This is a genomic window from Photorhabdus sp. HUG-39, from assembly GCF_963878365.1.
Lineage (GTDB): Bacteria > Pseudomonadota > Gammaproteobacteria > Enterobacterales > Enterobacteriaceae > Photorhabdus > Photorhabdus kayaii.
Window position 1 is genome coordinate 57,672 of sequence record NZ_CAWNWY010000001.1, and the last position, 57,671, is coordinate 115,342.

Annotated in this window: 53 protein-coding genes and 1 pseudogene (1 of these 54 only partly in view); 14 read left to right on the forward strand and 40 right to left on the reverse strand. The window is 41.8% G+C overall.

The features are described 5' to 3' along the window. Positions 1-18: 18 nt before the first annotated feature. Positions 19-933: a LysR family transcriptional regulator gene (locus AAC155_RS00270; protein ID WP_113040574.1), complete on the reverse strand. Its 915-nt coding sequence runs from the start codon at positions 931-933 to the stop codon at positions 19-21. Positions 934-1,137: 204 nt separating this feature from the next. On the opposite strand from AAC155_RS00270, the gene AAC155_RS00275 reads away from it, so the two are divergent. After that, entirely contained in the window at positions 1,138-2,367 is a 1,230-nt protein-coding gene (locus tag AAC155_RS00275; RefSeq protein WP_223121351.1) for an MFS transporter, read from the forward strand. A 154-nt stretch (positions 2,368-2,521) separates the two neighbouring features. Continuing rightward, the gene (locus AAC155_RS00280) at positions 2,522-3,538 is read left to right on the forward strand and encodes a hypothetical protein (RefSeq protein WP_113040575.1); all 1,017 of its coding nucleotides are present in this window, start codon (positions 2,522-2,524) and stop codon (positions 3,536-3,538) included. A gap of 109 nt (positions 3,539-3,647) precedes the next feature. On the opposite strand, the gene AAC155_RS00285 is transcribed toward AAC155_RS00280, so the two are convergent. From AAC155_RS00285 to AAC155_RS00340, 12 genes are all read right to left on the reverse strand, one after another. After that, positions 3,648-3,797: a hypothetical protein gene (locus tag AAC155_RS00285; protein ID WP_158536448.1), complete on the reverse strand. Its 150-nt coding sequence runs from the start codon at positions 3,795-3,797 to the stop codon at positions 3,648-3,650. Next, a complete protein-coding gene (locus AAC155_RS00290; RefSeq protein ID WP_113040576.1) occupies positions 3,797-4,330 on the reverse strand; it encodes a hypothetical protein in 534 nt (177 codons plus the stop codon). The genes AAC155_RS00285 and AAC155_RS00290 overlap by 1 nt, the downstream gene beginning before the upstream one ends. A gap of 427 nt (positions 4,331-4,757) precedes the next feature. After that, complete coding sequence (locus AAC155_RS00295) at positions 4,758-9,635, reverse strand: RHS repeat domain-containing protein (RefSeq protein ID WP_113040577.1); 4,878 nt, start codon at positions 9,633-9,635, stop codon at positions 4,758-4,760. Between the two features lie 170 nt (positions 9,636-9,805). Then, on the reverse strand, positions 9,806-10,816 hold the full coding sequence (locus AAC155_RS00300; RefSeq protein ID WP_113040578.1) for a hypothetical protein: 1,011 nt from the start codon (positions 10,814-10,816) through the stop codon (positions 9,806-9,808). 23 nt (positions 10,817-10,839) lie between these two features. After that, positions 10,840-11,400, reverse strand: coding sequence for a hypothetical protein (locus AAC155_RS00305; protein ID WP_113040579.1), 561 nt, complete (start codon positions 11,398-11,400; stop codon positions 10,840-10,842). 52 nt (positions 11,401-11,452) lie between these two features. Continuing rightward, positions 11,453-11,698 (reverse strand): acyl carrier protein, encoded by a 246-nt coding sequence (locus tag AAC155_RS00310; RefSeq protein ID WP_113040580.1) that lies wholly within the window; start codon positions 11,696-11,698, stop codon positions 11,453-11,455. A gap of 12 nt (positions 11,699-11,710) precedes the next feature. After that, the gene (locus AAC155_RS00315) at positions 11,711-12,487 is read right to left on the reverse strand and encodes a hypothetical protein (RefSeq protein WP_113040581.1); all 777 of its coding nucleotides are present in this window, start codon (positions 12,485-12,487) and stop codon (positions 11,711-11,713) included. A 5-nt stretch (positions 12,488-12,492) separates the two neighbouring features. Then, on the reverse strand, positions 12,493-13,746 hold the full coding sequence (locus AAC155_RS00320) for a beta-ketoacyl-[acyl-carrier-protein] synthase family protein (RefSeq protein WP_228902239.1): 1,254 nt from the start codon (positions 13,744-13,746) through the stop codon (positions 12,493-12,495). Between the two features lie 1,017 nt (positions 13,747-14,763). Further along, positions 14,764-16,143, reverse strand: a complete 1,380-nt coding sequence (locus AAC155_RS00325) for an ATP-binding cassette domain-containing protein (RefSeq protein ID WP_011146467.1) — start codon at positions 16,141-16,143, stop codon at positions 14,764-14,766. Positions 16,144-16,345: 202 nt separating this feature from the next. Continuing rightward, positions 16,346-17,011, reverse strand: a complete 666-nt coding sequence (locus AAC155_RS00330) for a class I SAM-dependent methyltransferase (RefSeq protein ID WP_113040583.1) — start codon at positions 17,009-17,011, stop codon at positions 16,346-16,348. After that, the gene (locus tag AAC155_RS00335; RefSeq protein WP_011146465.1) at positions 17,011-17,883 is read right to left on the reverse strand and encodes an aKG-HExxH-type peptide beta-hydroxylase; all 873 of its coding nucleotides are present in this window, start codon (positions 17,881-17,883) and stop codon (positions 17,011-17,013) included. The genes AAC155_RS00330 and AAC155_RS00335 overlap by 1 nt, the downstream gene beginning before the upstream one ends. Positions 17,884-17,943: 60 nt before the next feature. Further along, complete coding sequence (locus AAC155_RS00340) at positions 17,944-18,081, reverse strand: hypothetical protein (protein WP_011146464.1); 138 nt, start codon at positions 18,079-18,081, stop codon at positions 17,944-17,946. Between the two features lie 350 nt (positions 18,082-18,431). Between AAC155_RS00340 and AAC155_RS00345 the strand changes: the two are divergent. The 3 genes and pseudogenes from AAC155_RS00345 to AAC155_RS00355 all read left to right on the forward strand — a co-directional run. Then, positions 18,432-18,983, forward strand: a pseudogene (locus AAC155_RS00345) (ABC transporter substrate-binding protein); the annotation flags it as partial. Between the two features lie 762 nt (positions 18,984-19,745). Further along, on the forward strand, positions 19,746-20,201 hold the full coding sequence (locus tag AAC155_RS00350) for an antitoxin PaaA2 family protein (protein ID WP_011144683.1): 456 nt from the start codon (positions 19,746-19,748) through the stop codon (positions 20,199-20,201). Continuing rightward, on the forward strand, positions 20,198-20,515 hold the full coding sequence (locus AAC155_RS00355) for a type II toxin-antitoxin system RelE/ParE family toxin (protein WP_011146462.1): 318 nt from the start codon (positions 20,198-20,200) through the stop codon (positions 20,513-20,515). Before AAC155_RS00350 ends, AAC155_RS00355 begins: the two co-directional genes overlap by 4 nt. 326 nt (positions 20,516-20,841) lie before the next feature. On the opposite strand, the gene hcaD is transcribed toward AAC155_RS00355, so the two are convergent. The 6 genes from hcaD to hcaE are packed head-to-tail and all read right to left on the reverse strand — an operon-like array spanning position 20,842 to position 26,015. Continuing rightward, entirely contained in the window at positions 20,842-22,011 is a 1,170-nt protein-coding gene (gene hcaD / locus AAC155_RS00360; RefSeq protein ID WP_113040584.1) for a phenylpropionate dioxygenase ferredoxin reductase subunit, read from the reverse strand. A 1-nt stretch (position 22,012) separates the two neighbouring features. Continuing rightward, positions 22,013-22,966, reverse strand: a complete 954-nt coding sequence (locus tag AAC155_RS00365; RefSeq protein WP_113040585.1) for a 3-carboxyethylcatechol 2,3-dioxygenase — start codon at positions 22,964-22,966, stop codon at positions 22,013-22,015. Continuing rightward, positions 22,956-23,798 carry a 3-phenylpropionate-dihydrodiol/cinnamic acid-dihydrodiol dehydrogenase gene (gene hcaB, locus AAC155_RS00370; RefSeq protein WP_011146459.1) on the reverse strand — a complete coding sequence of 281 codons (843 nt, stop codon included), beginning with the start codon at positions 23,796-23,798 and terminating at the stop codon, positions 22,956-22,958. The genes AAC155_RS00365 and hcaB overlap by 11 nt, the downstream gene beginning before the upstream one ends. After that, on the reverse strand, positions 23,798-24,115 hold the full coding sequence (hcaC, locus tag AAC155_RS00375; RefSeq protein ID WP_011146458.1) for a 3-phenylpropionate/cinnamic acid dioxygenase ferredoxin subunit: 318 nt from the start codon (positions 24,113-24,115) through the stop codon (positions 23,798-23,800). Before hcaC ends, hcaB begins: the two co-directional genes overlap by 1 nt. Further along, positions 24,115-24,657, reverse strand: a complete 543-nt coding sequence (hcaF, locus tag AAC155_RS00380) for a 3-phenylpropionate/cinnamic acid dioxygenase subunit beta (protein WP_113040586.1) — start codon at positions 24,655-24,657, stop codon at positions 24,115-24,117. The genes hcaC and hcaF overlap by 1 nt, the downstream gene beginning before the upstream one ends. Then, positions 24,654-26,015, reverse strand: a complete 1,362-nt coding sequence (gene hcaE / locus AAC155_RS00385; RefSeq protein ID WP_113040587.1) for a 3-phenylpropionate/cinnamic acid dioxygenase subunit alpha — start codon at positions 26,013-26,015, stop codon at positions 24,654-24,656. Before hcaE ends, hcaF begins: the two co-directional genes overlap by 4 nt. 136 nt (positions 26,016-26,151) lie before the next feature. Between hcaE and hcaR the strand changes: the two genes are divergently transcribed. The 3 genes from hcaR to AAC155_RS00400 all read left to right on the forward strand — a co-directional run bounded on the left by hcaR (position 26,152) and on the right by AAC155_RS00400 (position 28,904). After that, a complete protein-coding gene (hcaR, locus tag AAC155_RS00390) occupies positions 26,152-27,036 on the forward strand; it encodes a DNA-binding transcriptional regulator HcaR (RefSeq protein ID WP_011146455.1) in 885 nt (294 codons plus the stop codon). 116 nt (positions 27,037-27,152) lie between these two features. Beyond that, a complete protein-coding gene (locus tag AAC155_RS00395) occupies positions 27,153-28,052 on the forward strand; it encodes an alpha/beta fold hydrolase (protein ID WP_113040588.1) in 900 nt (299 codons plus the stop codon). A gap of 69 nt (positions 28,053-28,121) precedes the next feature. Next, positions 28,122-28,904 (forward strand): fumarylacetoacetate hydrolase family protein, encoded by a 783-nt coding sequence (locus tag AAC155_RS00400; RefSeq protein ID WP_113040589.1) that lies wholly within the window; start codon positions 28,122-28,124, stop codon positions 28,902-28,904. Positions 28,905-29,253: 349 nt separating this feature from the next. On the opposite strand, the gene AAC155_RS00405 is transcribed toward AAC155_RS00400, so the two are convergent. From AAC155_RS00405 to ectB, 9 genes are read right to left on the reverse strand one after another with little or no spacing between them, the layout of a single operon-like run. Continuing rightward, positions 29,254-30,603 (reverse strand): amidase, encoded by a 1,350-nt coding sequence (locus tag AAC155_RS00405; protein WP_113040590.1) that lies wholly within the window; start codon positions 30,601-30,603, stop codon positions 29,254-29,256. Further along, complete coding sequence (locus AAC155_RS00410) at positions 30,600-31,994, reverse strand: MFS transporter (RefSeq protein ID WP_049789772.1); 1,395 nt, start codon at positions 31,992-31,994, stop codon at positions 30,600-30,602. The genes AAC155_RS00405 and AAC155_RS00410 overlap by 4 nt, the downstream gene beginning before the upstream one ends. Before the next feature lie 17 nt (positions 31,995-32,011). After that, positions 32,012-33,274: a phosphoribosylamine--glycine ligase gene (purD, locus tag AAC155_RS00415; RefSeq protein WP_011146450.1), complete on the reverse strand. Its 1,263-nt coding sequence runs from the start codon at positions 33,272-33,274 to the stop codon at positions 32,012-32,014. A gap of 40 nt (positions 33,275-33,314) precedes the next feature. Beyond that, on the reverse strand, positions 33,315-34,502 hold the full coding sequence (locus AAC155_RS00420) for an ATP-grasp domain-containing protein (RefSeq protein ID WP_011146449.1): 1,188 nt from the start codon (positions 34,500-34,502) through the stop codon (positions 33,315-33,317). 8 nt (positions 34,503-34,510) lie between these two features. Then, on the reverse strand, positions 34,511-35,611 hold the full coding sequence (locus AAC155_RS00425) for a CapA family protein (protein WP_113040591.1): 1,101 nt from the start codon (positions 35,609-35,611) through the stop codon (positions 34,511-34,513). 35 nt (positions 35,612-35,646) lie between these two features. Beyond that, positions 35,647-36,087, reverse strand: coding sequence for a GNAT family N-acetyltransferase (locus AAC155_RS00430; protein ID WP_011146446.1), 441 nt, complete (start codon positions 36,085-36,087; stop codon positions 35,647-35,649). Between the two features lie 48 nt (positions 36,088-36,135). Next, on the reverse strand, positions 36,136-37,143 hold the full coding sequence (locus AAC155_RS00435; protein WP_158536450.1) for a TauD/TfdA family dioxygenase: 1,008 nt from the start codon (positions 37,141-37,143) through the stop codon (positions 36,136-36,138). A 10-nt stretch (positions 37,144-37,153) separates the two neighbouring features. Continuing rightward, on the reverse strand, positions 37,154-38,272 hold the full coding sequence (locus AAC155_RS00440; protein WP_113040593.1) for a ThiF family adenylyltransferase: 1,119 nt from the start codon (positions 38,270-38,272) through the stop codon (positions 37,154-37,156). Positions 38,273-38,274: 2 nt separating this feature from the next. Beyond that, complete coding sequence (ectB, locus tag AAC155_RS00445; protein ID WP_158536451.1) at positions 38,275-41,697, reverse strand: diaminobutyrate--2-oxoglutarate transaminase; 3,423 nt, start codon at positions 41,695-41,697, stop codon at positions 38,275-38,277. A gap of 811 nt (positions 41,698-42,508) precedes the next feature. Here ectB and AAC155_RS00450 point away from each other — a divergent pair. Both AAC155_RS00450 and uspE read left to right on the forward strand, forming a co-directional pair. Then, positions 42,509-43,264: an FNR family transcription factor gene (locus tag AAC155_RS00450; RefSeq protein ID WP_011146433.1), complete on the forward strand. Its 756-nt coding sequence runs from the start codon at positions 42,509-42,511 to the stop codon at positions 43,262-43,264. Positions 43,265-43,399: 135 nt separating this feature from the next. Continuing rightward, positions 43,400-44,344 carry a universal stress protein UspE gene (gene uspE / locus AAC155_RS00455; RefSeq protein WP_113040594.1) on the forward strand — a complete coding sequence of 315 codons (945 nt, stop codon included), beginning with the start codon at positions 43,400-43,402 and terminating at the stop codon, positions 44,342-44,344. Between the two features lie 63 nt (positions 44,345-44,407). Here uspE and AAC155_RS00460 read toward each other — a convergent pair whose 3' ends face one another. The 8 genes from AAC155_RS00460 to AAC155_RS00495 form a co-directional block, all read right to left on the reverse strand. Beyond that, positions 44,408-45,385 carry an urease accessory protein UreD gene (locus AAC155_RS00460; protein ID WP_113040595.1) on the reverse strand — a complete coding sequence of 326 codons (978 nt, stop codon included), beginning with the start codon at positions 45,383-45,385 and terminating at the stop codon, positions 44,408-44,410. Further along, positions 45,382-46,017: an urease accessory protein UreG gene (gene ureG, locus AAC155_RS00465; RefSeq protein WP_113040596.1), complete on the reverse strand. Its 636-nt coding sequence runs from the start codon at positions 46,015-46,017 to the stop codon at positions 45,382-45,384. Before ureG ends, AAC155_RS00460 begins: the two co-directional genes overlap by 4 nt. 52 nt (positions 46,018-46,069) lie before the next feature. Next, positions 46,070-46,756: an urease accessory protein UreF gene (locus AAC155_RS00470; protein WP_113040597.1), complete on the reverse strand. Its 687-nt coding sequence runs from the start codon at positions 46,754-46,756 to the stop codon at positions 46,070-46,072. Continuing rightward, complete coding sequence (ureE, locus tag AAC155_RS00475; RefSeq protein ID WP_112895841.1) at positions 46,753-47,349, reverse strand: urease accessory protein UreE; 597 nt, start codon at positions 47,347-47,349, stop codon at positions 46,753-46,755. The genes AAC155_RS00470 and ureE overlap by 4 nt, the downstream gene beginning before the upstream one ends. A gap of 76 nt (positions 47,350-47,425) precedes the next feature. Beyond that, complete coding sequence (locus AAC155_RS00480; protein WP_113040598.1) at positions 47,426-49,141, reverse strand: urease subunit alpha; 1,716 nt, start codon at positions 49,139-49,141, stop codon at positions 47,426-47,428. Positions 49,142-49,195: 54 nt separating this feature from the next. After that, complete coding sequence (locus AAC155_RS00485; RefSeq protein WP_158536452.1) at positions 49,196-49,360, reverse strand: hypothetical protein; 165 nt, start codon at positions 49,358-49,360, stop codon at positions 49,196-49,198. Further along, positions 49,350-49,739, reverse strand: coding sequence for an urease subunit beta (locus tag AAC155_RS00490; protein ID WP_113040599.1), 390 nt, complete (start codon positions 49,737-49,739; stop codon positions 49,350-49,352). Before AAC155_RS00490 ends, AAC155_RS00485 begins: the two co-directional genes overlap by 11 nt. Positions 49,740-49,830: 91 nt before the next feature. Then, on the reverse strand, positions 49,831-50,133 hold the full coding sequence (locus tag AAC155_RS00495; protein WP_113040600.1) for an urease subunit gamma: 303 nt from the start codon (positions 50,131-50,133) through the stop codon (positions 49,831-49,833). Positions 50,134-50,502: 369 nt separating this feature from the next. Between AAC155_RS00495 and AAC155_RS00500 the strand changes: the two genes are divergently transcribed. The 3 genes from AAC155_RS00500 to AAC155_RS00510 all read left to right on the forward strand — a co-directional run bounded on the left by AAC155_RS00500 (position 50,503) and on the right by AAC155_RS00510 (position 52,205). Further along, complete coding sequence (locus AAC155_RS00500; protein ID WP_113040601.1) at positions 50,503-51,528, forward strand: HoxN/HupN/NixA family nickel/cobalt transporter; 1,026 nt, start codon at positions 50,503-50,505, stop codon at positions 51,526-51,528. Positions 51,529-51,627: 99 nt separating this feature from the next. Continuing rightward, a complete protein-coding gene (locus AAC155_RS00505; RefSeq protein ID WP_113040602.1) occupies positions 51,628-51,918 on the forward strand; it encodes a CopG family ribbon-helix-helix protein in 291 nt (96 codons plus the stop codon). After that, positions 51,906-52,205, forward strand: coding sequence for a type II toxin-antitoxin system RelE/ParE family toxin (locus tag AAC155_RS00510; protein ID WP_113040603.1), 300 nt, complete (start codon positions 51,906-51,908; stop codon positions 52,203-52,205). Before AAC155_RS00505 ends, AAC155_RS00510 begins: the two co-directional genes overlap by 13 nt. Before the next feature lie 126 nt (positions 52,206-52,331). On the opposite strand, the gene pntB is transcribed toward AAC155_RS00510, so the two are convergent. Both pntB and pntA read right to left on the reverse strand, forming a co-directional pair. Then, a complete protein-coding gene (gene pntB, locus AAC155_RS00515) occupies positions 52,332-53,720 on the reverse strand; it encodes a Re/Si-specific NAD(P)(+) transhydrogenase subunit beta (protein ID WP_113040604.1) in 1,389 nt (462 codons plus the stop codon). Positions 53,721-53,730: 10 nt separating this feature from the next. Then, a complete protein-coding gene (gene pntA, locus AAC155_RS00520) occupies positions 53,731-55,260 on the reverse strand; it encodes a Re/Si-specific NAD(P)(+) transhydrogenase subunit alpha (protein WP_113040605.1) in 1,530 nt (509 codons plus the stop codon). A gap of 400 nt (positions 55,261-55,660) precedes the next feature. Here pntA and ydgH point away from each other — a divergent pair, with 400 nt between their 5' ends. Next, a complete protein-coding gene (ydgH, locus tag AAC155_RS00525) occupies positions 55,661-56,614 on the forward strand; it encodes a DUF1471 family protein YdgH (protein WP_113040606.1) in 954 nt (317 codons plus the stop codon). A 78-nt stretch (positions 56,615-56,692) separates the two neighbouring features. On the opposite strand, the gene stlE is transcribed toward ydgH, so the two are convergent. Beyond that, positions 56,693-56,935, reverse strand: a complete 243-nt coding sequence (stlE, locus tag AAC155_RS00530; protein ID WP_113040607.1) for a stilbene biosynthesis acyl carrier protein StlE — start codon at positions 56,933-56,935, stop codon at positions 56,693-56,695. 85 nt (positions 56,936-57,020) lie between these two features. After that, positions 57,021-57,671, reverse strand: the 3' portion of a protein-coding gene (gene stlD / locus AAC155_RS00535; RefSeq protein ID WP_113040608.1) for a beta-ketosynthase StlD. 498 nt of this gene lie beyond the right edge of the window; the window shows 651 of its 1,149 coding nt (coding positions 499-1,149); its start codon lies off the right edge, out of view; its stop codon occupies positions 57,021-57,023.

Sequence of the window (57,671 nt, forward strand, 5' to 3'; positions counted from 1 at the left end):
ACGAAATTTAGCTTATTTCTACTTATTTTTTCCATTCAAAATATTAGATATAAGTAGGTTTATCAGCCTGTCTGCGGCGGCCGATATTGGCCGGTTCTTGTGATTTACCAACCAGACCTCAGAATAAGAGTGGTTATCAGCTAATGGAATATACTGGACACCATCCACTTTCATTCGAGTAAAAGATTCAGTCACAACACTGACACCTAATCCAGCAGAAACCAGCCCAAGAATGGTCATCGCTTCGCCTGCTTCCTGTGAAATCATCGGCGTCACGCCTGCTTGAGCAAGTAATGTGATGATTTCATCATACAAAGCAGTCCCCACTTCGCGCTCAAAAAACACCATCGGATAGCTCGACAACATTTCGAGCTTTATTCCCTGTGGAGCATATTCCAACAAAGGATGTCCATCATAAACAGCAAGCCTAAAAGGTTCCCGAAATAATAGCCGATACTCAAGGTTATCGGGTAATTGGGTATTACGCATGATACCAACGTCGATCCGTCCCGTCAGTAATGGCGCAATCTGCTGTTTAGTATTCATCTGATGCATATGAATAGCGACTTCCGGGTAACGTTCCCGAAATTGCCGTAAACTCAGAGTGACCTTATTCATAAAAGGTATCGTAGAGGTGAAACCGATAGATATTTCGCCTAATTCCCCTTTTTGCATTCTTGCTGCTTTTGTTGCAGCAGCATCAACCTGAGCCAGGATCAGATAAGCTTCTTTCAGAAACATGTTACCTGCCGGCGTCAAGCTCACATTCCGGTTATTACGTTCTAACAACCGCGCATTTATACTATTTTCAAGTGATTGAATCTGTTGGCTTAATGGCGGCTGTGAAATATTAAGCCGTTCTGCCGCACGACCAAAATGTAATTCCTCTGCCACTGCAATAAAGTAGCGTAAATGCCGTAACTCGATAGCCATAATCACCTTTGAGATCTAATACATATTATTGTTAATGATTAATATATTAGACAAAATATTTTGCAATTCATATGCTTGATCTTCATCAAAATATAAGCTAGCTAATGAGTTAAGTAAGGAAATTATGTGAGCGCCAGCCCTAGTAGTAATACCAGTCCTAGTAATACCAGCTCTAGTAATAATAGTAGTAATATCGGTGAAAATTTGACTCCCGGTAATCATCTTGTCCAAAATGTTCAAAATAAGAAAAGTCATATTCAGAAAGATGATCCTCTATATATTAGAGTGACGTTGTCACTCTTTACCGTAGGGTTAGCTGCATTTGCCCTACTCTATTTCGTTCAACCAATCTTACCCATGCTGTCGGATGATTTCGATGTTTCTCCTGCCACCAGTAGTTTATCTTTATCCCTTTCAACGGGAATGCTGGCATTGGGCTTATTAATCACCGGTCCTCTGTCTGATGCTATTGGCCGTAAAAATGTGATGGTAACAGCGCTATTTGCCGCCGCATTTTTCACTTTACTCAGTGCATTTATCACCAGTTGGCATGGAATTCTGGTTGTACGCGCTCTGGTTGGTTTGTCTCTCAGTGGCGTAGCCGCCGTTGCAATGACTTATCTTAGTGAGGAAATCCATCCTAACTTTGTTGCTTTATCAATGGGACTTTATGTTAGTGGTAATGCTATTGGTGGCATGAGCGGGCGATTAATATCAGGTGTTATCACCGATTATTTCTCATGGCGGGTTTCTGTCATCGTATTAGGTTTATTAGCATTAATTGCGGCAATGATGTTTTGGCGTATGTTACCTGAATCGCGCCATTTTAGGCCAAGTTCTCTCAAACCTAACTCTTTATTAATCAATCTGAAATTACATTTTCGTGATAAAGGATTGCCATTACTGTTTTCTGAAGCCTTTTTACTCATGGGCGGCTTTGTTACCCTATTTAATTATATAAGTTATCGTTTATTGGATTCGCCCTATTATTTCAATCAGTCAATTGTCGGTATGTTGTCTATTGTTTATCTGGCAGGAACATGCGGCGCATCCAAAGTCGGCACATTAACCCATCAATATGGACTCGGAAAAGTGCTAATTGCGATGATAACTATGATGCTAATCGGTACGCTTATTACCTTATTATCATCTGCGGTGATGATTATCATTGGGATGATAGTCCTCACTTTCGGTTTCTTTGCTGCACATGCTGTTGCCAGCAGTTGGGTCGGACGTCGTGCTCGCCGGGCCAAAGCACAAGCGTCTTCCCTTTATCTGTTTTGTTATTACTTTGGTTCAAGTGTGGCTGGTACTTTGGGCGGTATATTTTGGCTCCAATTAGGTTGGCATGGTGTTGTTTTATTTATTGCTATTCTTCTCTCTTTGGCTCTACTTTTAGGGTTTAAACTCGCCAAACTTCCAGAGGCAAAATAATAGAAGACCAGAATTTTTTATCCGCCAGGTAATGTCCTTCACTTTCTGATTTGTCAAAAATTAATGTGTTTTTTTGCCGCGATATTAAAAATCGTGGCAACATTATTCAACAAAAAAACAAACATTAATACTCATATATAAGGAAGAGTTAATTATGGGAAATTCCATATTTGAAGGTTTCACTAAAGAGGAAATAAAATTGGCATATGAATTTGATATGCTAAATCAATCTATGGTGATGGCAGAAGCGAATGCCTATGCGCTGCAAAAGCAGTTATATCGCCTTAGCCAACCACAAAAACTGCTAAATAAAATAGGTCGGAATGCACTGGTGGAGATTAAAGATACGATGATACGTTCAGTGCCTGCTTCAATATGTGCAGGATTGGCAGGTGCTGCTACGGCATCAGGTGGCCCCGCTATCTCTTTTCTCGCCAGTGCGGCAGCGGGAAGTATTGGTGGAGAATTGGCAAAACCTATTACGTCAAGAACCGGTGTTCATACTCAATTGTATCCGACCTGTACCGGCAATACGATTAAAAACATTGAGCAAGAGGTACAGGGGAAATTACAGGGAAAATTGAGTGGTTACCCTAGGCTATATGAACTATACCGTACCTATATAAACAAAGAATATACGCGGGATTTTGTGCTTGATACCGCACTGGCAAATACACCTGATGTGGTTACCAGTGCTATAACAGAAGGTGTCAATAACTGGACGGCGGGTACTTTCAGTTCCATGTTGAAATATGGTCCAATACCTATTGTGGCTTTAACTGCGGCGGCGGGATTAGATCCTCGTGGTATTTATAATAAAGGCAAAGATACATTTCATGCTATGGCTAGCATAAAACCTGGCCCACACGCAGGGGGTAATCTGAAAGCGAAAAAACTGGAAAAATTACTATGTACTTATCAGGAATATTTACCCTATCTGGAGCAAAATTTATTTCGCGCACGAGATTGCTTAACGAAATTGATTGAATCGCTGAACAGCAATCTGGATAGAAAATTAAATGTTAAAGCATTCATGAAAAAATCCCCTAATCTTGCCTTATCATATAAGAACGCTCACATGGCATCTCAAGAAATTATCAATATGCTTGAGTTATTAATTATGCTGGAAAAAGAAAGGGAGAATCAGGTAGTTAGGGAAACCTGTTTATAAGATTAATCCTCTTTTAGGTACGTTAACGCAAACCAAGTGACCTAAAAGAGGGTTCTAATCAAGGTGGTGTACTTGACGGTATATAAAACACTTACCAACCCTCTTGGTATCATTTATACCCGTTATCTTTCAAGTTGCCTCTTTGTTGGCTGCACTCACTCATCCCGGTCACATCGTTATCTATGCTCCCGGGGATTCGCTCCCTTGCCGCCGCGATGTATCTTGAAATCCATTGGGTATATACAACTAAGCCATTCACTAATTAATAATGACTTGAAAATCTGTAGAAATTAAATTGGCTAAAAAATTTGAACTCACTTTATTTTTTACAAAAAAAGATAGATTTGGAAATATAGAATCTTTACCACTATAACTCAATTCACCCTCTTTTATAATATAACAACAGGGTTCAATTAAATTTATGCTGTACTCTCCAGCTCCTGTATCATCGGAATATATACCAAAATTATCAAAACCGTTCTCAACATATTCCCCATTATTGAAAAACCAATCTTGAGTTGGCTGCTCCCTGGACATTTCTGCCGTAAAATTTCGGGGAGTGAAAAACTGTGCTTTAAACGTGAATGCAAGATAAAGATTTGAAATATTTGGATAACAAAATAAGTTGCGAAATTCTGAAATATTCTGGCCATCTAACCATATAAATCCTGGAGTACAAATGCGAAAATTCAAATTCTCCGCATTCCATTTCTCTATCTTTCTATCGGGTGCTAATGGGAATTTCATCACGATACCATTTGGAGCATATTTGTTTACATAAATATTAGTCATCATTGTGCCTCATCTTTTAATGGATTTTCCTGGCTCAATAGCCCCAACCTTGTTTATTATCTCTTTTTTACAGTATAATGCCATAAGTGGATTACCGCTAATATTCCACGATCAAAATTACTTCACATTCATCACACTGCTAGCAAAAATAAGAAAATACCGAAATTTATTTAGGGTAAGTGCAAAACATTAACCTACTGAAAAATTATTATCAGCACTGATATCAACATTAAAATAATATACAGTAAGATTATTCCCATATGGAAATAAACAGGAAATCGGACAACAAGAATACGCCAGATTAATACCTTAAAAACCTTTTGGAATTTTAGCTCGATTACGCAACGATCGACTTCTCATAAAAGGCGACACAGACGTCGCCCCCTAGTTATTTTTCCTGAGATTTAACAATCACCTCCCAGAATCTTTATATGGTCAAACGGCCTCGTAACACATTACGGGTTTCAATGGACGATTGGCTAAATAGATTTCCGGTACTATTTCGAAATGCTTGGTTCACTTCAACGGCTCGAATAGAGGGATGAACATTTATCGCTTCTGGCTCCAATTGTGCAAAACGAGACAACGTATAGGCTTCGCTTCCTTCAGAAGTGCCTGCCGATGAGCTGAGTTCCCAAGTATGATGATTCACTGCATAAGCTGTACGCGCAAGATTAATTAGCCCCGCCGTTGTTGATACAGCCCCAAAACCTACAGAGATCCATCCCAAGATATTAGCGGCATTCGCATTGTTATCTGCAACAGCAGAAGCTGCTATTCCGGTAGAGAGCGCCACAGCATTAGCACTCAATGACACCGTGGATAAAGCGATATCCCAGCGTCGGCTAGAACGGCTGGCAATTTCACCAAATTCAATAGGTACTGACCCGATAACACCCGTGCTGGCTACCTGAGAACCATTCCGTGCCGATTTTATCAGCGAAGAGGTAAAGGTTATTGCACTGATGCCAAAGCTTAAAACCCCCAACCCTGCACTAATCCAATTTAATATCCCAGATGTTTTCGGATCTTTTTCTGATAATGCCGCTGACGCAATCCCTATCGTATCGGCAGCCAATCCAATGACGGTCGCAGTAACTGCAAGTGTACTGGTAGAAGCAATCGCCCCCAGAGCTCCCCCCGCGGCAATGAGACCCGCACTAATTGCCGCGCCAGCCCCCAGAGACACAATCCCAACAATGACACCAATTGCCCCTAGCACAATGCCTAATATCCCGCCAGCACTAAGATGACCGTTCAGATCAATCCGGTTTATGGGATCGCCCTGGCAATAAGTGTAGGGATTAACCCCTCCCCGACCAAAGGGGCTCCAACTGTCGGGACTATGAAATCTCATGAGCACCGGATTGAAAACACGATATCCGTTACCTAAGAAATACCAGCCTGTTACTGGATCGACCTGCGCTCCATTCAAACCCGGTAATGAAGAAATTAAACTCCTAAAGCCATAAGGTGTGTAGGATAAAGCCATCAACTCGTTTTCGTTCTGACTGGCTATAACCGTACTATTATGGTCAGTGCCATATTGATAGTAGACTGACTGACCATTCTTGGTGCTCTGATGACCAAGCCGTTGTTTATCACTATTCAGCCAAGTAATCGCTTCATCACCCAATTGAACATTCGCCACGTTACCTGAAGCATAATGTTGACGATTAACCGTACCATTCGCTAAAACTTGTGCGGTTAATTTGTTCAATGCATCATACTGGTAGTTGCACACCAGATTACCCAGCCGGTCTTTGACCTGTATCAGGCGATTATTCTGATCGTAAATGAGCGTTTGCCCTTTTTCGTCGCGTGTTAGATTACCGTTAGCATCATAGCTTAACTCTATTTGCTGTTTATCACTGGTAATACGAATAAGTTGGGTTGGATCGGCTTGACTGAAATGATAATCCACTGTTTCTTTACCATCTTGATATGTATTATCAAGCCGTTTGATATTACCCCATTGGTCATAATGGTAAATTTGCTGATTTAACACTCGACCAGTATGATCAACCGGAGATTGTTCTCCCTCGCATTGGTACTGGCTTAAGCGCTGATTACTATCATATTGATAACGTTCATTTTTTATAACCACTCCATCGACGGAGGTGATACGTTGACTGATTTGATTATTCTTTGTATAGCTTAAGGTAATGACTTGTATTGAGAAGTCACTAATTAGCGAGCGTTTTATCTCTCGATCAAAAGCATCGTATTCAATTTTTGTGACTAATTGGGATAATGACGTTGTGTCTTTTGTCGTCGTTGTTATTAGCCGTCCAACATTGTCATATTCAAATGTAGCGTATTGCGAACTCTGTTCTGTTTTAACTAATCTTCCTTGGGCATCGTAGCTATAAACATGATCATGAGCAAAACTATCTTTATGACGTTGAATTAAACCAGACATCGTATAACGGTAATCGCCCGATGAAATCGGTTTATTATCCCGCGAAAATGATTCGTGCTGTAATACACCCGATGGAAAATAACTGTAATTGCTCTGGGATACGCCTTCTGTCGCAGATAATAATGCCCCCGTTTTCGGATGGTAATGAAAGTTTTGTTGGCTTATCTCTGTGGTAAATTTGGACATCACACTGCCGAGAGAGTAAAGATAATCGATGTTTTGTTTATTATGCGCAGGCGTGACAGACTGAATAGGTTTGTCACCTTGAGATCCATATAAATATTCCGTTTTGCGACCACCCACCGTATCGCTGATTACCCGCCCAAGACCATCATAAGCTAATAAACCCAATTGTGTTCCATTCACATTCAGTGCAGAAATTAATTCTTCATGGCTAAAGCTTGCATAAGCAGATTCTAATATTGTTCTGTCTGGCAACGTTTTTTTCACTATACGATCAAATAGATCGTACTCAATTTGGGTAGCGTAACCTTCCGCATCTGTTTCAGTCACCGTACGACCAAATCCATCATAACGATAGGTACGAGTGCTATATATCGCACCATCAGGATACACAACTTTAATTGAAGCAGGCTGCTCAAAGTTATTTTGCTGAATAGTTAACATTCCCAACCCTTTGACCCCTTGAGTAATTGTCCTCGTAATAGGGTCATGGATTTCCAGCTCTATCCGACCATCACTATACTCAGTACTGTAACGATTTCCCCAACCATCATATTGATAGGTTTTCGTTGTAACCAAAGGAGTCGTCAAGCGAGTCAAAGGATTAGCAGATAAATCCCATAACCAATCATTTGAAATCTCTTTGACCAATTGCCCCAAAACATCATATTGTCTGGCAAGAACTTTTCGATATGTGCCTTGATAAATCCTCGATGTGCCCCAAATACCATCATCATCTTGTTCTTCAATCGAACAAATACGCCCCATTCCATCGTAATGGGTTTTACGTCTGATGCCTTGAGAATCAATTTCTATCATCACCGGCCAAAAATCATTTTCGTCACCACCGGGATATTGATAAACATAATTACGTTTAATTTCTTTTGTCGTGCCGGGGTCAATAATTTGTCCTATAATTCTGCCGGAAAGATCATAAGACTGGTCCGTAATGACATGGTTTACATCAACTTTACGGAGTTGCCGATGTGTATAAATGGAGGTCACATTTTTCGATTCCATATGTGCACCATCAAAACCCGTCACCGTAGAATTTGTGATCATCTCACTATCTGAATATTCATATTTAAACGTGGTAACCGTTTGCTGGTTATTCATCACCGACGTTATTTTTGCTAATGAACCATGAGATTTGTTTGCCGGTGAATTAACATAGTTAAAGGTCCTCACTATTTTACTGTCTATCGTTTCTGAAGCTTTACTGACATATTCCTTAACATAAGCGCCGGTAAAAGTGGGCAGTTTTTGATACGTGTAGTAAGTTACTCTATTTGCGACACTTTGAGCAGCATCAGGTGATCCTTTTTGCGTCACTGATTTTAAAAACCGGGAAAAACCCAATGGATCGGCAGGACAATTATTACCTTCACCATTCACCGGATAATAAACGTATTCTTTCTGTATCCCACTGGTCTCAGTAATAAGTAGAGTATTTCCCCAATCATCACTTTTAATATTAACGCTCTCTTCTCGTGAAGTATTGGTCTGTAAGTCTGTGTAACGCGTTAACACATGAGAGGGTTGTTGTAAATTTTCTGGTTGTTCGGAAAAGCTTTTTGACGGATCTTCATTGTAAGTAATTTCTGTTGTGATCCTCTTATTATCTTGTGTTTTTGCTTCTTTGGTCATTAAATGAAATTTATCAAACACCCTTTCTGTTACTGAAATAACATTTTGACCGTTTAAAACACGTTCAATGGATGAATAGGTATATTTCCCTGTAACCAGATACAAATTATCTTGACTGGAATCAAAGCTTGTCCGGCCAGAAGAATAGCCCAAGAAATTATGTACTGAACTATATTCATAGGATTTGCTGATCGCAGGCTGCCCATTACCAGGTTGAATAGTCAGTGCAGCAGCATAAGGAATAGATTCCGTGTCCGTCACTTTATGTCCATTCTCCTTATAACTCACCAGCTCAACATAACCTGTTGGTGTACGAAAAGCGCTAATAACCGGAAATATTCCTTTTAATGTCTGATAGGTCATCTTAAATCTGACAGAATCAATAGGACCAGAAGCATCATAAGGTACAGTCACAGTAATGAGATAATCATTGCGATAATCGAATGCGATTTTCGCAGAGATATTATTATCATCAGGGTATTCGACTGATGTACAATTATTTCCAGAGTAATTGAGTTTAAGATAAGTTTTACCCGTCACACGGTATTTTATTTCGGATAATGCAAACCTTGAATTATAAATTAAATCAAATGCTTCACCATCTGGAAATTCAAATGCAACCGTTTTTGCAATGTCACTCGATCCAATTCGTTTAAGTGTTTCTATAATACCATTCTTATTATAAACATAGAAAGTGTTACTATCGAGTTTATATACGCGTAAATCTTTTAATTTTTTATCTTTAAAGCTAATGTCATTATTATTAGGTGGCAATGGCTTACATTTAAATTGCTCCCCATTTGCCCGGCTAAATGTGAGTGTTTTTACATCCAATGTTGTTAATGAAAATCTCCAGCCAATACCAAACCCATTATTTAACGTTGTTAATGGCGAGAATGATAAGTTAAGTACCTGTTCAACATTACCGACATTATTTGGTCTTAACGTGATAATATTGATATTTGCGCTATATTGACCTGTTCTGGGATCAACACCAGTGTTAATATAAGATCCAAAATTAAAAGCATTGGAATATATATCATTAATTTTCATTTTAAATTTCCTGTTTGATTAATTAAGAACACAGAAAAAAATATCCATTTAACCATTCATTTATGTACAATAACATATATCGCTATATTCCTATTTCAATAATGGAATATCTTAATTGCTGGTAAACACACATGTGATTACCAGCAATAGATAAAAACGTTATTCAATAATTAGCTTATTCTTGCGATACTTAACGAACGTCCGATATTAACCGAGGATATTCTAAATTTATGCTGGCAACCGTAGTTATCAATGATTGTAACATCATGATATCCATCATAATAACCACTCGTCCATGAACATCCTGTCACATGGAGCACTTCAGCAGCAAGCTGCGTGTCTGGAATAGTTACGGTATAAGAATGGTCCATAACACATCCTCCACTCACATTATCACGTGCACTCACATATGAAGTACCTCGTTTAAATACCCTTCCTCTTGTCAGGAATCTATCATTTGATGAGTCCTTACCAAGGGCATATATTCTATTAACAGTCTCGTTATTTCCTTCAAGAATCCTCAAATGATATGGCAATGTCCAGCGATAAAGGTTAATTGTTTGATGATGGGTATCCGATTTGGTTGGCTCTTCTGTTTTATCAAACAATGTATTAATACTCTCATGCAATTGATTTGTATTAATTGCATAAGGAGCAATGGCTTTCAATAAGATCTTGCTGTCAAAAATTTCATCACCAACCGACATATTCGTTGTTAGTGTGCGTTTCCCATCCGTATCTTCGAAGGTTATTTTTGCCATTAGATACTCTGTACTTGTTCTACTACTACTAACATAACGATAGATATATTCAGGAACACTCTTCACACTGTTCTGATAGCTTTCATTTGTACAGCAATCTCCCGCATGATCTACTGCCGGCTCATCAATAGAAGCATCAATACGATAAACACCATTTAATAACCCAAGATCATATCTATTTCTTGTCTCTGACGTTGTCCAACTTGAAGGCATTTTTAATTGATCATATATAAGGCTATCACTTAATGCTGCTACCTGAATCGATCTTTTTTCAGCATCACTCAATGCTAATTTTACCCAATCACCATTCCTATATTCTTGTTTAAGTACAGAGATTTTCACCATACATTGATGACGCCCATTAGCATAAAAACTATCATCAGTTTTTTCAATGGTAAATGTTGTTATTTTCTTTTCCATAACATTCTCCATAATATTGTGAATTAAGCTGTAATAGAAATAATATCAAGTTCAAAGCCATAATATGGCCCTTGCAATTCAGGAATAATTCTGACACGATAACGTTTTGATAAATCGTCTTCAAATTCCTTCAAGGCGTTCATGATAAATTCGCTGTATTTCCCTTGTGCAAAAAAGATAAATTGCGTGGTTGAAGGATTGATAGAAACATATTTACCAAGCGCATGGCGTAACGTCTTAATAAATAGTGAACCATCTTCATTTAATTCGAATAATTTTCTGTCTGTCGTCGTCCTATCCATAAAATTGCCTTCACCTAAAAGATAAATATTTATCTCACGATGGTCACGGCGCAGTAAAAACTGTTTATTGATATCCAAATCGAATATTCTTGGTTTAACAGTTTTATCAAGTAAATGATCTGGAATAACAAATTCAATCAAGAAACGACGCCCATTCACGATAATAGGTAAATGTTCTCGATCAATTGAGAAACAGCACAAATTTCCAACCCACGAAGAACCTTCTGTTTCTGAATATGCTGAATATAAAGCAGCAACCTTACCTTGCTCTAGAATGTTCATTATAACCTCTTCATATTAGTGGTGAAAAAACAGTATTAAATCAAAATTCAGCTTACAGTTTTGATTTTACATAACCAGTGAGATCATCTAATGTTGAAATAGAATGATCTGAAAAAAGTTCAGCTTTAAGCATAATGCCATACGTTTCCAATACAAACACTTGAATTTCCACATAGTCAAGGCTGTCAAATTTAAGTGAAGCAAAATAAGATTCTGGTGTTATCTCTTCCTCTTCTATATCCTTCATCATTAATATTCTATTTTTTATTGCAGTAAAGATATCACTTTGTGTTGGCATTTCGCTTTCCTTTTATTTCATCTTAGAGATAATTGAAATCTTTGATACAAAAATAGGGTTTTTATCATATAAACATCGATAATAAAAAATACGGATATAATCTTTAGGGCCATTCTTAATCAATAAAGGAGGATTTAATTCAACACAAACATCCGGAGAAGATAGTAATATCGTACTATTAACAATGTCCTCCCTGATCTTAATCGCTTGTCCGGTATGCAAAGTAAAAGATCGATTCAGATAATCCTGTAAATGGTTAAAATGGTAGTGTTCAAAATCAAGAAAACTTGTCGAATTAATAACAAGATGAAAAGCAAGCGCATCCAGAAACCATCCAATAGATGTGACACTGGGGAAATAATGTCTAAAGACAGCATATTTTTCACAAACTCCTTTCCTTGTTATCGTCAATTTTGGGCAGTTATCTTGAACAATCCAATTTTCAATTGACTCCGTTGTATTTTCTACACTGGTATTGCCGGATAACGCACTTTTTCCGCACGGATTTTCCAATTTAAACGTTTTGATTTTAGTATCAATTCTCAACTGATGTGGTAATCCAGTATAAACATATTGACGGAATGACGTATCAATATTCAGTATTCCAGATGTAAAAGCGGAAGTTAATTGAGATAACTGTTGCCTGACATAAAGCAGACTCAACATTCCCTGCACGGGGTACTGCTGCATATTGTGCAAAAATTCACTTTTCTCCGAATAATGGATAGGATTAAAATCCCCAGAGAAATTCGACCAATGTTCAATATCTTCCATTTCAAAAATCAACATATCAGTTACCTTACCTTAGAGATAACCAACGCAGCGTTATGTCCCCCAAAACCTGCACTGATATTAAGCGCCACTTCTGGTTGAGCGGTGTAGCAATGTTGATTAGGTAAATAATTAAGGTCGCAATCTGGATCAGCCCGATGTAAATTCAATGTTGCTGGCAAGCAATTTTCAGTTAATGCCTTTACACAGACAATAGTTTCGAAACTACCGGCGGCAGCAATCAGATGACCGGTATAAGATTTTGTGCTTGATATAGGTACCTGATAAGCATATTGGCCTAGTGCTGCTTTAATTGCCTGAGTTTCATAAAGATCATTTAACGGTGTCGAAGTACCATGAGCATTAATATAGTCAATATCTTCCAGCGAAATCTGCGCCTGCTCGATGGCTTTGGTTATCGATAATATTTTAGGTTCAATATCTTCTGTCGGCCGGGTTAAATTAGCGGCGTCTGAATATTGAGCGTAACCTTTGATTTCGGCCAGAATCGTTGCCCCACGCGCGACGGCCGAATCATAATCTTCCAGACAAACCACCGCCGCTCCTTCGGCCAATACAAATCCAGAGCGATCAAGACTAAATGGGCAACATGCGAGATTGGGGTCCGTTTGCTCTTTCGACAATGCATTCAGTACATCAATACTCCAAATATTACATTCTCGAATAAGTGATTCAGCAGCCCCGGCAATCATACATTTTGCCCGCCCTGAGCGAATAATTTCAAAGGCATCACCTATCGCCATTGTACCCGTTGCGCAAGCAGCCATAATGGTATTCTGATAACCACGTAGTCCATACATGATCGAACACGCCGCCGTCATGGAACTTGGCATGGTGATAAGATTACTCATGGGATGAGCTAATTTAACTTCCTTATACTGGCAGGCATGATCTCCGGCATTATCGACAGCTCCCCAGCCACTACCAAGTATGATCCCACATTCGTATTTATCGTAATATTCAACAGGTGATACGTTCACGCCAAATGCTTGGGTAAAAGCTTGATAAGTCGCTTTCAACGCCATTTTTCCGCAGTCAGAAAGCATATGAGTCAACTTTTTTGGTAATAACTGATAACGTGATGGATTGGGTGCAAGGAAAGAAAAGAAACGTGAATTAATGAATGAGTTAGGAAATTCAATTCTGCGAAATTGATGTTGTTTCTCGATAATACTTTGCCAACATGATTCAATATCTTCACCAATTGGTGTTACGGCGCCCATACCTGTAATAACAACTCTTTGAGTTCTCTGCATATTGGTTACCATTTATACATAGATTGATAATGTCAATTTTTCTAGCTATAAAATAGGCTAATGAAGACATATCACCATAATCATAAATAAGTATTTTCAATACTCCTGGCTAATATAATCGTTATTTGTGAATTACGTAAAACTAACTGATAGATTATTTTACCCATGTAATAAAACCGATGATAAATATCCATAAACAAATATATTATTATTTTAATATCATTATATTCAGCCTACAAAATAATTGATTACACCATATTAGACTGTATTATCATGGTAAATCCTAAAAATTTATTTACCATTAACTCATTATTCTGTTTAATAAAGCACATCATTGTATAAAAACAAAATATAAATAATGACTTTAATTATTGCGCAGTTGTTTATTTCATAACATATGAATTCAATGATTATATTAATAATCTAACAATGTAATTAAAGAAAAGAGAAATAGTAAATATTTCACATCATTCCTGTGAATAAGTACTGAGGTACATTGCCCAATCTTTCTCTACATCAAATCTGCATCAAAACATATACCCTGTCCCCTTGTTTGTAATATACTGCCCATAACTGGATAAATACACAGCACTGTGCATCTTCATTGTCCAGTTAATGTAATAACACCGGAGACAACATATACCCTATAGATTTCAAGATGGATCGCGACGGCAAGGGAGAGAATCCCCGGGAGCATAGATAACTATGTGACTGGGGTGAGCGAGTGCAGCCAACAAAGAGGCAACTTGAAAGATAACGGATATATACCCAATGGATTTCAAGATGCATCGCGACGGCAAGGGAGTGAATCCCCGGGAGCATAGGTAACTATGTGACCGGGGTGAGCGAGTGCAGCCAACAAAGAGGCAACTTGAAAGATAACGGGTATATGGCTGAAACAGGCAAGGATACAGGAGTGTTCAGTGGTAACAAAATCTGAGGCAAGCCCTGACTCAGTGATAAAGCAGCAGTTCGATACCCTCACCGTCGATAAAAAGGGTACTCCCAAAGAGTCGCTTACACGTTGTGGCGAACCTCCACAATCAGCAAAGACTCACTTAGCTTATCGATAAGCTTGCTGAATACCTGACGAGATTGAAGATCTAAATTAGCATCCCACTCATCTAACATCAGGATCTCTATCTTATCCACTGCTTTAACAGAGATTTCCTTAAGAAATTCCCGCAGTTCCTGCCCAGTCGACAGATTCCTTTCATTAGTTTTTTCAAAAACAAGTTCATGATGTGCCGGAAGGTAATAAGCCGATTCACCCAATTGCTCCTTGAGCCAGCAAAGAAAAGTAGACTTACCCACTCCATTCGGCCCTCTAATTGTGATTCGGCCAGACGACGGGACTGGCTTAATAATAAGTTCTTTTAAACTTGCCAAGTCTGGCAAAGTGCCATGAGTTTCGTATTTCAAACGATTCCATTGGATTCGTTCCTCCAAATTCTGCGATGTCTTTGGAGTTTCTGCAGCCTGTCCTAGCCCCTTGAGCCTCGCACTCAATGCCGACCAACTCGTAGAATAGAAAATCACGACATACGCGTGCTGAAGAATAAGAACCTGGCGAGGTAAGGTTGCAACTAGAACCGTGAGAACAGAAGGATTGTCCATATTTTCCAAGAAGAGAACACTTGTCCAGACAAGTACCGGTGCCATCATTAGTAGCATTCCCAACGCTGAAGCAAGATTATTCCAGTATTGGCTACGGACGGCTGTTCCTAAAGCCAAACTCTGTCGGACTTTCAGTTCACTTTGATAAAGAGACTGGTTGTATTTATTGCCCAATAGGAAATTGTCCCACGCCAAAGATAAAACACGTTGAAGGGCTGTTCTGGCAGATTGTGCTTCTGCGCCCTTTACATGAATTCTTTTTCTAAAGAAAAAAATGACGCTCGAAACAAAGGCAAGACCAACAAGGTAGGACCATGCAATCGACGTATCAAGGACAAGAGAAAGAGCAAGTACATTCAATGAAACATTTAGAACAACAGAGGCCCAATCAAAGATAAATTTGGAACTTTCATTAAAAACCAGAAACCCTTCTGAGGACACATAGGGCAAATGATAGTCTTTAAACTCTTTACTCGTTCGAATAGAAGCCCGATTCCAGAAATTAAGACGAAACCTTTCTACATATTTTTCAAGTGCAAGAAACTTAGACTTCTCAAGAAAAACCGCAGCTAAGCTAGAAGGAATATAGACGAGTGTAAGAGAAAGTATAAAAAGGACAAGATACAGAGTAAAATTCTCATTAGCACTTACCTGTTTTGCCAGCCCCGCTATCCAATAAGTAGAGGAAGCCACAATCAACTGTTGGACAATAAGAAAAAGCAAAGCAAAAGCAAATGCTTTATTAATTAAAAATTCAATAGCCGACTTTTTTACTTCCATCTTAATCTTATTTTTCTTTCAGTAGATACAAACTTCAATTGTCCACTGGAAATTCCTCTGGGAATTCCTGCATAACTGTGAAGCCAATGCGTCTTAGGTTCGAATACGTAATTACTTAACTTAACTCCGTCTGCAAGCTCAGCCTCAAAATAAAAATGGATAGCATTTGCACGTTGAGACGCCTTGCATTCGACGGAATACTCTATATCTGAGCTCTTATCCAGTCCAAGATTAAATCGGCGAATAAGTTTTGGTTCAGAGCAGACTTCCACTCCATCTGATTTGATAATTTTTTTCTAATTAAATTGCAGAATAAACATTCAAACCCGGACACTAGTTCTGCCGGGACAGGACCAAATCGAGAGGCGTAACTACTCAATAAAAGATCAAAATCAGCGTTCAGTTCAGGCAAGTGTATAAATTGATATTTAAGACTCACTTTAGAAGGAATCAGCACTTTGATACTTGAGTGTCTAGTACAAAAATCGTGGCAGATCTCAACAATACCCTCGTCGATTCCAAAATAACCCAAGGTTTCTGTCACAAGAACATCCGGCGGATTCTTCAACTGGACATCAAAAGATTTTTTGCTAATGTACTGGATATTTTTTCTTAAGCCCCTATTGAGTATTTGAGCAACAATACTACTAGCTTCCAACATGTCTATATAAGTAACTAATCCATTAGTTTTCTGAGCTAACATCTGAGTTAGAACTCCAGTTCCTCCCCCCAAATCAACTACATGAGAATCCTCTTGAACAATCCTATCGATTGCAGTTTTGAAGCAGTTCAAACGATGTTCATCAGCAAGCATTCTCGAATGGTACAAAAGCGGAAATGCTTCCATAGAGCCTTTTATTTCAACCATTATGCAAGCTTCTTCTCTCGTCCTACCATCAGATCAAGATACCCCTGACACTTCTGCATAATTGACTGGCCTCTTTCCGTGATTAAATCCTTATAATTAGGAAGATCGGCCAAAGAATTTAATGCTTCCAGCGCCTGTATAAGCATCTTATCCGATGGCGGATGAACGTGGCATTTTTCTGGTTCTCCGAGATAGTTTCGTCTCACCAAAAGAACTTCTACAGCTACGACGATACTATGAAAGACTTTATCGATAGGGCGCTTAATGTTGAGTATTGCTGATTTTGCAAAATTGGCTTCATTCTGGAGAAGCTTGTAGTCATGGAAGTGCAAATATCGGAGTTCGTCTATAAAAACTAAATTATGAGTAAGTTCATGGACCAATAATTCCGTGAGATCTTGTACGTGCCAGTGTTTACGGCTGTTGATCCAAATCACACCCACAGCATTCGAGGTGGAACCGCCCCCTGAATTCTTTGAGTCTCTCAGAAATAAACTATCTATCGCCATCTGAAATACAGCGTATATCTGTGGCATCCTTAGCTTCAATTCTTCTAATGCAGCTAACAAAAACTCCAGTCGTTGCTTACGAACATCGTCTTTTAGACTATCGCCAATCAGAGACGATTGATCTCTATCATTTAACAAAGCGTCTGTTCGATAAAGCTCTACCAGCTTGTCTTCCATTTCAGGATCCTCGACTATCTGAGTTCCTACACTCTCTAACCGCGGAACGTTGGGTTGATAGCCCTTTAAAAAATTATGAAATCCAAGCTCCAATTCTTCAGACGTTTTGGGAGCCGTTTTTGATTTTAATGCACTAAGAACAGCTAGATTTCTGTAAACCTCGTTAATACCAATGAGGTGTATCATACTATACCCCCTTTGAAAAAAAGAGGGGATACTGTCGAATCAAATCCCCCCTATTTATAATTAGACCAAATCATCATAAGCGATCATTCGAACATGAACGAAACAGCCTTCCTCATTCCGCATAACTTCAACATTGTCTTGTGCTTGTATGAAATCAAGTTCGTTTAGATCTTCTAAAATCTGTTCAAGAGTAGCCATATTCTTTCCCCCTTTTTAACCGTAGTTAAAAATAAAGGTAGAAGTTGATCAGAGTTCTGTCAATTGAGTATTTACAAAAAATTCATGGGACGAAGCCAAGTTATAGCCGTTTAGTTACAGTTATAAACATGTGAATATGCTTGACCACTACTCATTCCTCTTGGTAGAACAAGTCATAAACAGGAAGCTCTGACTATTGAATACAACCATAGGATCTGGCCGAATACCATTCGCGTACGTCTTTGTTCCATTAAATTTAAAACTAAAATCCCATTTACAGAAGAAATAATATCGGGTATTGCCCAATTTGTAGTATCAATCTGAAAAAACGCGTTATTACTGGAAAAATCATGATGAAAAAAACAATAAAAAACATATCCTTATTCACAGGAATTGTGCTTGGAAGCTTGACATTAGCTCATGCAGCAATTATTCCACCCGGTACACAACTGGCAACCAACCAGAATATTGTTCGTCATAATGGCTCAGAACCTGCTTCTCTTGACGTGCATAAAGTTGAAAGTGATGTTGAGTTTGATATTATAAACGACTTTTTTAGTGGATTAATTAGTATAGGAAATGATGGTAAGTTTAATCCTAATTTAGCGATCCGTTGGGAAACCAACGATAATAAAACCTGGGTATTTCATCTAAGAGAAGGAATAAAATGGTCTGACGGTTCACCTATTACCGCTCATGATGTGGTTTTTAGTTGGAGACGTTTAATTGATCCCCAAATGGCATCCCCGTATGGCAGTTATATTGAAAACATGTATATAGTAAATGCCAAAGATATTCTTGCTGGTAAGAAAAAAGCCAATGAATTAGGTGTAAAAGCATTGGATAATTTAACGGTAGAAGTAACATTAGAGCAACCGCTATCCTATTTTTTAAATATGCTTCGTTTTTAAATAATTTTGTCACCAATAGTTCTAATAATACATCATTATATCATTATATCATTATATCATTATATCATTATATCATTATATCATTATATCATTATATCATTATATCATTATATCATTATATCATTATATCATTATATCATTATATCATTATATCATTATATCATTATATCATAATGATATTTATGATGATCTGATCAGTAAAGCCAAAGCAACAAACAACATAGAATATTTCCAGCAAGCACAAGATATTCTTACAAAAGATGTCCCGTCAATTCCTATTTATTACTATGTTAGTGCCAAATTAATAAAACCTTATATTGGCGGATATTATATCAGTCCACTTGGTCTTATGTCATCGAAAGATCTCTATGTTATTAATCATTAATAAGAGATGTTTGTAAGATTAAAATAAAGATTACGGTTTTTAACCGTAATCTCAGACCGCTGACAAACCTCATTGAAAATAATGGGGTCTGTTCTTTTCATAATGAATCCTAATACAACCCATTTTCCTCATTGACTCGATTCAATCGCCCGTCAGGGGGTTAGATACTGTATTTGCATTTTCTGCAACCCGCGAAAATGGGCGAGAGCATAAAAAACTGTGGGGCATTTATGTGGCAAGGAAAACTGCCTGTTTTCCGTTCAGTTATTGGGTGATAAATAATAAATCGCTTTGCAATTTACTATAATTTGCTCTATAAATTACAGTAGTCTACATTGTGAAATATTTAGAAATTGCGAGGTGACAACATGGCTGAAACTATTGACCACGGCACCCTCTCACATCTAGTGGAGGCCGGAGCCGTTAAAGGAGCGCACATCGTAGGCCAGCCAGGCGGCTGGGCCGTGATGGTGCGCTATGGAATGCACGAGCGACCACTGGCCGCACAGCGCAGCCGCAATGTGCGGCTGTTCCGCAAGTTCGAAACGCTGGTTTCCTACCTTAAAAAAATTGGCATTGCCCGCTTCGACGTGGATTCATCAAACTACGCCCCCGCTCCCCCCAATACCTCAACGCGCAGGCCAGATCGTGCCGAAGCGCTCAAGCGTACCCACGAGGCTGCTGCATATGATGCGTGGTTTCGTGAGCAGGTGCAGCAAGCCATAGATGAACCCGGACCGGGTATCCCTCACACTGATGTCAAGGCCAAATTTGCCGCCAAACGTGAAGCCTTGCGTAAACGCATTGTACAGGGTCGCGCATGAAAATCATTTGGCGAAAGATCGCGGAAGCAGATCGAGAACGTATCTTTGATTACATCGCACAAAACAACCCCAGCGCCGCGCTTGAGCTTGACGCAGACTTTGATGCTAAAATCGAACTCGCTGCGCAGCGGCCTAAACTGTACCGCCCCGGCCGTGTGCACGGTACCCGTGAAATCGTCGTGCGGCCTAATTATGTGATTGTCTATCGCATCAAGGATGAAAGCGGTACGGTAGTTGTGCTGCGCGTGCTCCATGCGGCCCAGCAATGGCCCCCGGCCAAGTCAAGCGAGAGCGTTTCTGGTGGGAAAGTCTGAGGAAGAGTAGCATTTGAAGAAGATGTGACGATTAATGCTTTCGTAAATCAAGCGCTAGAAAATGAAGTCAGTAAACATCATGTAGGGCCTTAATAGCCCCATCGGATTAATGACAAAAGTGCTAACCATCGGGAGCCGGTCTTTGATCTAATAGAGGTACTGGAAAATCGATACCTCGATATACTAAAAGCCCCCACACGACAACAATATGATTGACATCAACAGAACCCCACTTTTTAAATGGGGTTCGTCAGCAATCTGAGATTACGGTTTTTAACCGTAATCTTTTTCAGAGGCAATAATAAAATCATTCATTGTCAATAAAACTACGCCGGAACAACCGCAGGATTAGCAAGTAATTTCCGTAAATTGCGCATTTCCCTTCCCTGATTAATCGCCACAGCACCGACTAAAACTTCATTTTCTGTACCAAATAAAATGGCCTTATCTGATTGCAAATCACCCTGAATATGCCACTCTTCAGCCTGCATGTTACCAACCATTTGGATGTTAATGCCCCATTGATCAGTCCAGAACCACGGCGCGCCTGGCTGCGGGGGGGCCAACCCCATCATGGCATGCGCGGCGATGGTCGCCTGACGGTTAGCATTTTCCCAAGTTTCACGGCGCTGTAGATCACCTGTCAGCGGTTCTCTCTGAAGGCAAACATCCCCGGCAGCAAAAATATCCGGTTCAGAAGTCTGGCAACGGCTGTCAATGACGATACCGCCATCAGTCACCAAACCAGCATCAGCGGCAAGCTGATCCCTGAATTCAGCGCCGATACCATAAATAATAATATCTCCGATCACCTTTTCACCGGTGTTCAATATAAGCACTAATTCACTCCCTTGTTTTTGTGCGGAAACAATGTTGGTATCAAGGAAGAATTGTACCCCTTTTTCCTGATGACGATTCAAAAGATAATCCTGCAATAATGGAGGAGCACAACGCCCCATGATGTTATCTGCCTGTTCGATAACCGTCACGTTTGCCCCCAATTCACAAGAGGTTGCCGCCAGTTCCAGGCCAATCACACCACCACCAACAATCAAAATCCGTTTGTCTTTTTTCACCGCCTGGCGTAAACGTTGCGCATCATCCAGCGTCCTCAAGGTATAAATATTTTCACCCAGCTGATCGAGCAGCGGAAATCGTCTGGCTCTTGCCCCCATAGTGAGCAGGAGTTTGTCATACCTGAGCTTGCCGCCATTTTCTAAAACAACACAATGTTTCGATGGCATAATCTGGCTGACCAACTGGCCTATGCGCAGATCTATCTGGTTTTCCAGATAAAAATCTTCGGAGAACAGGTATTTAGGCGCTTCCTCTGGGTTGATTAAATAGTCTTTTGATAAAATTGGCCGCTCGTAAGGCGCATGATATTCCTTACCAATTAAAATAATATCGCCATCAAACTGCTGCTGCCTTAAGGTTGCGGCAGCCATAGCTCCCGCTTGCCCTGCTCCAACGATAATAAAAGTCTGATTCCGCATATTATGCTCCTATCTGAGTGACAGGTTGAGCACTGACCATTGCCATCCCTGCCAGCCACTCCTTAATAGGTTGGTAATAATGCCGTTGCGCTTTATATTCGCCATAAATAGAAAGTGCCGCAAAAGCCGCAATCCAACAGCGAATTTCCTGTCCACCTTTCCCGCCCTGAATGGCGATTCCTCCCTCGGTTAACGAAGCAAGACGCCGAATATCGCCACTACAAAAAATACGCAATAACTCGTCATCCCACTGTGGATTCAACGGAGCAACGATATTCTCGCCACGAGCCAACGATTTTCCAACCTTAATTACCCGGATTTGCCGTTTTTGACGCGCTTCTTTTGTCGGATTTCTCCCGGCAATCAACCCTTCTTCAACTTCCGGCGGAACCTGTCCCATTTGTGGTATCGGGGGATCATGTGATAAGCCACCAGAGCCTAACAGCAATACCCGTTGATCTGTTGTGAATAGGAATTGACCCACTGCACGACCTAACTCAACAGCACGACGGCAGGTCGGCAATGGTTTAGCTGCACAGTTAATAAATATTGGGATAGTTGGATAACGCTGTAAATTCTGGCAAAGCAGCATCAATGGCTGAGTAAAGCCATGATCGACCTGCATACGCCAGGAGTGAGCCACATCAATCCCTGAATTATATAAGGCAGAAATTAAATCCTTCGCGGTGTTTTCAGGAACATTGAGTGGGCCTTTACCAATATCCCAATCCCCCACTGCATTCGCTCTTACTCCAACGCAAAATGCCGGCATGAGATCATAAAAAAAACCATTAAAATGGTCGGGAGCGAAAATCACTATCAATTGTGGATCGTAGTCCTTTATCTGTTCAGCCAATTGCTGAAAAACCTGCCGAACATGCTTTTCCGTCGCTTCAGGCGGAGAACCAAAACCCATCAAAGGTGTGTGTGAAGTACAAATCAATTTAACGGTCATCTGAACTCTCCTTCTTGGTCGGAGACATCACTCCCGCTGTCGTTTGGCGAATGCCACGGATACTTAATCCGGCATCAGCCGTTATCATCACCCCCGTTAAAGTGCGGTTATTGGCACGGGAAGCCAACATGACATACGGACCGGTGAAATCTTTTGGCTGAGGTATGAATTGCAAAGGTAAAATTGCACTGAGACTTTCTAATGACAGGTTATCTGTAATGCATCTATCTTGCTGAGATAGTGAAGCCGCCCCACGAAGATCACTTGGCATACCACAAGGCGCAACACCATTAACCCTGATAACTGGCGCTAATTCATAAGCTAACTGGCGGATCATGCCGACCGCACCGTGCTTGCTGGCGGTATACAACACCCCTCCACCACCAGAAAACCATGACGAGTTTGACAACGTAAAAATCATGCTGCCTTCTGATGCGGTTAGCGCCGGTAACGCGGCTTTAGCCCCTAGAATATACCCTTTCAGGTTAACCCCCATCAGCTCATCAAATCCTTTATCAATCTGCTCTGGTGAGGCGTCAAGCAGGCTAATTTTGTGATCCCATATCCCGGCATTACCAACAAAGCAGTCTAGTTTGCCAAAACACCGAACAGTTTCAGCCACTGCTCGCTCATTGTCCTCAAAAGAGACAACATCACCGTGAATAACACAGATATCGTTACCAAAACAGTGTGCCAAAGCTGTCGCTTTTTCTGCCGATAACTCCAAAACGCCCACTTTGGCGCCTTCAGCAATAAAACGCTCTATTAAAGCCAAACCTAAACCGGAGCCACCGCCTGTTAATAAAATGACTTGATCTTTGATCCAACTCATTATTGCTCCTCCGATACAGTGATATAAATGTTTCCGTCTTTAACAACAACAGGATAGGTCTTCAATGGATCTGTAGCAGGAAGGCAAAGTGCCTTCCCGGTTCTAAGACAAAAACTGGCCGTATGCAGTGGACACTCAACTGTCGCATTGTCTTCCAAATACCCTTCGGATATAGAGGCATTACCATGACTGCACCGGTCATCAACAGCAAAGAATTCGCCATCATAGTGAAACAACGCAATATCCGGTGTGTATTCAACCTTACGCGCTCCTCCGTCGGGCAATTCTTCAACAGTACATACGAATAATTGACTCATCAGAATAAGACACTCAAGTTATGGAAAGTTAAGACTGCCTGATCCAAGGTAATTTCACGTTTGCAAATCAGCCAGCTATCCGTTTTCGGATTACGGCGAACACAATCCAGCCGCTTACCAACATAAAAAGCTTCATCTCGCTCTTTTTGTGAACGGTACAGCAAATAATTGGACTGAATATGAAATTGGTCAGGCAAATCCGTTTCAGTAATCACTAAGTTTGTCAGTAGATGACGTGTACGGGATGGGGGTTCCTCTGCCCATGCCATACCGGTCTCCAACCGAGCTATCCGGCGTTCAAGCTGAAATTTATTGTCATTGAACAACCAAGTGGTTGGCGGCTGGATACTCTTACGGCGATCGCGGGTTTGGGCATTAACAATGGTACGCATGGTATAGCTGAGATCTTCTGATAACAACTCAAGCCAATCGCGAAATCTCCACTCATCCAGTAATGTAATTTCGTAATACAAGAACTGGCTTATTTCATAGTGCAGTTCCGGCGATACTCTTTTTTCCTGATTAACAATTAACTCTTTCATTTGACCAACTCCTGCTGATAAACCCGGCTTTTTTCCTCTATCTCATCCCAGGTTTCACTGGTGAGTAAGTCAGCCCAACGCTGATACATGCCACGGGCAACGGTTTCGGAAAAAACATAATTGGTCACACCTGGAATTCCATCATCCCGCACTCTTTCTTGTCCCAATCTCATTTCCATACACAAGGTGCTGTTACGGGCTTTGTAACCTCTAAGTACCTTCTGAATTTCCACCCAATTTTCTGAATCATCCTGTTCGAGAAAACCTGCCGGACCAAATGCACGGGTAGCACTGTTTTCAAAAGCGGCTTTTACTTCCAGAGAAGCGGCTTTATCTGCGATGCAGAACGCCCAAACTTCCACCTGATCAGGTCCACGTGGATGCCACACCCGCATGGTTGCAGTACCGTTAAGCCAGGAAAGTGTCGGGAAAATATTGTTGTGACCGGCAAGACGCAGTGCCCTGACTTTTCCCAACCGCTGCTCTGCCTCAGCATAGGTTTCACGGTAGTAACGGGCAACGGCACCATCAACCCAAACGTTGGCATCGGGTTTTTCGGTCAAGAAAAATCCACAACCGTGACCATTCTGAGCAAATTGCACGGCATCTTTTGCCGTTTCCCAAACTGGTCGTGAAGTCTGATCAGCACCTAATGCTTTTTTATCGTCGCCATCCTTTACGCTCAAAACCTGTACAGCGGAGGCATGACTGAATAAAGCATGGTATTGATCACCGGCAAACTGTTCAGCGGGTAATTTCCAATTACAATTGATGAGCCATTTTTGCACACCACCAATCACTTCGGTCCCTCCTTCGCGGCGATCAAGCACACCATCAAGATACCAAGCCATATCACCGAGATAATCAATCAAGGAGGGGGATGTCGTATCCCAGTTACCGAAAATCAATCCTTTATAATTTTCCACACACGGCACTTCCTGAAGTCCCCATTGCTCTTTGCAAAGCCCATGTGGATAAGCGCACGCTTCCAACGGAACGTCGATTAATCGACCGTCCACACCATATGACCAACCATGATAAGGGCAAGTAAAGGCACGGGTATTACCGCTATCCGCGTAACAAACCCGCATGGAACGATGGCGACATTGATTTAGGAAAGCTTTAACGGAACCATTTTTCTGACGGACAACAACAACACTGTCCTCTCCCATATAAGTATTGAAAAAATCACCCGGATTGGGAATTTGGCTCTGATGAGCTAGAAACAGCCAACAACGGCCAAATATTCTTTCGAGTTCTAATTGATAGAGCTCGGGATCGATATAAATCTGAGGAGTTACACGACCGGCTCGGGCATCAATCAGGCGGTAAATATCTGAATCTTTGCTCAATGTCATATTATTCAGTCCTCAAGTAAAAGAAAAGTTGACTTTTTGCCAACATGCAAAATGAATGCTATTAATAGATTAATATTTTGTGAAATACATTGTTTGTTTAAATTAAGACTTTTTTTCGATATGTGAGGAAACAGCAATGGAATTAAGACACTTACGCTATTTTATTGCGGTGGCAGAAGAATTAAACTTTACTAAGGCCGCAAAAAAATTGCATACTGCACAGCCTTCGCTAAGTCAACAAATAAAAGATTTAGAAGATTATATTGGTTCTACACTATTAGAGAGAAATAAACGCAGAGTCTCTCTAACCAAAGCCGGAGAAGTTTTTTTACAACAAGCCCGGCTTATTCTTGAAAATGCAGAGAAAGCAAAAAAAATGGCCCGCAGAGCGGCACAAGAACAAATTGTGCTAACCATCGGATTTGTCCCATCAGCAGAAGTTAAAGTATTACCTGAAGTCATCCCAATATTTCGCTTGGCTCATCCTGGAGCAAAAGTAGAACTTATTAGTTTATTTAATCCAGGACAAGAAGAGAAATTATTACAAGGTGACATTGATGTCGCTTTCATGCGCCCGCCAATAAAGAGTGATTCTATTGATTTTAAAGTCATTCTTAATGAACCGCTGGTGGTTCTGATGCCTGCTAATCACAGGCTAAGATACTGTGAGAAAATTTCAGTCAACGACCTACAAGGAGAAAATTTTATTACTCCTGATCCAACACAATCTGGTGTATTACAACAGATTATAGAAAATTATTTTACTGAACATAATGTCGTACCTAATATTATTCAAACTGCTAATAATATGCTATTAATTTTAAACATGGTTAGTCTAAATTTAGGGTGTGCAATAGTACCCTTCTATATTACCAGCATCATGACAGATGCCGTTATTTGCCGGCCATTATCAGGATATTCTCCCACAATAGAGTTAATAATGGCATGGCGAAAAGACAACACATCAGAATTATTATTGCACTTAATAGATGTTGTTGAAAATAAATATCTGCAAGAATAAAAATAAGCATCATCGTTTTTTTCTTTCAGACTAGACATATTAAGTATTAGTGAATATTACCTGCTGTCGTTATATTAATAACGTATTAATTTGAAATAAATAAGGAAGATATCATTATGTCAATATCAGCGAATCTTCAACATAAACTTATACAGCCCGAATTACGTTCGCTTTGGTCTGCCATTGCCAGCGGTGAAATCCATCTACATCATCTCAATGTAAAAGGGATAAAAACTCGTGTTCTTGAAGCGGGTAACGGACCTACTCTGATTTTCTTGCATGGTATTGCAGGTCATTTAGAAGCTTATATGCGCAACATACTGCCCCATGCTGCCCATTTTCGTGTACTGGCAATTGATATGCTGGGACATGGCTTCACGGATAAACCTGTCCGTTCCTATGAGATTATCGATTATGTGGAACACCTACGGGATCTTATTGAAACATTAAATCTGAAGAAAATTCACCTTTCTGGCGAGTCGCTAGGCGGATGGGTTGCAGCCCGGTTTGCGGCAAAATATCCGCAATATATTCACCGTCTGGTATTGAACACCGCCGGTGGCATGATTGCTGATCCAAATGTGATGGAACGCCTGCGCACACTGAGCTTAAATGCAGTGAAAAACCCCGATCGGGAAGCTACCCGCAAGCGTCTTGAATTCCTGATGGAAGATCCTGCAATGGTGACAGAAGACTTGGTTGAAACCCGTTTTGCCATTTATCGTCAGCCGGGTATGTTGTCCGCAATGGAAAACATCATGTGCCTACAAGATATGGATACCCGTTTACGTAACCTTTTGACCGAAGATGAACTGGCAAAGATCCAGGCTGAAACCCTAGTGCTATGGACTACACACGATCCGACTGCTGCGGTTTCAGTAGGTCAGCGTCTTGCCGGGCTTATCGAAAATAGCCGTTTTGTCGTGATGGAAAAATGCGGTCACTGGCCTCAATATGAAGACCCGGACACATTCAACCGGCTCCATATCGATTTTTTACTCAACGGCAACAAATAATGTCCCTTTCAGACGAGTGATATTCCAGTTGGAATGTCACTTCTGTGGTTTGAGCAGGAGCAACAACAGATGAATAACGTCATAACCCATCTTGGCGAAAAATTGTTTCAGTCATGGCAGAGTCATCAAGCCATCGATCCTATCTCTAGTGAATATCCAGAACTAACATTGCACGACGCCTATCTCATCCAACAAAAAGTAATTGCTTACCGGCTGGAAACAACTGGAGAGAGAATTGTCGGTAAAAAAATCGGGATTACTAGCCAAGCAGTTATGGATATATTGAACGTCGATCAACCCGATTTTGGCATTCTCACCTCAGATATGCATTACAAAAACAATGCCACTGTACCCATTGAGCAATTAATTGCGCCGAAAGCTGAAGGCGAAATTGGTTTTATCCTGAAACACAATCTGTGTGGACCAGGTATTACAGCAGGAGATGTACTCAGAGCAACAGATTATGTCGTGCCCTGTATCGAAATTGTCGATTCCCGTATCCGTGACTGGAAAATAAAAATCACAGATACTGTTGCTGATAATGCCTCATCAGGGTTATTTGTCATTGGCAATGGCGCCCGTCTGCCCTCAGAAATTGATTTAGCTGCCGTGACAATAACGCTAGAGAAAAACGGTAAACTGGTTGACACTGGCATTGGTGCCGCTGCACTAGGGCATCCAGCCAACGCGGTTGCCTGGCTAGCGAATATGCTAGGAACACTGAATATGGCGTTACTCCGTGGAGAAATCATTCTCTCTGGCTCCCTCACCACCATGGTGCCAGTTAATACGGGTGATCAGTTGAAAATTAACTTACTCGGTGTGGGATCTGCCAAGGTCAGTTTTGCTTGAAAAATTAGCCTTAGTTTATTAATAGGAGTCATAAAAAGCCCCCACCAAAGTTACTGGCAATAAAGTTATTAGTAACTTAGTTATTAGCAGGGGCGTAAATGGCTTATTATCATTTCAAGCCTAATAGAATGTATTCCTTTCGTTAATATTATTTTTACCAAATTAAAAACAATAATTTCATAAGTTTCGTGGTAATACACATCTGTCATTCCGCAGCTATATCTGTAATATACTGATTTAAAATCGTTTGTATAAAATTTATGCATTTGTTAATTCTTAATTAAAACAACAAATTATGAATGCGGTGCGGAATGTCGGACACATTCATCGTTTTCAGCGACAACATTCATCATGTCTTGAGTCGTATTTTAAGTTCTGTATTGCTGAAACCGATACGGCATTCAATCAATTCCGCAAGAGCAAGGGCGTTTTTTTCTTTTTTTCGGTTACATACGATCTGTAATGAAAATGGTAGCCCCTGACTGTTTAATCCTGTTGGGATGGAGACCGCGCATAAGTCAGCAAAGTTCACGAAACGGGTGAAGTCATTTGGGGGTTGATGTTCATCTTTTTCAGCTATAGGCCAAGAAGGTTCTGGGGTTGTAGGAATTACTAACGCATCCACATTCTGAAACCAATTCGAAAATATCTTCCGTACGTGACGACAGAATATCAATGCTTCCGAATACTCTTTCTCCTTTATCTCTTTGCCACGTTCTAATCTTACTTTAATTGTATCGCTGAGGGAGTTCTGTGAATTACACAAATATCCATAATTCTGCCAAGCCTCAAACGCAGTAATTATAGAATTAGCTTTCATGCACTGCGATAAAGGATATGGGAAAGGTTTCTTTTGAGTTACCATACCCATTTGAGAAAAAACTTTCAGCAATGACGCATAATGCGAATCTGTTTCCTTATCTAAAATATGTTCTTCTTCTGACGGTAATATGCCAATATTCAGATTATTAATGCATGAGTGATACGCTAAATTTGGGTTCAGCTGATTATAGATAATGAATATATCAGATGCATGTCTGGCAATAATTCCCACAGTATCCATCGTCTGGCTTAATGGAAGCATACCTGATGATGACAAATTGCCCATCGATGGCCGAAACCCACTTACGCCACACCAAGCAGCGGGTATACGTGCAGATCCACCCGTGTCAGTTACAAGCGCTATCGGTGTCAGACCGGCTGCCACTGCTACAGCGGAGCCATTACTTGAGCCACCTGGGGCAACTTTCTGTGATTGTCCCCAAGGGTTGAATGGCGTCGGGCTATTTTCCATGATGCCCGCTACTCCCATACCGAGCTCTACTGCTCTGTGTTTTCCTGTCAGAATCATTCCCTGTTTCAAGAGGGTAGCTACCACTGGTGCCGTAACATATGCTTTTTGACTAAAACAGTTCGTGCCTCCTCCAGTGACCTTACCTTTCAGATCAAAAAAATCCTTAACAGCAAAAGGAATGCCATGGAGAGGGCCACGCCAATTTCCTGATCGTATTTCCTGTTCGGCATGTTTTGCTGCGGCCCGCGCATCAGCTTCATAGATCTCTGAAAAGGCGTTCAGCTTATGGTCGTAACATAAAATACGCTTCATGTACTCACCTAAAATCTCAACAGGTGATATCACTCCGCTCCGTATTCTTTCTCCTAATTCATTAATTGAAAGACTGATAATTTCATCCATCATTTATCTGCCTTTAGTGTTATAGAATTGTGATATTCATCAATATCATTTTTTACAAAAAGAAAATTGATAATCAAGATGGACAGTGTGGCTATGATAATAGTAATAACCGCATACTTCATGTTTAAAACAAAGAGTTTTTCACTGTTTACCATTTGCCCAAAAACTGCCACGGCAAAAGCGGAACCTATCTGACCAGTTGCACGGGAAACTCCTGAGGCAACGCCAGTGTACTGTTTCGGAGTACTTTGCATAAATAAAGATGTTGACATTGGTGATCCCAGCCCTCCACCAAAACCAATCAACACAAGTGGAACAAAAAGATAAGCATAGTCATTGTTGAACTGTGTAACCAGTAATCCACTGAAACCGACTAATCTTATCATGGCCCCAACAATCATCATGTGGCTCGTCTGGTAACGGCGTGCAAGCCATCCAGAGACCTTATTTCCCAATATGACACTGATTGAGAGCGGTAACAGGGCCATACCCGTTTGCGTTGCACTCAGGTGCTGAATATCCTGAAACCAAAAGGTCAGAATAAACATGGCACCAAAAAAGGAAAAAGCGCCAGAAAAGAAAATCCATGAAATAGCGCTAAAATTTGGCCGCCTGAACAGCTCCAGTGGAAGCATAGGAGCTTTACTTCTTCTTTCTACCACTATGAATGCAGTCATGATGATTAAAGACAAGCACAACAAGATAACTGAGTTCAAATTGATTTGAGGAGAGTCATTCAGCCGGATGACACCAGCAATAAATAGAAATATTGTCAGGAAAAGAAGTAGCTGGCCTTTTATATCCATAGTTAAACTTTTATGTTCATGCTCTGGAGACTGCACCCTAAGTGTCAAAAAGATCCCTGCTAAGCAGAGCGGCACATTTACTAGGAAAATCGATCTCCACGACAGATATTCGGTCAGCCACCCTCCTATGACAGGCCCCGCCACCAGAGCGATACCTCCCCAGCTCGCCCAGCTGGCAATGGCACGGGTTCGTTCTGTTTTATCTGTGTAGGTATGAGTGATCAAAGCAAGTGAACCTGGTACGAGTATGGCGGCGGAAATACCCTGAAGCACGCGACCGGTTAATAAAATAGCGGCTTCACTGCTAATTCCACACAAAGCGGAGGAGAGAGTGAATAATCCAAGCCCTGTAATGTAAACACTTTTTGAACCAAAACGATCACAAAGAGCTCCCCCTGATAGTAACAAACTTGCAAATAAAACCAGATAGGCATTTACAACCCATTGTAACGTTGTTACACCAAGTGAAAGGCTCTCTTTAATAGTCGGTAAAGCTACATTAACTATGGACGAATCCAGAATGACGAGTATGTAACTTATATTAGCTGCGAGCAGAACATTACGCTTGTTACGCTTCATGTTGTCCATAAGCATTCCCCGATTAATTACATTCCACTAGGAGTATTGATATTCAGCGCAATATCGGTACGGTAATGCATCCCTTCAAAATGGACTTGCTTGACCGTTTCATACAACTTTTCTCTAGCCTCGTTGAACGTCAGGGCTATTGAACTTAATGCAATAACTCTTCCTCCATGACTTATTAGTTTTCCATCATCAGATACAACGGAGGAATGAAAGATATGAGTATCTTCTGAAGGTAACGGCAAGATGAGCTCATCACCTTTTCGCTCGGTAAAAGGATAACCTTCAGACGATATTTGTAAGGCAACAGAAACAAGCTTACTCCAGCGTACATTTGCTTTGCCCAGCTGTTTTTGTAGGGTCAATATGAATAATTCATGAAGGGGACTCTCAAGTCGTTCAAGGATCGTGAAGACCTCTGGATTACCCAGCCGACAGTTGATTTCAAGAAGGCTCGGCATTCCTTTTTTGTCAATCATGACACCAAAATAGAGGAATCCTATATATTCGATTCCTTCAGAATTAAGAGCTGCCAGACAAGGTTCTACAATTTGGGTAATGATAGCCTCATGCTGTGCGGAGGACAGTACTGGGGAATAAGCTCCCATACCACCAGTGTTAGGGCCTTTATCCCCATCAAGCAGCTTTTTATAATCTCGGCTTTCAGCCAGTGGTAGATAGTTTTTTCCGTCAAAGAGGATGGTGTAAGAGACTTCTTCACCTTCAATGAATTCTTCAACCAGCATTGGTCCGACATTTCTTGTGAAAAACTCTTCCAGCGTGTTTTTAACATGCTGGCGATCCTGGGCTATCACTACACCCGTTCCCCCATGAACCATACCGTCTGCTTTGATAACCACAGGTAAAGGTAATGTGTCGGCAAATTTTTGGGCCTGTTCCTGTGATTCACAAATTGCGCTGTAAGGTGTAGGTATTTGATATTTTTTCATGAATTTTTTGGAAAAGCCTTTCGACCATTCAAGTCGGGAGGCTTCACGAGTCGGGGCAATGATGGGTAACCCACGAGATTTAAAGTAGTCGGCTACCCCAGCTGCCAAAGTTTGGGTCGGTGTGATAAGCGTAAAGTCTGCTTTTAGTTCCAGAGCAGCCCTAGCCAGCCCCTCAACATCTCCTGAAGACACTGGAATATTTTCCATTCCGGGTGCGCATGACGTAGCCGGATTACCTGGGGCTAACCATACTTTTTCTACTGCTGGGTCCTGTAATAATTTCCATGCCAGCGCCTGTGCGCCGGCACCTGAACCTGCTATAAGGATTTTCATTATAGTCTTCTCTCAAAACACAGGGTTAAAAGGAATTTCATCAGTTTTGCCACCTGACTAAATCATCGATCCAGTCGGCAAAATGTTCAATTCGTTCAGTAAGTTGTACATCACTATTGCCGGTAATTATGGCGCTAACAACGTCATCGGTATAAGTTGTTGCCTGTTGATAAATTTGCCCGACTCTCCCTGATAAGCAGAGTGTGGATATCCAATCATAAGGAACTGAATCTGGCAAAGAAATCAGATATGCCGGACGAACAGGAACGCGAATTGATGCTGCGAATTCTCTTGGTTCAGTCCGGACTTTCAGTACATCATTGATACCTGCACAACTCTGTATCCAAGCTTTATGTATATTTATCCCCCAAGTGTGTTCTATTAACTCCCCCGTAAGTGAACCCGCAGTACGGGCCGCAATCTCGCATAAAATTAATCGGTCATCGGCGGTGTGGAATATTTCGGCATGAAACCCGAGGGTAGGCGCAGCAGGCAACGCTGATATAGTTCGATAGGTAATACTGTTCAGTCGCTCTGCCAAGGGGGTAGCAGGATCAATAGTACGGCTACCAAATATACCTGCATGCTGGTAATCAAGAGCATTATTGATATAAGCGCAGGGAGCAAAAAATGAATCTCCTGCTTCATTAATTACACCGTTAACATGATACATATTTCCAGAGATAAACTTTTCTACCATCCAGCCATCAACGGTTCTGTCGCGGAAAAAATCGGATACTTCTCTGAGACTCCTACATACCTTAACGTATTTCGAGCTGCATCCATCCACCGGTTTTATCACAACTGGGAAATTATGCTCTTCACTGAAAGTTAGAACATCCAGCCAACTGCCAAGTCGTCTAAACGGAGCCACTTCAATGCCTGCACGTTGAAGATAATCTTTCATTAAAACCTTATCTCGATACGCCAAGGCACTTTCAACGTTCTGGCCTGGGAGGCCATAATATTCCCGAAGTTGTGCAGCTCGGATAAGGTCAAATTCCGAATGAGGCAGAATCTGGCTGAATGAGGTGTGACGTCCTAATTCTGTGGCGATAGATAAAACACCTTCACCGTCATCAAGGCTGTCGATCTGCCGGACGTACCGGTAACGGTGCTGAAGAGGAAATTGTGGTGCAGAACTGATAAGCCACAGGTCATCACGGCATTCCTCCAACCATTCTGCAAAGTTAATCTTGATGCTTCTTCCGAGGCATAGTATTGCCATGCTTTACCTCACATAACGTCAGAAATGGGTTTGATAATATCCAATACAGTGAAATCGCCCCATCGAGTACCGTTATCAACAAGATGATTGACCGTCATGTCCTGCCGAGCACAACGCCTCATAATGCGTAAAAAAGCATGCCATTCATCGCTTCCATGGGAAACAGGGACAGGGGTATCCGCTTCAATATAAAGTGGGAGCAAATGAGCAGATAAAATTTCGTTCGGTGAACATCTTGTCAGAATGGCTGCGGTATATCGTGCATAATCAGGCAACTGAAAACCGGTTTTCGACCATTCATTTATTGAGCATGAGAGAGGTTGATCGAAAATGAGGTTTCCCAGTCCAAAACATGTCAGCATGTTTTTATGCCATTCAACACCTCGCAAGGAATGATGATGATGGCCTATCACTAGGTTCACACCACATTGTGATAATCGTTTTGATATTTCCTTTTCGTATCTTGTAATAATGTCTTTACGAGTATGATCGCCCCAGTGCATCGCTGCAATAATAAAATCAGCTTGGCTACGGATATTGCCAACTAAGCATGAAAAATGCGCCCAATCATCTTCATTGATGACAGTCATAATATCGGGTAACGCTCCGGGAACCACAGCGCCGGAAAAAGGGGGACTGTAATAATCTCTTGAACGTAACGCTGCAACGCCTCCCTGAAAACTACCGGCTTCAGTTCCGGCATAGTAAATGCCCGTTACGCCGAAAACAGCCACCCTGATCCCTCTACATTCAATTAAAGCAGGTTTCCAAGCTTGCTGAAATGTCAGACCGGCCCCGGTGGTTTGCACTCCTACAGAATGTAATGCTTTCAAGGTGTCAGTCAGACCCTGCAATCCAGAATCCATGGCATGATTATTCGCAAGGGAAAGCACATCGAACAATGCCACGCCTTTGGCGTTTTTTACTGATGATATCGTCATCCCTCGCCGTCCGGGAATTGGCTCAGGTCTGTCAGTCAGTACACCTTCATAGTTACCGATAACGATATCGGCATTCTCAACTAAAGACGTCATGTGACTGAAAGCAGAAGCGGGATCTTCACGATTAATGAGCACATCCCCAAATGAAGCAATAGTAATACTCGACATAAATTTCTATCCTTCTGACTAACGCTGGTCGTTGCTCAAAGCCTTTTCTGCATAAAAATACGGGCATTTCCATCCGGTAAAGAGGACACCTCACCAAAAATGCTGTAACCATGCTTCAGATAAAAGTCAGGTGCCTGAATCGCCATGGTAAACAGCACCGCCATATGACATCCACGTAGAGTTGCTTTTTTTTCGGCCCGTTTCAGCAATGTACTTCCCAGTCCCTGCCGACGCAGTTCTTCCGGAAGAAAGAAATAACTAATGAAAAGCACACCCAGAGAGGTACGACCCACCAAGCCACCAACGACTTCACCTTGCTGGTCATAGACATAGAAATCCAGCGGCTGGTTGTCAGAAATATTGGTTTGTTCCACATTCCATATATCAAGTAACTGACTGATTTTTCCCCGGCTTTCAACATCACCCTGATCGGAACTTTTGATGGAGTGCCCGGAGTCCAGAATATCTCGATTCATGCATTGATCCTGATTGACCGGGCCGATATATCGGCCCGGTTGGTTATATTAAGTTGCCGTACTCACCAAACGCGTTTCCAGAAATAACTGCTCATAATCACGACCGCGAGCTGTTAGTGCAGGTACCACAGGTCTGCCATCGGATAATTCGATCCAGAGCCTTAATAAATGGCGCTGGTTGAGTGCATCATCCTGAAACTCCGTGCGGGAATGCAGCGTGGTATAGTTGTTGAGAAAAAGGATTTCGCCAGGCTCAAGCATAAATTCGAGTCTGAACTCTGGGCGGTTACATATTTCATAAAATGCGTGAAGCCCAGCATCAAGTGCGTCAGGGAGAGCTAGTCCCTGAAGTTTTGCTGCTGCTCGCATATAAGCACCGAGACACATAGAGCTCACCCTACTTGACATTTTTGAGAAAATCGGAATTTTGTATGACGTGTAGGGAAGTTTACTCGAAGAGCGTTCAGCTGTAGCGTAATAATATCCTTCAAAAAGGTCGTCAAGTAGTTCTGGTTTTTCCCTTAGCATTTGGTTATAGATGGCTAGGCCACTTACGATTTGAGTCAATCCCCCTGAAGCAGCCCCCCTCAAACACATAAGCCCAACAACTTCAAAGGCATCCGAATGAAATCCAAGCTCCCGATTAGACATATAGCCTCGATTATTCGGATTATTTTTCTCATTCCTTACATGACCTATCCTGTGACCCTGTGAGTTTTGTACGACTGGACGTCCAAGACCTGTTCCAATTCCCCAGAATAGATGATGCAAGGCTGAGTCAGTAAACATTTCTCGCGGAATACCTGACACTACCACAACCCCGCGTCCTTCAGTCAATCGCTGATGAATGCTCTCCTGTAAGATAGTTATTTCCTCAAAGCTAAAATCTGACGTATTAAACGCTTCGCTGGGTCTGTCTTCCATAGCGGATAAGTGATACCTGAATGCTTCGATTTGTTCATCTGAAACAGGCAATAGCACGTCTTTCTTGCTTTCCAACTGCGCTGAGCACCATACTGCCGGATCGTCATCAATAATCTGATATGATTCGTTCATGTTGGTGTCCTCAATATGCACAAAGTTCACAATCTGGATGTTGCGGTTTATCCGCAACATTCGTTTGTAAAGTTGTGAATGAGATGGTTACCAGTTTCCCTGCTGAAATCATTGGCCATCCAACAAGTTTCCTGATGATATCCGCAGACATCATCCCTCCGACAATCATTGCCGAATAACTGAAAGCCGAAGTCGCAGGGATTAAATCATGTTCTTCTCGCCAGGCGCGCATGGAGTAATGGTCAGGCTCCTGAGTCCGTGACCACTTTTCGTCGCAGCGGAAACAACCGCTCTGGTCAGGGAATTTTGTCCAGAACATACCCATTCCGGCAGAAACGCTATTGAAAACACCCGGAACTCCCATGGCAAAACAGGCGTCACTGGTCCAGCGGTCAGCCGCGATAACTGGTCGGTCAATTGCAGCTACGACGATATCGGGTTTGAATTGAGAAATTAATTCCTTAACAACATCTGAACCGGTTATACGCTTGAATACTGTATTTACCGTGACGTCCGGATTGATCTTATTAAGACGAGATTTTAACCCTTCGACTTTCCGCATCCCTATGTCATCAACGGTATAAAGCTGCCTGTTGAGGTTACTAAGTTCAATATCATCGAAATCAACGACAGTGATGGTACCGCAGCCAGTCATTGCCAGAGCCGTTGCCGTGCAGCTTCCAAGCCCCCCACATCCCAACAGTAGCACATGCCCTTTGAAAAGTTTCTGCTGATACTCAGCGGGTGAAATGTCATTGTCACTTAACGCAGCAAATCCATTGAGATTTCGGGAATAACGCTCTCTTTGATCGGCACAGAGAGCCTGATAATCGAAATATTTCTCATCCTGAACGAGGTTATGAGACTGAAGTTCCTCGATCAATTTTGTTAACGCCGACTCTTCAACGTCATGACCGTTTTGCTTCAGTACTTCAAGGAGACCATTGCTGTTCAATTTTCCTTGCATGTGGTTAAGCGCAACTATTTTCCAGCCATCGGGATCTGGAATTATTTTGCTTGCTTCACCCTGACGGGTACCGGAATGTATTGCAATGACATTACTGCTAATCGGAACAGCAACAACCGTTGGCTGAAGCCGTGGATTATTAAGTGAAATGGAACTCGCCATAGCTATGCCTCTTTAATTTTCACTACCGGCAAAAGAATTCCCCGGCGTCCTACATTCATGACCGGATCAAAACTGGCACGTGCCTGAAAACCAGCAAACCGGCCACCATATACATAGGTATCCACACCTGACCACATTGAATCTGTAATGCCGATATCAGGATGAACTGCGGAAATCACACGCCCGCGAATGTATCGTTGAATGACCCATGTTTCGTCGCTTTGCGCTGCAAGACGTAAGGTCGCTTCCCATTCCTGAGCGGCGGTAAACGGACCGACCAACAGACCTTCTCCTCTTGTTGCATTAGAAGGTTTGAGCACAAGAGTCCCTCGTTCTTGAATTGCCCAGTCAACTAGATCGATTTGCTCTCCCTGAGGGGATGTTGTTTGGCACGCGCGGAGGATGCGTGTCCAGGGAATATGTTTAAGACAAAAAGCCTTTTCCTCTTCGGGCAGGAAAAAGAGCATTTGCGGATCACTTAGGACAGCCATTATAGCTTTATCTGCGAGCGGCCATTGGCAGATGAGAGGATTGATGAAAGTGACTTCTCCATGAAATGTTGCAGTAAGGTATTCTTCAACTTCGGGTTCATCGATCAAGTCGCGCAAATCGAGTTTATTATAGGCCAAATCAATAACACGACCCTGCGGATCTATTACCTTGTTGTTATGTCGACGTAACAGAGACGCATCAATTTCCTCGGTAGGAACCCCCAGACGATTGAAACCATTTACCATCCAAGTTACCTCATTTCCGAACCGGCCTTTATAAGTGACAATGGCTGCTCTTCTGGCTGGCTCTCCGGTACGTTCGCGATGAGTTTCCAGTAATGTCTCAAGAAATAAATCCGGTTTTTGGACAAAGGGCTGAAAATCGGCGCTGGCTTCAATACCGTTCAGTAAAGGATTTGACACCTCTGACCACAATGCACCTGCAATCCCATTTTGGATCACTCCCCCGGGGCAATCGGTATTAGTTTCCAAGATCTGATAAGTTCCATCTTCACTGAAAAGACCATCCAAGCGGAAAATTCTGGTCAAAGGGGTATGATTTGGCAAATTAAATAAATAATGTTCGCTTTTCTTATAAGCCGGAAAATATTCACGTATCGAGACATTTTCCACCCATGCATGAGCAAATTTTTCAAATATTTCTGTAAAACGCTCACCGATGCTGGCGAGTTGCCGAATTAGGTTATCAGACAAAATAAGAGGACGAATTGAAACCGGATAGTTTTTTCCCTCAAAATTTAGTCCTCCATCAACGAGTTTCTGGCTTAGACTTTTCTGCGCTTCTAATAAAGAAGATTTTTCATTTTCGTCAAGACTAAGTAATTTTTTTTCAATCAAGATTTCGTCTTGATAAAACAGAGTGTCATGAGGTGTTAATGATGAAGTGTCTGTTTTATTCTCCACACCTAACTGAACGGAAACTTGTTTTAGGGATTTTTCAAGTAATAATAATCCATGCTCAAGGACATTGATTTCGATAGTCAGCGGGGGAAGTAATTTGATGACCTGTCCCAGCGGACCACATGTTTCTATAATGAGTCCTAACTCAGTGGCTTGGTTTCTGACATTTTCTGCTGCCTGCGAAGAAAAGAGTTCTAAGCCCCACAACATTCCTTTTCCCCGAATTGTTCTGATCAATTGGGGGTATCGTTGATGCAAACCTAGCAGATATTTATGCACGATTTCCGATTTATCTTTAAGACTTCGCAAGAAATGTGAATCATGCCAGTAATCAAGAGCATATGTGGCACCAATAAATGCAAGGTTATTACCACGGAAAGTTCCGTTATGTTCTCCAGGCTGCCATATATCCAGTTCCGGTTTCATTAAAACAAGAGACATAGGGAGTCCATATCCTGAAACAGACTTTGCAAGGCAGATGATATCCGGTTTTATCCCAGTGTCTTCGAAGCTGAAGAAAGTTCCTGTACGACCACAACCAGCCTGAATATCATCAACAATAAGTAGGATATTGTTTGCAGCTGCGATCTCTGCTACACCCCGTAACCATTCTACACTCGCCACATTGACTCCCCCCTCTGCCTGAATAGTTTCAAGAATAATTGCTGCAGGAAAGTCAATACCAGAACCCGGAGAAACTAGCATTTTCTCCAAAAAGTCCAGTGACGTGTCATTCTGACTAAGGAAATTTTCGAAAGGAAGGCGTACTATATTGTTCAGGGAAACACCTGCAGCATTTCTTTTTTTCTCTCTGGCTGTGGCTGCAAGAGCGCCCAGAGACATTCCGTGAAACGCATTAGTAAACGCAACAATATCGCTGCGCCCTGTAACTTTGCGTGCGATTTTCATTGCAGCTTCAACTGCATTGGTTCCTGTCGGCCCGGTAAACTGAAAACGATACTGCAAGCCCCGTGGTTTCAGTATCTGCTGATTAAAGCTTTCAATGAATGCCCGTTTGGCATTGGTATATAAATCCAGAGAATGCGTTATGCCATCTTTTTCAATATATTCAATAAGATGAGATTTTAAGCGAGGGTTGTTGTGACCGTAATTTAATGATCCAGCTCCTGATAAAAAATCAATCCATGACTTACCCTGCCTGTCAGTCACTAGGGCATTGCTTGCCGTAGTGAATATGGCCGGATAATTACGGCAGTAGCTACGCACATTTGATTCGTACTTTTCAAAAATCCTGCACGCGTCGTCTTCAGTGAAAAGTATCTCGTTTTTTATATTTTCATACACAGCATCAAACATTCTACAACGCAGCAATATCGTATTTTTACCAACCGCCTTTACTCGCTTCGCTAACTGTTCGTTATTTTCTGTAATATTGTGAAGAATATGCATCATGGTAATGGCATGATCTTCGTCCTCTTCAATATGTAATTTGAAAAATTCTAATCCCCGTTCAGCAACACCTAAGTGCGTAAGAGCATGCAATACAGGCTTATAGATCATTGGAACAATTGCTTCGGCCCCCAAGCAAAGTGCAGCTAAACCATCAGCAATTTCCCCTGAGCAGCAATAATTCAGGACACATGAAGCAAGATGAGAGGTTTCTTCAAGTGCAGGAATAGAACTGACCTGTGCACCTGTTTCCATCAATGAGCGCTGAAACAACTCAGCGTGAGTGACTTTTCCCTCCCCATTTACCCCTATCTCTTCACGCAAATTTTCCATCAGATGATGAATATCATTGAAGTTATCAATATGGCTGATCAGAGCACACAAAAAGCGAGTAAAATTACGTGAATAATGATGATGTTGAATCAAGAAATAACGCATTCCGGACAGAGTGATTCGTTCTTCACTCATTGCGATGAGTAACGGGTGGTTAACCAGCTTTTTCACCGCATCTATATCCAGCCAGTTATCCCAGAGTCCTTCTTCGGTCAGTAATCCTATATCTTTTTTATCGGGTAAAGTTACAGTTTGATTTTGTTCACTCACCTTGCCTCTCCTGTTTCTGAAATAAAACGCATCTCTGATCTCTATAACAAACAGTTCTTTACTAGTAACAATAGAATAAGTACTGCGGTGCTTATAATCTCTTAACAATCAATACCAACGAAAAATAAACATTTGCATTTCATTGATGAAACCATAAATTATCTTAACTAGCATTTCAATAAATTATTAATCACGTAAAGTAATAAATATTCAACTATTTGAAAAATAAAATTAATATTTTTATGAGAATATGATAAGTACCAATACCACCTAATTTTTTATTGAAATAATTGCATAATGCAATAATTACTATTTGGTATTATCTGATGTATCTAAATAGATATATGGACACCGACTCGATTCAAGTAGATGGATAAATTTTCTGGCAACGAAGTCGCAAACATATATTCGGCTTCAATGAGCCCGGATGAAAATCCGTACTCTCTGCCCTCATTATTTCAATTGATGGCTATAGAGTTAATTCTTTTATTGCATTAAGTTACGTTTTAACAGTACTTAAAGACGGATTACTGTCTATTGTCGATATTGGTTTGTCATCGAAGGACTGGCAAATCTACTTAGTCAGCAACATCATTCACACTGCAATTGATATTTCGCAAAACATAATAATCAGGTTGCTGTAGCTGTGCTGGTTGAGCAGGAAAAGGAGCTTTTAATGCTTTGTCATTTATCAGGATAAACAGGTAATACATTTTCTTAAATAAATTGCAGAAAACTATTATAGCTCTTACCAGAATCATCAAGAAATGCTAAAGTTGAAGGATATGAATATTTCAAATGAGCATGCCATATGATCCAGGAAAAACGTGTTATTCGTCGAATCCAGTCTGGTGGTTGTGCGATCCACTGCCAGGATTGTAGTATTAGCCAACTGTGTATTCCTTTTACCTTGAATGAGCACGAGCTTGACCAGCTTGATAATATCATTGAGCGTAAGAAACCTATCCAGAAAGGACAAACGTTATTTAAAGCAGGCGATGAGTTGAAATCTCTTTATGCTATCCGTTCTGGCACAATTAAAAGCTACACCATCACCGAAGAAGGTGATGAGCAGATTACAGGTTTCCATCTCGCAGGGGATTTAGTCGGTTTTGATGCTATCCTCAATACTCAGCATCCAAGTTTTGCTCAGGCTCTGGAAACATCAATGGTCTGTGAAATTCCGTTTGAAACACTCGATGATCTGTCCGGCAAAATGCCTAATCTCCGCCAGCAAATGATGCGCTTGATGAGTGGAGAAATTAAAGGCGACCAAGAAATGATATTGTTGTTATCTAAGAAAAACGCTGAAGAACGGTTAGCCGCATTTATTTATAATCTCTCTCGTCGTTTCGCTCAGCGTGGTTTCTCACCAAAAGAATTCCGTTTAACCATGACCCGCAGTGATATTGGTAATTACCTAGGTTTAACGGTTGAAACTATTAGTCGTCTGCTTGGGCGTTTCCAGAAAAACCAAACTCTCGGTGTAAAAGGTAAATACATCACGATTGAAAACATGGATAAGTTGTCTGAGTTAGTCGGAAAAAAATCTGTTTCAATTACCTGATCTTAAAACCAGATCATCTTATTTTGTTGATCTGGTTCTCCTCTGACCTGTTCGGTTTGCTTATATTGGTTTATCTTTAGTATTGAAACGTGAGTATTGAAGTGTGTTTTGTCTAGCCTCTGTGAGGATACCATTATGGCAAACTATCAAAACCTTTTAGTTGCAATTGACCCAAGTCAGGACGATCAACCGGCATTAAGGCGTGCAGTTTATATAGTGCAACGCAACGGTGGCCGGATTAAAGCTTTCTTGCCCATTTATGATCTTTCTTATGAAATGACCACTTTACTCTCCCCAGAAGAAGGTAGTGCTATGCGTAAAGGTGTTACCAGCCAACGCACTGCCTGGCTTAAACAACAAGCGTACTACTATCTGGAAGCCGGTATTGATATTGAAATAAAAGTGGTATGGCATAATCGACCTTATGAAGCAATTATCCAGGAGGTCATTACAGGTAATCATGATTTACTTCTGAAAATGACGCATAAACATGACAAGCTTGGCTCCTTGATTTTTACCCCACTTGACTGGCAGTTACTCCGCAAATGCCCATGTCCAGTATGGATGGTAAAAGATCAGATATGGCCGGACCAAGGCTCCGTTGTAGTCGCGGTTAATTTATCTAATGAAGAATCATATCATCATGAGCTGAACCTGAAACTCGTTAAGGAAACTCAGGAATTGGCAAATCAAGTAATGAAAAACCCGGAAATTCATTTGGTCAGCGCTTATCCTGTTGCGCCACTGAATATCGCTATTGAGCTACCCGATTTCGATCCAAGTGTTTATAACCATGCCCTACGTGGTCAGCATCTTATTGCCATGAAAGAATTGCGCCAAAAATTCTGCATTGATGAAAAATATACTCATATCCATGAAGGACTACCGGAGAGTGTTATTCCCAAAATGTGCGATGAGATGAATGCGGGCATTATCGTTCTTGGTATCCTCGGCAGAACTGGGCTGTCCGCTGCTTTTCTAGGAAATACCGCAGAACATGTGATCGACCATCTTAAATGTGACCTTCTAACGATAAAACCTGATGGTTTTGAATGTCCAATTAAAGCCGTTAAAGAGTGATAGTAATAGCATGACAACCATCCATTTGGCGATAAAGCCCGAAACAGATTCTCATCCCAGGTTTTATCGCCAGATAAACGGCTCAGGCAGTGTAACACCCAAGATCTCCTCACGGGCTATACGCCAGAAAAGGCGAACACCCGCTTTAACTTGATAAGTTTCTTTTCCCAACACCTTAAAGATTAAACCACATTGATTAGGTAAACGACTGGTACCACTCGCTATACCCGTTTCAGCATCGTACTGAGGCGTCATGCGAGCCAGAATACGATCGTGGTGAACTTGAGGAGTGAGCAAGATCACATTGCCGAATACATGAAACGGCCCCATCACCCCTACGCTGTTCAACGGTTGTTTTTTCGGCTCCAGTACATAACGTTCCGCAAACAATATCTTGCCATCAAAATCAGTTGCCGTAATTCGTGATGAGTAAACATCAAATTTAAACCCTTGATCAGCAGGGTGGTATTTACGACCGGACATAATAATTTCAGAATAAATCAGTGTGGCAGTCGAGTGAATGGTTATTTGAGTGTCTGTGATAAACCGAGAACCACTGTGAGGTATAACCGGATCGGGCATCATTTCCAGATAGCCTCCCTGCTCTATCTGGATAGTTTGCACTTGCGCCGCATAGTTATTCACCATCGAATGAATTTTAGTAGCCGATTGGGTAGTAACATGACCAAACGCCTCTGGAGCAACATGAATGTCCAGCGCCAATCTATCTCCTTGTAAGATACATCCCGACGTGGAGATCATAAATACACACGGCATCTGCGGCAGTGCCTCATCCCAATACAGCGCCCGCTGCACCAAATAAGGAACCCGGCGTTTCATTTGCGCCAAAATGCTACGATCACCACGCCGGGCAAATCCCAACTGTAGATAGCCACTTTTACCGACATCACCGCTTGCCATCTGAGGCGGTTCATCCTGAAATAGTGCAAGTTCCGGCGCGTTGGCACCAAGATTATTTGCCCGTTGATACATTTCGCCAATAACTTCGCCAATATTTTGCGGCGAGCTGGTGGAAGTCATTGTGTCGCCTGTAATGAATGAGTAAACAGGAAGTCACGCATGATCATATTTACCAGCGTTTCAACACCCTCACCTGTTTTGCAATTGGTAAGGATATAAGGGCGCTGACCACGCACAATTTGAGTGTCATGCTCCATCACCGCCAGGCTGGCACCAACATAAGGTGCTAAATCAATTTTGTTGATCACCAGAATATCCGCCTGTACCAAACCCGGTCCGTTCTTGCGCGGAATTTTCTCCCCTTCGGCGACATCAATCACATAAATATAAAAATCTGCCAGCGCCGGACTAAAAGTGAGTGTCAGATTATCACCACCACTTTCAATTAACACAACATCGCTGTCAGGAAAACGCGCCTCCATCTCCTCTACCGCCGCAATATTCATACTGGGATCTTCGCGCACCGCTGTATGAGGGCAAGCGCCGGTTTCCACACCAAGTATCTTTTCTTCATCTAAAATGCCTTTCAAGGTACGTTTAACCTGTTTAGCATCCTCGGTGGTAACAATATCATTGGTGATAATCAGAGGTTTTATTCCGCGTTGAATCAAAATAGGTGTGATCACTTCAATAACGGCAGTTTTGCCTGAACCCACCGGACCGCCAATACCAATTCGAGTAATTTTTTTCACAGAGATTTCCTCACATGATTAAGAGGTGGTTAAAAGCAATATCAGGATTAAGTTAGTTACTGAACAGCCGGGTGAACGCGCTAACATGTAGTGCCGCTAGAACATCAGTCATAGGTGCATAAGATGTCATTTGGTCAATTCCCCCCTTTTCCGCCTCATCACAAAACAGTTCAATATCTTGATTTAATGAGAACAAGATACGTTGAATTTCAATATGGGTAACACGCATCAGGCGTATAGCCGCACTGAGTATCGTCATTGCTACGCCATATTGATGCATGACGATCACTTCACGTGGAGAAGCACCCAATGCGCTCATGACGACCGCCAAAGTAATCGGATAGGTACCTGCAGCAATATCGCTCTTTATTTGTGCTAACCACCATGCAATTAACGACTCACCGGTGACTTCAACTGCCATTTCCGCTAACTTTTTCCCCATCCGCGTAACCATAGTGCGACTTTCTTCATTTAATTTGCGGTTAAATACTGCCCAATCGTGGGAGATAGCAGCGTCATGCTGCCCACAATTCAGCGCCTGACTCGCGGCCACTACTGCGCGGCCATCACTACTCACTGCCTGTAACAGCGCTGTCCGCGTAAACTCGCTTAACGTTGCCACGTCATACACGATTTTGCTCTGAATGGCTGATTCCAGACCGTTTGAGAAAGAAAATGCGCCAACAGGCAGTACTGAATCCGCAAATTGCATGATTCTGATTAAGCGGAGAGCGTTCATTTTAGTTTAATCACATGCTGGTTCAGAAACGTATTATCGACATGAACGTGTGTTGCAGAATCCTCTGCGCCACCAAATAATAAACGAGCTTCGGCGTTACTAAGAGAAGGCAATATCTCTTCGCCTTTAACAAAGGAGTAAGGCAATGCGTGAAAGCCATGGGTTTTCATGACTGAATCCATGACCTTAGTTGATACTGTTAGCGGAATATAAATCTGGTGATTTTTAATCACTGACTTCCAATGCTGGTTACCTAGGGCATGACCAAGTTCAAAGCTGGTTTTCATTACCGTCTCTGAATCTAGTGACAGCAATGATTTCAAATGAATAACCATCACATCACGCAAGCTCATCTGGACAATAACCGCCAGCCCTTTGGTTTCATCCCACAATAAAACATCGCCGTCAGACAATACCTGATGACGGTCAAGGGAAATACCTAAATCCAATCCGTTAAGGGTGGATTTACGACAACGGCTTTTTTGCGCTTCCCATTGCGAAAGCACCAAAATATCCGGCGAGATCCCTTGCAAGCGATCTCGCCAGAAAACATCTTTTTTGGCATTACCAAGAATCTGTTCAATAACAATCATAAGATAACCCCTCTGAATGCGTGGATCGGTTAATCCGGCCAGAAAAAACGTTCTCTGACCAGCAGCAAAAAATAGACTAACTAAAGAAATAGCGCTGATTGAGCGCGACTGTCCTGACCGGTTTTACTGTGGCATATTCACCATTCACCTTGACGGCAAAGGTTTCAGCATCCACTTCAATGGTGGGCGTTTCAGCATTACGCACCATGTCTTTTTTAGAGATAACCCGGCAGTTGCGAACCGCCATCACCTGACGTTCCAAACCAAGACTCTCTTTTACCCCCAGTTCCATTGCCGCCTGAGATACAAAAGTGACACAGGTTTCCTGAAGGGTTTTGCCTAATGCGCCAAACATCGGACGATAAAATGTCGGCTGAGGTGTCGGCAGCGAAGCATTTGGGTCCCCCATCACCGCCCAATTAATCATACCGCCTTTGATGACTAACTTAGGTTTTACGCCAAAGAAACGTGGCTCCCACAGCACAAGATCAGCCATTTTGCCCACTTCAACTGAACCGAGCACATGACTTATTCCCTGAGCAATCGCCGGGTTAATCGTAATTTTGGCAACGTAACGTAATACACGGAAGTTATCGTTATGTGCTGAATCTTCCGGCAACTTGCCACGAGCCGCTTTCATGGCATGAGCAGTTTGCATCACGCGCAGCCAGTTTTCTCCCACTCGTCCCATTGCCTGAGAATCACTGGAAAACATCGACAGTACACCCATATCGTGTAAAACATTCTCCGCCGCAATGGTCTCCGGGCGTACACGGCTTTCCGAAAATGCAACATCAGCCGGCACTTTGGGATTAAGGTTATGGCAAACCATAATCATATCAAATAGTTCTGCCTGACTATTGATTCCGTAAGGCAGTGTGGGATTAGTCGAGCTAGGCAACACATTCATCTGGCTGGCAACTTTAATGATATCCGGTGCATGTCCACCACCGGCGCCTTCAGTGTGAAAAGTATGAATGGTGCGACCTTCAAAAGCATCAATGGTATCCTCAACATAACCTCCCTCATTCAGGCTATCGGTATGTACCACGACTTGAATGTCCATTTCATCCGCTACACGTAAGGCATTACGCAATGCAGAATGAGTTGCGCCCCAATCCTCGTGCACTTTCAGACCGGCAACGCCAGCTTTGATCTGTTCAACCAGCGGCATTGCTACCGCAGCATGGCCTTTTCCCAAAATACCTACGTTAACCGGTAAACCTTCAAAAGCACGCAACATACAGTGGATATGCCACGGGCCGGCGGTAACAGTAGTGCCGTTAGTGCCATCGGTGGGGCCAACACCACCGCCAAAGAAAGTTGTCACACCATTGGATAAAGCATGTTCAGCTTGTTGAGGAGAAATAAAATGAATATGGGTATCGATGCCAGCAGCCGTGAGGATGAGATGTTCTCCAGATATAGCATCAGTACTGACACCAACCACCATACCTGGCGTGACGCCATTCATCATGTTGGGGTTACCGCTTTTACCTATCCCGACAATGCGACCCCTTTTTAGGCCGACATCCGCTTTAATGACTCCTTGTCGGGCATCCAAAATCGTGACGCTGGTAATCACCAAATCCAACACGTTTTCGCTGGTCATACAGTTATCCGCACCCATACCATCACGCAGTGATTTACCTCCGCCATAGACCGATTCATCACCATAGCCACGCAGATCTTTCTCAATTTCAATAAATAGATTGGTATCACCCAAGCGGATCTTATCGCCGGTCGTTGGGCCAAAAAGACCTACATATTCCTGTCGGGAAATGGTTGGCATAATTTATTCCTTTGTTCGAAAGATTTTCCAACGTTCGTCAACTCTACCTTGAATTTATTCGATAACTTTATACCCGTCATCTTTCAAGTTGCCTCTTTGTTGGCTGCACTCGCTCACCCCGGTCACATAGCTACCTATGCTCCCGGGGATTCTCTCCCTTGCCGTCGCAATCCATCTTGAAATCCATAGGGTATATAACTCAATTCTACTACCCAGCATGCAACCAGGTTTTTTCCACAGGTTCATCAATAGCAACCAGACTTTTACCTGCCCAACCATCGACTAAATTATTAAATCCATAAACGTTTTGGTTCCCACCAATCGGGATTAATGACACTTCAATTTCGTCACCGGGTTCAATACGGATAGCGGTTGTTGCCGTGATATTAAGTCGTTTACCAAACGCCGCCGCACGATTAAATTGTAAAGCTTTATTTACCTCAAAAAAATGGAAATGAGATCCCACCTGAATAGGACGATCACCAGAATTACGAACTTTTAATTGAATAACCGGACAATCTTCATTAAAGGAGATCGGGTCTTTAGCCAGAATATATCCCCCCAATGGAGTAATATCTTCTTTATTATTTTTTTCCATCGGAAAATCTCCACGTTAAGACGTGAGTCAAGACATAAGTTAATATTTTGTCTAGATCATTTTTCCTGCTATTTACAATTTGTTTCAGCAATCATTGAATGGGATCATGCACCGTGACCAAGCGACTACCATCAGTAAATATTGCTTCAACCTGTACATGCGGAATAAGCTCAGCGACGCCATCCATCACATCTTCTTTAGTCAGAACGTGTCTGGAATCATCCATCACCTCTTCCAGTGTTTTCCCCTCTCTGGCACCTTCCAATGCAGCCGCAGTAATAATCGCAACGGCTTCAGGATAATTGAGTTTTAAACCACGAGACTTACGCTTTAATGCGACATCAGCCAGTGTATATACCATGAGTTTTTCGATTTCCCTTGGTGTTAATTGCATAAAACCCCCTAATCATTGGTTATTCCATACGGCCACACTGCTATGTCAATATATAACTTAATACGATTTTTCCAACAAACTTTATTCAAAAGCTGCTGTCCATCCGAATATTGATTGAGATAATCTTTTAGTAAAAAAGCTTTGACACAAAGACCATAATATGTCAATTAAGATCATTCTTCTCAACACAGGTTAGTCCTCTTACCTCTTATTTAAGTTTATCCAAGGTAATATTACAAGCTGATTAGTATGCCTACTTAGTGAAAAAATTATAGGTCATGAAGTCAGAAAATACTTACTATTTTTTTGACTTCTAGCAATCACCCGTAAGGCGGGTTTTACATTCACAGATTTACAGGTATTCCATATATGAATAATGTAACGGATAAAAAACGTGCTGTATCTCTTCTTGTTATTTTGATTGCCGCCAACATACTGGCTTGGGTTTGGGCATTTATCGCTTTCCGTCATCATGCGGTTATGATGGGGGCAGCCCTGCTGGCTTACGGTTATGGACTGCGCCATGCAGTTGACGCTGATCACATCGCGGCAATTGATAACGTCACCCGTAAACTGATGCAACAGGGTAAATCACCCATTGCCGTCGGCGCTTTCTTTTCTCTTGGGCACTCTACCATTGTTATTCTGGCCTGCTTCGCCATCGTCCTGACCTCTATGGCGTTTAAAGATCAAATGGGTTGGGTTCATGACTATGGCGGTATTGTTGGCACCTTAGTTTCTGCCTGCTTTCTGCTAGCAATAGCACTGATTAATTTGCTGATATTAAAAAGCGTCTATCAAAAGTTTCAGGAGCTCAAACGTGGAAGAGATCTAGCTAAAAGTGATTTTACCGAACTAGCAACAATGCCAGGGGGAATCATGACGCGCCTGTTCCACACGGTTTTCCGACTGGTAAGCAAAAGCTGGCATATGTATTTGGTCGGTTTTCTGTTTGGATTGGGTTTCGACACCGCTACCGAAGTTGGGCTATTAAGTATATCTGCCGCCGGTTCTCTCAGTGGACTTCCTCTGTGGTCGTTGATGGTATTCCCGGCGCTATTTACCAGCGGTATGGCACTCATCGACTCACTGGATAATTTTATTATGGTCGGTGCCTATGGTTGGGCATTTTCCCAACCAGCACGCAAGCTCTACTACAACATGACCATTACTGCGGCTTCCGTTGCCGTAGCGCTGTTCATTGGCGGATTGGAAGCGCTCGGACTTATCGCTGAACAGTGGGATTTGCATGGCGTTTTCTGGAACACTATCGGGGCATTAAATGACAATATGGGCAATGTTGGTTTTTGGGTCGTCGGGATTTTTATTCTGTTCTGGACCTTATCGGTGATGAATTACCGCTGGCGGGGCTACGATACGCTGGAGATTAAGTAATATTTACATAGCGGGCAATGTATTACATCCCGAAAGGTTGTTATGCTCGCTACCTAATGATAGCATTTGTATTACTAGTGATATCATTGTGAGAAGGCTATGCATAAACAAACGAAACAGACAATAACCCTTCGCTTAGATGAAGGGTTGAAAACACGTATTAAAGCACTGGCTGATGCACAAGGCATTTCTGCCCATTCTCTTATGGTACGTTCAATTGAAAGCGAAATTGATACTTTGGAGGCCAGACAACAATTTTTACGCGATGCCCAAAACGCCTGGTTAGAATATGAAACTACCGGCTTGCATTTAACTGGCGGTGAACTTTGCAATTGGCTGGATGCTCTTGCTCGTGGCGAGGACAAGGAACCCCCTGAATGCCATCTGTAATAGTCACTCCAGCAGCCATGAGAGATATAAATCGCCTTATTGATTTTTTACATCAACGCGATACAGCGGCTGCAAAGTCGGCATTTAATATCATTAGCAAACATATCCAAGCACTGGAATCTAATGTTTTAGCTGGACGGCCAACAGAAATTTATCCATTCTTTGAATTAATTATCCCTTTTGGCGGTACAGGCTATGTATTGCTATACAAAGAGCTTCCCAGAAGTAATACTCGTTACATCGTGGCTCTCCGTCACCAGAGAGAAATCAAATATAAGAAGCACTAACTTAAACATTAATAACTAGTGAACCGTAAATTAAGTAAACAACGGATGTAATCTCTGTCTCTTAATCAAGAAATTTGACTAAGAGACAGTAAATCTATCAAATCTGTAAGTTAAAACGATAGAAAATCACAGTGCACGTAGGATTGCCTCTACACTCGCTTTCGCATCACCGAACAACATTTGGCTATTGTCTTTAAAGAACAGTGGATTTTGCACACCGGCGTAACCTGTGTTCATTGAGCGTTTGAACACAACAACATTTTGTGCTTTCCAAACCTCCAGAACGGGCATACCCGCAATTGGGCTATTGGGATCTTCCTGTGCCGCAGGGTTAACAGTGTCGTTGGCGCCAATGACCAACACAGTATCGGTATCAGAGAAATCATCATTGATTTCATCCATTTCAAGAACAACGTCGTAAGGCACTTTTGCTTCTGCCAACAGCACGTTCATATGCCCAGGCAAACGCCCCGCGACGGGATGAATACCAAAGCGGACGTTGACGCCTTTCTCACGTAGTTTGTCCGTGATGTCATGTACCGGATATTGCGCCTGTGCAACAGCCATACCGTACCCCGGCGTGATGATAACAGAAGTTGAGTTTTTCAATAGTTCAGCAACGTCTTCCGCTGTGGTTTCACGGTACTCGCCCATCTCTTGCTCATCACCGGTTGAAGAACCATCAGTACCAAACCCGCCGGCAATCACACTGATAAAAGACCGATTCATGGCTTTACACATGATGTAAGAGAGAATCGCCCCCGAAGAACCAACCAGTGCACCCGTTACAATCAGCAAATCATTGCTCAACATGAAACCTGCCGCTGCCGCGGCCCAGCCCGAATAGGAGTTCAGCATTGAAACCACCACTGGCATATCAGCACCACCGATGGAAGCAACCAAATGCCAACCAAACACCAATGCAATTGCTGTCATAAGCAACAACGTGAACACTTGCAGACCTGTACTTTCCGTTTTCACAAAAGTCATCAACAGCACAAAAGAGATCACCAGCGCTGCAAGGTTTAATTTATGACGATTTGGCAACATCAACGGCTTAGAGGAAATTTTTCCACATAATTTACCAAATGCCACAACAGAACCGGTGAAGGTAACCGCACCAATGAAAACCCCCAAGAAAACTTCCGTCAGATGGATATTTTCCATCACGGGTTCTGCAAAACTATCGTGAGCAATAAAGCTATTAAAACCGACCAGCACGGCGGCCAAACCAACAAAACTGTGCAGAATAGCAACCAATTCCGGCATTTCGGTCATTTCAACTTTATTTGCCAGACGAATACCAATCACCGCACCGATCACCATCGCCAGAATAACCCAGACAACACTTCCGGTATCAGGCCCGAAAATAGTCGCAATCAACGCGATTGCCATCCCGGTGATACCAAAAATATTTCCGCGTTTAGAACTTTCATGACGAGATAAACCTGCCAGGCTGAAAATAAATAAAATGGCGGCAACAATATATGCTGCTGTAACGACTCCACTCGACATTAGTTACCCCTTAGTCCTTACGAAACATTTTCAGCATGCGTTGAGTGACAGTGAAGCCACCGAAGATATTAATGCTGGCAATAAGAACAGCAATAAATGAGAAGAAACTTACCCATCCACCATCACCAATTTGTAATAACGCCCCAACGACAATAATCCCCGAAATGGCATTAGTTACCGACATTAACGGTGTATGCAATGCATGGCTGACATTCCAGACCACGTAATAACCCACCACACAAGCCAACGCGAAAACAGTAAAGTGAGATAAGAATTCTTTTGGCGCAACATTGGCTAACCAACCGAACAAGATAACAACCAATGCCAATAAACCATATTTCAACCAAGGTGAAACGGGTTTCGCCGCTGGCTTTTCTGCTTTAACTGATGCCGGTTTTGCTTGCGGCTGAACCGAAACTTGAATGGGTGGCGCCGGCCAGGTCATTTCGCCCTCTTTGACAACTGTCACGCCACGAATAACAACATCGTCAAAATCAATATTGATTTCGCCATTTTTCTCTTTGCACAGTAACTTCAGCAAATTAACCAAGTTAGTGCCGTAGAGTTGTGAAGATTGTGTTGGCAAGCGGCTTGGCAAATCTGTGTAACCAATAATTTTCACACCATTTGCAGTAATAACCAATTTATCTGCTTGCGTTAATTCGCAGTTCCCTCCGGTCTGAGCGGCCAGATCAACAATCACACTACCCGGCTTCATGGATTCAACCATCTCTTTGGTGATAAGACGCGGAGCCGGTTTCCCTGGAATTAACGCTGTTGTTACAATGATATCAACTTCTTTTGCCTGTTCAGCAAAAAGCGCCATCTCCGCTTTAATGAAGGATTCAGACATGACTTTTGCATATCCGTCACCACTACCGGCCTCTTCTTCAAAATTCAGCTCAAGAAACTCCGCCCCCATGCTCTGAACTTGTTCTTTAACTTCAGGACGAGTATCAAATGCACGAACAACCGCGCCCAAGCTGCCCGCAGCACCCACAGCAGCTAAACCAGCAACACCGGCACCAATAATCATCACCTTGGCTGGCGGGACTTTTCCTGCCGCAGTAATCTGACCAGTAAAGAAACGACCAAATTCGTGAGCGGCTTCAACTATTGCACGATAACCGGCAATATTTGCCATAGAACTCAACGCATCCAGCGATTGTGCTCTGGAAATACGCGGTACTGAATCCATCGCCAACACCGTGACTTTGCGGTCTGATAACTTCTGCATTAACTCAGGGTTTTGCGCTGGCCAGACAAAACTAACCAACGTACACCCTTCCTTCATTAATGCAATTTCATCATCCTCAGGAGCATTAACCTTTAGAATAATATCTGAACGCCAAATATTATGACGATCAGTAACTTCAGCACCTACTTGTTGGTAAGCACTATCCTCAAAGCTAGCTAAATGCCCTGCGCCACTCTCAACAACGACATTAAATCCCAATTTCAGCAGGTGTTCCACCGTGTTCGGTGTGGCTGCAACACGTGCTTCATTGGCAAGTCGCTCCTTCGGTACACCAATACGCATAATGTTCCCTTCCTAAAGCCTAAGATTAATGATGATTATTGCTTGTTACAGTCAATTTAGCGACTAAATTAACTTTATTACTGCCATCAGTAAAATCTATCAACAAATATTTTGATAACAAATTGAAAATATTATCGATAATAGATAACTAATGCGTAAAATAACTAACTAGTATTACCGGTGTAGTATTACCCGGTGCAAATCACACTTTTAACTGAACCACTCGCTATGCTGATAAAAACTTATGGCGCCCTATCCTATAAACTTGCATTCATTCATACTGATAGCATAAATTCGTGGGACATTAGCTATTATTACATGTAATAATTATCGGCTATGTGATGCATAACCATGTTCAGCAAGTTACAACTATTTAATGCGCAAGGTGGAAGAATTTTTTATGAAGCTGAAAACAACGATCATTGCAGCAGCGGTATTCTCATTAACGGGTATTACCACTGTTCAAGCAGCTCAAGAGTTATCCCCGGAGAAAGCGGCAGAGCTGAAACCATTTAAACGTATTACGGTTACAGGCCCTTTTAATGCTATTTATGAAGCTGCCGATGCGGTTTCCCGTCGTGCAGACAAAATGGGGGCAGATGGGTTTTATATCCAAAGCCTTGACGATCTAAATAATAGCGGCAATCTGCGCGTTACAGCTGATCTGTATCACAAAGATGCAGAGGAAATTGATAATTCACCTAAATATCGTATATTCCGCGGCATCAAAGAATTACCCAAAGCAGAAGCTATAACGTTGGAACCATTCGATACAGTCACTATTAACGGCTTTTACGACAATGAACCCGATTTGAATGAAGCCATTGCAAAAGAAGCTAAGAAAAAAGGCGCTGCGGCTTTCTTTATTGTTCGTCAGGTTGCAATCAATGATGGTGGTAATCAGACAGTGACAGCTTATGTTTATAAAGATGATGCGCCAAAACGCCAAATTCAGGCTGATGAAGCTGTTATCCCGGCAGATTCCGATTCTGGACGCATTGCATTGGCTGCTGGTGGCGCATCAGCTAAGAAAGTAGAAATTCCTGGTTTAGCCTCTTCAACTTCAACCAGTAATTCTGTTGGCCGCTTCTTTGAAACCCAGTATTCTAAAGGTAAACGTTACACGGTAACGCTTCCTGATGGCACAAAAATCCAAGAATTAAATAAAATCAGCGCTGCTCAGATGGTTCCTTTTGAGTCCATCACCTTTTCAGGTTACTACAACAGCATGCCTGATGTTTCCTATGAAGTGGCTAAACGTGCCGCAGCTAAAGGTGCTAAGTACTATCATATTACCCGTGAATGGCAATCCAGCGGTGGAACCTCCACTATCAGTGCAGACTTGTTTAAATAATCTATTTAACCCAAAAAAAGGCACACATGATAATCATATGTGCTTTTTTTATTTATAAAGATAATAAAGTTATTCAAATTAGTTAGAGGATTTTAATTTCGAATCGATACAATCAATGGCGTTCTGTATCGTCACTATTTTTTCCGCTTCTTCATCATCAATAGTTATCCCGAAATGCTCTTCCAGAGCCATAATCAGTTCAACATTATCTAACGAGTCGGCACCTAATTCCTCGAATGTTTGTGTATTAAGAATTTGGGTTTCAGGTATTCCAAGTTGCTCTGCAACAACACTTTTGACACGATTCTCTAAATTTTCCACGCTGTATTTTCCTAGATGTACCAATTACAAGGGGAAACAGAAACAGGTTGTTTCCCCATTCTTCATTAACACTAAGATTAAATATTTACACGACAGTCAGGTGCATGAATGCCCCTGTGAATCTGGCACTTTCAGGGATAAAACATAACAGACGTTGATCTTTCTTCAATTTACCCGACTTCATAAGCTCATCCAACATGATATAAATAGAAGCCGATCCGGTATTTCCTTTCACTGATAAGTTAGTAAACCAACGCTCTTGTTCAATACCAAAATTAATATCTTCAAGACCCTCGGAGAATTTCATGCGGAAATATTCAGATGAGTAATGAGGCAAGAACCAATCAATAGATTCTGCCGATAAGTTACGATCAGCAACTATCCGTCTCAATGGTTCGGTAAGTGTGAATTTAACGACCCTCTCATTTAAATATCTGACATCTTGTTTGATGCAGAAAACAGAATATGCAAGCCAATCAGCCTGACTCATTTGAGCCCAACCTTTCAAACTGCCATCTGCTAACTTTTCTCCACCTGAGTACATACATGTCTCTTGCTCATTAGCAAAAGAGTAAATATCTATCCAATCAATTCGTAATGAAACACCATCAGGTCGAGGTTTGTTTTCAAGTAAAGCAGCGCCGGCACCATCAGAAAGCATCCAACGCAGAAAATCTTTTTCAAAAGCGATTTCAGGGCGTCGTTCCAGTTCTGCAACCCGAGCTTCGTTTTCACT

What these genes read in the sequence shown, in the direction of transcription:
- AAC155_RS00270 (WP_113040574.1), bottom strand. Translation starts at nt 933, where the DNA reads ATGGCTATCGAGTTACGGCATTTACGCTACTTTATTGCAGTGGCAGAG.
- AAC155_RS00280 (WP_113040575.1), top strand. Translation starts at nt 2,522, where the DNA reads ATGGGAAATTCCATATTTGAAGGTTTCACTAAAGAGGAAATAAAATTG.
- AAC155_RS00290 (WP_113040576.1), bottom strand. Translation starts at nt 4,330, where the DNA reads ATGACTAATATTTATGTAAACAAATATGCTCCAAATGGTATCGTGATG.
- AAC155_RS00295 (WP_113040577.1), bottom strand. Translation starts at nt 9,635, where the DNA reads ATGAAAATTAATGATATATATTCCAATGCTTTTAATTTTGGATCTTAT.
- AAC155_RS00300 (WP_113040578.1), bottom strand. Translation starts at nt 10,816, where the DNA reads ATGGAAAAGAAAATAACAACATTTACCATTGAAAAAACTGATGATAGT.
- AAC155_RS00305 (WP_113040579.1), bottom strand. Translation starts at nt 11,400, where the DNA reads ATGAACATTCTAGAGCAAGGTAAGGTTGCTGCTTTATATTCAGCATAT.
- AAC155_RS00310 (WP_113040580.1), bottom strand. Translation starts at nt 11,698, where the DNA reads ATGCCAACACAAAGTGATATCTTTACTGCAATAAAAAATAGAATATTA.
- AAC155_RS00315 (WP_113040581.1), bottom strand. Translation starts at nt 12,487, where the DNA reads ATGTTGATTTTTGAAATGGAAGATATTGAACATTGGTCGAATTTCTCT.
- AAC155_RS00320 (WP_228902239.1), bottom strand. Translation starts at nt 13,746, where the DNA reads ATGCAGAGAACTCAAAGAGTTGTTATTACAGGTATGGGCGCCGTAACA.
- AAC155_RS00325 (WP_011146467.1), bottom strand. Translation starts at nt 16,143, where the DNA reads ATGGAAGTAAAAAAGTCGGCTATTGAATTTTTAATTAATAAAGCATTT.
- AAC155_RS00330 (WP_113040583.1), bottom strand. Translation starts at nt 17,011, where the DNA reads ATGGTTGAAATAAAAGGCTCTATGGAAGCATTTCCGCTTTTGTACCAT.
- AAC155_RS00335 (WP_011146465.1), bottom strand. Translation starts at nt 17,883, where the DNA reads ATGATACACCTCATTGGTATTAACGAGGTTTACAGAAATCTAGCTGTT.
- AAC155_RS00340 (WP_011146464.1), bottom strand. Translation starts at nt 18,081, where the DNA reads ATGGCTACTCTTGAACAGATTTTAGAAGATCTAAACGAACTTGATTTC.
- AAC155_RS00350 (WP_011144683.1), top strand. Translation starts at nt 19,746, where the DNA reads ATGGCTGAAACTATTGACCACGGCACCCTCTCACATCTAGTGGAGGCC.
- AAC155_RS00355 (WP_011146462.1), top strand. Translation starts at nt 20,198, where the DNA reads ATGAAAATCATTTGGCGAAAGATCGCGGAAGCAGATCGAGAACGTATC.
- hcaD (WP_113040584.1), bottom strand. Translation starts at nt 22,011, where the DNA reads ATGCGGAATCAGACTTTTATTATCGTTGGAGCAGGGCAAGCGGGAGCT.
- AAC155_RS00365 (WP_113040585.1), bottom strand. Translation starts at nt 22,966, where the DNA reads ATGACCGTTAAATTGATTTGTACTTCACACACACCTTTGATGGGTTTT.
- hcaB (WP_011146459.1), bottom strand. Translation starts at nt 23,798, where the DNA reads ATGAGTTGGATCAAAGATCAAGTCATTTTATTAACAGGCGGTGGCTCC.
- hcaC (WP_011146458.1), bottom strand. Translation starts at nt 24,115, where the DNA reads ATGAGTCAATTATTCGTATGTACTGTTGAAGAATTGCCCGACGGAGGA.
- hcaF (WP_113040586.1), bottom strand. Translation starts at nt 24,657, where the DNA reads ATGAAAGAGTTAATTGTTAATCAGGAAAAAAGAGTATCGCCGGAACTG.
- hcaE (WP_113040587.1), bottom strand. Translation starts at nt 26,015, where the DNA reads ATGACATTGAGCAAAGATTCAGATATTTACCGCCTGATTGATGCCCGA.
- hcaR (WP_011146455.1), top strand. Translation starts at nt 26,152, where the DNA reads ATGGAATTAAGACACTTACGCTATTTTATTGCGGTGGCAGAAGAATTA.
- AAC155_RS00395 (WP_113040588.1), top strand. Translation starts at nt 27,153, where the DNA reads ATGTCAATATCAGCGAATCTTCAACATAAACTTATACAGCCCGAATTA.
- AAC155_RS00400 (WP_113040589.1), top strand. Translation starts at nt 28,122, where the DNA reads ATGAATAACGTCATAACCCATCTTGGCGAAAAATTGTTTCAGTCATGG.
- AAC155_RS00405 (WP_113040590.1), bottom strand. Translation starts at nt 30,603, where the DNA reads ATGATGGATGAAATTATCAGTCTTTCAATTAATGAATTAGGAGAAAGA.
- AAC155_RS00410 (WP_049789772.1), bottom strand. Translation starts at nt 31,994, where the DNA reads ATGGACAACATGAAGCGTAACAAGCGTAATGTTCTGCTCGCAGCTAAT.
- purD (WP_011146450.1), bottom strand. Translation starts at nt 33,274, where the DNA reads ATGAAAATCCTTATAGCAGGTTCAGGTGCCGGCGCACAGGCGCTGGCA.
- AAC155_RS00420 (WP_011146449.1), bottom strand. Translation starts at nt 34,502, where the DNA reads ATGGCAATACTATGCCTCGGAAGAAGCATCAAGATTAACTTTGCAGAA.
- AAC155_RS00425 (WP_113040591.1), bottom strand. Translation starts at nt 35,611, where the DNA reads ATGTCGAGTATTACTATTGCTTCATTTGGGGATGTGCTCATTAATCGT.
- AAC155_RS00430 (WP_011146446.1), bottom strand. Translation starts at nt 36,087, where the DNA reads ATGAATCGAGATATTCTGGACTCCGGGCACTCCATCAAAAGTTCCGAT.
- AAC155_RS00435 (WP_158536450.1), bottom strand. Translation starts at nt 37,143, where the DNA reads ATGAACGAATCATATCAGATTATTGATGACGATCCGGCAGTATGGTGC.
- AAC155_RS00440 (WP_113040593.1), bottom strand. Translation starts at nt 38,272, where the DNA reads ATGGCGAGTTCCATTTCACTTAATAATCCACGGCTTCAGCCAACGGTT.
- AAC155_RS00450 (WP_011146433.1), top strand. Translation starts at nt 42,509, where the DNA reads ATGATCCAGGAAAAACGTGTTATTCGTCGAATCCAGTCTGGTGGTTGT.
- uspE (WP_113040594.1), top strand. Translation starts at nt 43,400, where the DNA reads ATGGCAAACTATCAAAACCTTTTAGTTGCAATTGACCCAAGTCAGGAC.
- AAC155_RS00460 (WP_113040595.1), bottom strand. Translation starts at nt 45,385, where the DNA reads ATGACTTCCACCAGCTCGCCGCAAAATATTGGCGAAGTTATTGGCGAA.
- AAC155_RS00470 (WP_113040597.1), bottom strand. Translation starts at nt 46,756, where the DNA reads ATGAACGCTCTCCGCTTAATCAGAATCATGCAATTTGCGGATTCAGTA.
- ureE (WP_112895841.1), bottom strand. Translation starts at nt 47,349, where the DNA reads ATGATTGTTATTGAACAGATTCTTGGTAATGCCAAAAAAGATGTTTTC.
- AAC155_RS00480 (WP_113040598.1), bottom strand. Translation starts at nt 49,141, where the DNA reads ATGCCAACCATTTCCCGACAGGAATATGTAGGTCTTTTTGGCCCAACG.
- AAC155_RS00485 (WP_158536452.1), bottom strand. Translation starts at nt 49,360, where the DNA reads ATGCTGGGTAGTAGAATTGAGTTATATACCCTATGGATTTCAAGATGG.
- AAC155_RS00490 (WP_113040599.1), bottom strand. Translation starts at nt 49,739, where the DNA reads ATGGAAAAAAATAATAAAGAAGATATTACTCCATTGGGGGGATATATT.
- AAC155_RS00495 (WP_113040600.1), bottom strand. Translation starts at nt 50,133, where the DNA reads ATGCAATTAACACCAAGGGAAATCGAAAAACTCATGGTATATACACTG.
- AAC155_RS00500 (WP_113040601.1), top strand. Translation starts at nt 50,503, where the DNA reads ATGAATAATGTAACGGATAAAAAACGTGCTGTATCTCTTCTTGTTATT.
- AAC155_RS00505 (WP_113040602.1), top strand. Translation starts at nt 51,628, where the DNA reads ATGCATAAACAAACGAAACAGACAATAACCCTTCGCTTAGATGAAGGG.
- AAC155_RS00510 (WP_113040603.1), top strand. Translation starts at nt 51,906, where the DNA reads ATGCCATCTGTAATAGTCACTCCAGCAGCCATGAGAGATATAAATCGC.
- pntB (WP_113040604.1), bottom strand. Translation starts at nt 53,720, where the DNA reads ATGTCGAGTGGAGTCGTTACAGCAGCATATATTGTTGCCGCCATTTTA.
- pntA (WP_113040605.1), bottom strand. Translation starts at nt 55,260, where the DNA reads ATGCGTATTGGTGTACCGAAGGAGCGACTTGCCAATGAAGCACGTGTT.
- ydgH (WP_113040606.1), top strand. Translation starts at nt 55,661, where the DNA reads ATGAAGCTGAAAACAACGATCATTGCAGCAGCGGTATTCTCATTAACG.